General features: G+C 38.6%; 46 protein-coding genes and 1 riboswitch. Of the genes, 10 read left to right on the top strand and 36 right to left on the bottom strand.

The features are described 5' to 3' along the window. Nucleotides 1-256: 256 nt before the first annotated feature. The 3 genes from HMPREF2731_RS07785 to HMPREF2731_RS07795 form a co-directional block, all read right to left on the bottom strand. Nucleotides 257-712 (bottom strand): hypothetical protein, encoded by a 456-nt coding sequence (locus HMPREF2731_RS07785; RefSeq protein ID WP_002290187.1) that lies wholly within the window; start codon nt 710-712, stop codon nt 257-259. A 153-nt stretch (nt 713-865) separates the two neighbouring features. Next, nucleotides 866-2,074, bottom strand: coding sequence for a CCA tRNA nucleotidyltransferase (locus tag HMPREF2731_RS07790; protein ID WP_070872687.1), 1,209 nt, complete (start codon nt 2,072-2,074; stop codon nt 866-868). Nucleotides 2,075-2,181: 107 nt separating this feature from the next. Continuing rightward, nucleotides 2,182-2,514, bottom strand: a complete 333-nt coding sequence (locus HMPREF2731_RS07795) for a nucleotide pyrophosphohydrolase (RefSeq protein WP_002309584.1) — start codon at nt 2,512-2,514, stop codon at nt 2,182-2,184. Nucleotides 2,515-2,661: 147 nt separating this feature from the next. Between HMPREF2731_RS07795 and HMPREF2731_RS07800 the strand changes: the two genes are divergently transcribed. After that, nucleotides 2,662-3,537: a YitT family protein gene (locus tag HMPREF2731_RS07800; RefSeq protein WP_070872708.1), complete on the top strand. Its 876-nt coding sequence runs from the start codon at nt 2,662-2,664 to the stop codon at nt 3,535-3,537. An 81-nt stretch (nt 3,538-3,618) separates the two neighbouring features. Here the strand turns inward: HMPREF2731_RS07800 and HMPREF2731_RS07805 are convergent, their stop codons facing one another. The 10 genes from HMPREF2731_RS07805 to HMPREF2731_RS07850 form a co-directional block, all read right to left on the bottom strand. Then, a complete protein-coding gene (locus HMPREF2731_RS07805; RefSeq protein ID WP_002309587.1) occupies nt 3,619-4,200 on the bottom strand; it encodes a ReoY family proteolytic degradation factor in 582 nt (193 codons plus the stop codon). A gap of 5 nt (nt 4,201-4,205) precedes the next feature. Beyond that, nucleotides 4,206-5,465, bottom strand: coding sequence for a tetratricopeptide repeat protein (locus HMPREF2731_RS07810; protein WP_002290180.1), 1,260 nt, complete (start codon nt 5,463-5,465; stop codon nt 4,206-4,208). Between the two features lies 1 nt (nt 5,466). Beyond that, the gene (locus tag HMPREF2731_RS07815; RefSeq protein WP_070872689.1) at nt 5,467-6,513 is read right to left on the bottom strand and encodes a hypothetical protein; all 1,047 of its coding nucleotides are present in this window, start codon (nt 6,511-6,513) and stop codon (nt 5,467-5,469) included. A 232-nt stretch (nt 6,514-6,745) separates the two neighbouring features. After that, a complete protein-coding gene (locus HMPREF2731_RS07820) occupies nt 6,746-7,021 on the bottom strand; it encodes an HU family DNA-binding protein (RefSeq protein WP_002290178.1) in 276 nt (91 codons plus the stop codon). Between the two features lie 242 nt (nt 7,022-7,263). Next, nucleotides 7,264-8,574: a ribosome biogenesis GTPase Der gene (der, locus tag HMPREF2731_RS07825; protein WP_002290177.1), complete on the bottom strand. Its 1,311-nt coding sequence runs from the start codon at nt 8,572-8,574 to the stop codon at nt 7,264-7,266. Between the two features lie 181 nt (nt 8,575-8,755). After that, nucleotides 8,756-9,985 carry a 30S ribosomal protein S1 gene (rpsA, locus tag HMPREF2731_RS07830; RefSeq protein ID WP_002320679.1) on the bottom strand — a complete coding sequence of 410 codons (1,230 nt, stop codon included), beginning with the start codon at nt 9,983-9,985 and terminating at the stop codon, nt 8,756-8,758. Between the two features lie 134 nt (nt 9,986-10,119). After that, nucleotides 10,120-10,800, bottom strand: coding sequence for a (d)CMP kinase (cmk, locus tag HMPREF2731_RS07835; RefSeq protein WP_002309595.1), 681 nt, complete (start codon nt 10,798-10,800; stop codon nt 10,120-10,122). A 48-nt stretch (nt 10,801-10,848) separates the two neighbouring features. Then, a complete protein-coding gene (locus HMPREF2731_RS07840; protein WP_002309596.1) occupies nt 10,849-11,484 on the bottom strand; it encodes an SAG1386/EF1546 family surface-associated protein in 636 nt (211 codons plus the stop codon). A 65-nt stretch (nt 11,485-11,549) separates the two neighbouring features. After that, complete coding sequence (locus HMPREF2731_RS07845) at nt 11,550-12,953, bottom strand: RecQ family ATP-dependent DNA helicase (protein ID WP_002313881.1); 1,404 nt, start codon at nt 12,951-12,953, stop codon at nt 11,550-11,552. Further along, nucleotides 12,940-13,971, bottom strand: coding sequence for a helix-turn-helix domain-containing protein (locus HMPREF2731_RS07850; protein WP_070872691.1), 1,032 nt, complete (start codon nt 13,969-13,971; stop codon nt 12,940-12,942). The genes HMPREF2731_RS07845 and HMPREF2731_RS07850 overlap by 14 nt, the downstream gene beginning before the upstream one ends. A gap of 30 nt (nt 13,972-14,001) precedes the next feature. Between HMPREF2731_RS07850 and HMPREF2731_RS07855 the strand changes: the two genes are divergently transcribed. Then, nucleotides 14,002-14,223 carry a ferredoxin gene (locus tag HMPREF2731_RS07855; protein WP_002309599.1) on the top strand — a complete coding sequence of 74 codons (222 nt, stop codon included), beginning with the start codon at nt 14,002-14,004 and terminating at the stop codon, nt 14,221-14,223. Nucleotides 14,224-14,384: 161 nt separating this feature from the next. Here the strand turns inward: HMPREF2731_RS07855 and HMPREF2731_RS07860 are convergent, their stop codons facing one another. From HMPREF2731_RS07860 to HMPREF2731_RS07940, 17 genes are all read right to left on the bottom strand, one after another. Then, complete coding sequence (locus tag HMPREF2731_RS07860; RefSeq protein ID WP_002316165.1) at nt 14,385-15,122, bottom strand: alpha/beta hydrolase; 738 nt, start codon at nt 15,120-15,122, stop codon at nt 14,385-14,387. A gap of 153 nt (nt 15,123-15,275) precedes the next feature. Continuing rightward, nucleotides 15,276-16,616: a M20 family metallopeptidase gene (locus tag HMPREF2731_RS07865; RefSeq protein ID WP_002313884.1), complete on the bottom strand. Its 1,341-nt coding sequence runs from the start codon at nt 16,614-16,616 to the stop codon at nt 15,276-15,278. Nucleotides 16,617-16,852: 236 nt separating this feature from the next. Then, nucleotides 16,853-18,376 (bottom strand): YfcC family protein, encoded by a 1,524-nt coding sequence (locus HMPREF2731_RS07870; RefSeq protein WP_002290168.1) that lies wholly within the window; start codon nt 18,374-18,376, stop codon nt 16,853-16,855. A gap of 377 nt (nt 18,377-18,753) precedes the next feature. Continuing rightward, a complete protein-coding gene (locus HMPREF2731_RS07875; protein WP_002309605.1) occupies nt 18,754-19,365 on the bottom strand; it encodes an ECF transporter S component in 612 nt (203 codons plus the stop codon). A 123-nt stretch (nt 19,366-19,488) separates the two neighbouring features. Further along, nucleotides 19,489-19,613: riboswitch (FMN riboswitch) on the bottom strand. Nucleotides 19,614-19,694: 81 nt separating this feature from the next. Beyond that, nucleotides 19,695-20,411 (bottom strand): pseudouridine synthase, encoded by a 717-nt coding sequence (locus tag HMPREF2731_RS07880; RefSeq protein WP_002313886.1) that lies wholly within the window; start codon nt 20,409-20,411, stop codon nt 19,695-19,697. Continuing rightward, nucleotides 20,412-20,987, bottom strand: a complete 576-nt coding sequence (gene scpB / locus HMPREF2731_RS07885) for an SMC-Scp complex subunit ScpB (RefSeq protein WP_002309607.1) — start codon at nt 20,985-20,987, stop codon at nt 20,412-20,414. After that, nucleotides 20,971-21,741 carry a segregation/condensation protein A gene (locus HMPREF2731_RS07890; protein ID WP_002316162.1) on the bottom strand — a complete coding sequence of 257 codons (771 nt, stop codon included), beginning with the start codon at nt 21,739-21,741 and terminating at the stop codon, nt 20,971-20,973. Before HMPREF2731_RS07890 ends, scpB begins: the two co-directional genes overlap by 17 nt. Beyond that, nucleotides 21,738-22,109, bottom strand: a complete 372-nt coding sequence (locus tag HMPREF2731_RS07895) for a GNAT family N-acetyltransferase (RefSeq protein ID WP_002290158.1) — start codon at nt 22,107-22,109, stop codon at nt 21,738-21,740. The genes HMPREF2731_RS07890 and HMPREF2731_RS07895 overlap by 4 nt, the downstream gene beginning before the upstream one ends. 18 nt (nt 22,110-22,127) lie before the next feature. Beyond that, nucleotides 22,128-23,015: a site-specific tyrosine recombinase XerD gene (gene xerD, locus HMPREF2731_RS07900; RefSeq protein ID WP_070872693.1), complete on the bottom strand. Its 888-nt coding sequence runs from the start codon at nt 23,013-23,015 to the stop codon at nt 22,128-22,130. A gap of 95 nt (nt 23,016-23,110) precedes the next feature. Beyond that, nucleotides 23,111-23,584 carry a ferric iron uptake transcriptional regulator gene (locus tag HMPREF2731_RS07905; protein ID WP_002290152.1) on the bottom strand — a complete coding sequence of 158 codons (474 nt, stop codon included), beginning with the start codon at nt 23,582-23,584 and terminating at the stop codon, nt 23,111-23,113. Between the two features lie 104 nt (nt 23,585-23,688). Then, nucleotides 23,689-24,552 (bottom strand): virulence factor B family protein, encoded by an 864-nt coding sequence (locus HMPREF2731_RS07910; protein WP_002290150.1) that lies wholly within the window; start codon nt 24,550-24,552, stop codon nt 23,689-23,691. A 281-nt stretch (nt 24,553-24,833) separates the two neighbouring features. Beyond that, nucleotides 24,834-26,951 (bottom strand): cell division site-positioning protein MapZ family protein, encoded by a 2,118-nt coding sequence (locus tag HMPREF2731_RS07915; protein WP_033628395.1) that lies wholly within the window; start codon nt 26,949-26,951, stop codon nt 24,834-24,836. Between the two features lie 220 nt (nt 26,952-27,171). Beyond that, nucleotides 27,172-28,281: an RNA polymerase sigma factor RpoD gene (gene rpoD, locus HMPREF2731_RS07920; protein WP_002290142.1), complete on the bottom strand. Its 1,110-nt coding sequence runs from the start codon at nt 28,279-28,281 to the stop codon at nt 27,172-27,174. Between the two features lie 23 nt (nt 28,282-28,304). Further along, nucleotides 28,305-30,146 carry a DNA primase gene (dnaG, locus tag HMPREF2731_RS07925; RefSeq protein WP_002320677.1) on the bottom strand — a complete coding sequence of 614 codons (1,842 nt, stop codon included), beginning with the start codon at nt 30,144-30,146 and terminating at the stop codon, nt 28,305-28,307. Nucleotides 30,147-30,327: 181 nt separating this feature from the next. After that, entirely contained in the window at nt 30,328-32,643 is a 2,316-nt protein-coding gene (locus HMPREF2731_RS07930; protein WP_002309616.1) for a cation-translocating P-type ATPase, read from the bottom strand. 187 nt (nt 32,644-32,830) lie between these two features. Continuing rightward, nucleotides 32,831-33,691 carry a DUF368 domain-containing protein gene (locus HMPREF2731_RS07935; RefSeq protein WP_002309619.1) on the bottom strand — a complete coding sequence of 287 codons (861 nt, stop codon included), beginning with the start codon at nt 33,689-33,691 and terminating at the stop codon, nt 32,831-32,833. A gap of 57 nt (nt 33,692-33,748) precedes the next feature. Continuing rightward, nucleotides 33,749-34,381, bottom strand: a complete 633-nt coding sequence (locus tag HMPREF2731_RS07940; protein WP_010726631.1) for a lysozyme family protein — start codon at nt 34,379-34,381, stop codon at nt 33,749-33,751. Nucleotides 34,382-34,546: 165 nt separating this feature from the next. Here HMPREF2731_RS07940 and HMPREF2731_RS07945 point away from each other — a divergent pair, with 165 nt between their 5' ends. Beyond that, nucleotides 34,547-35,308 (top strand): alpha/beta fold hydrolase, encoded by a 762-nt coding sequence (locus HMPREF2731_RS07945; RefSeq protein ID WP_002313891.1) that lies wholly within the window; start codon nt 34,547-34,549, stop codon nt 35,306-35,308. 25 nt (nt 35,309-35,333) lie between these two features. Continuing rightward, the gene (gene mprF, locus HMPREF2731_RS07950) at nt 35,334-37,925 is read left to right on the top strand and encodes a bifunctional lysylphosphatidylglycerol flippase/synthetase MprF (protein WP_070872695.1); all 2,592 of its coding nucleotides are present in this window, start codon (nt 35,334-35,336) and stop codon (nt 37,923-37,925) included. Between the two features lie 188 nt (nt 37,926-38,113). Here the strand turns inward: mprF and tuf are convergent, their stop codons facing one another. After that, complete coding sequence (tuf, locus tag HMPREF2731_RS07955; RefSeq protein ID WP_002289463.1) at nt 38,114-39,301, bottom strand: elongation factor Tu; 1,188 nt, start codon at nt 39,299-39,301, stop codon at nt 38,114-38,116. Between the two features lie 367 nt (nt 39,302-39,668). Here tuf and HMPREF2731_RS07960 point away from each other — a divergent pair, with 367 nt between their 5' ends. Next, nucleotides 39,669-40,025, top strand: a complete 357-nt coding sequence (locus HMPREF2731_RS07960) for a YxeA family protein (protein WP_002309624.1) — start codon at nt 39,669-39,671, stop codon at nt 40,023-40,025. A 196-nt stretch (nt 40,026-40,221) separates the two neighbouring features. Here the strand turns inward: HMPREF2731_RS07960 and HMPREF2731_RS07965 are convergent, their stop codons facing one another. After that, nucleotides 40,222-41,226, bottom strand: coding sequence for a nucleoid-associated protein (locus HMPREF2731_RS07965; protein WP_010726632.1), 1,005 nt, complete (start codon nt 41,224-41,226; stop codon nt 40,222-40,224). Nucleotides 41,227-41,391: 165 nt separating this feature from the next. On the opposite strand from HMPREF2731_RS07965, the gene HMPREF2731_RS07970 reads away from it, so the two are divergent. The 3 genes from HMPREF2731_RS07970 (at nt 41,392) to HMPREF2731_RS07980 (ending at nt 43,395) form a co-directional block, all read left to right on the top strand. Further along, complete coding sequence (locus HMPREF2731_RS07970; protein WP_070872697.1) at nt 41,392-42,243, top strand: aldo/keto reductase; 852 nt, start codon at nt 41,392-41,394, stop codon at nt 42,241-42,243. Between the two features lie 16 nt (nt 42,244-42,259). After that, nucleotides 42,260-42,505 carry a hypothetical protein gene (locus tag HMPREF2731_RS07975; RefSeq protein WP_002309626.1) on the top strand — a complete coding sequence of 82 codons (246 nt, stop codon included), beginning with the start codon at nt 42,260-42,262 and terminating at the stop codon, nt 42,503-42,505. 185 nt (nt 42,506-42,690) lie between these two features. Beyond that, on the top strand, nt 42,691-43,395 hold the full coding sequence (locus HMPREF2731_RS07980; protein ID WP_002313895.1) for a hypothetical protein: 705 nt from the start codon (nt 42,691-42,693) through the stop codon (nt 43,393-43,395). Between the two features lie 181 nt (nt 43,396-43,576). Here the strand turns inward: HMPREF2731_RS07980 and HMPREF2731_RS07985 are convergent, their stop codons facing one another. Together HMPREF2731_RS07985 and HMPREF2731_RS14405 are read right to left on the bottom strand one after the other, a co-directional pair. Then, nucleotides 43,577-44,944 (bottom strand): phosphatidylinositol-specific phospholipase C, encoded by a 1,368-nt coding sequence (locus HMPREF2731_RS07985; protein ID WP_002313896.1) that lies wholly within the window; start codon nt 44,942-44,944, stop codon nt 43,577-43,579. A gap of 159 nt (nt 44,945-45,103) precedes the next feature. Then, a complete protein-coding gene (locus HMPREF2731_RS14405) occupies nt 45,104-47,545 on the bottom strand; it encodes a hydroxymethylglutaryl-CoA reductase, degradative (RefSeq protein ID WP_002320673.1) in 2,442 nt (813 codons plus the stop codon). Nucleotides 47,546-47,729: 184 nt separating this feature from the next. Here HMPREF2731_RS14405 and HMPREF2731_RS08000 point away from each other — a divergent pair, with 184 nt between their 5' ends. After that, nucleotides 47,730-48,884: a hydroxymethylglutaryl-CoA synthase gene (locus tag HMPREF2731_RS08000; protein ID WP_002309630.1), complete on the top strand. Its 1,155-nt coding sequence runs from the start codon at nt 47,730-47,732 to the stop codon at nt 48,882-48,884. A 22-nt stretch (nt 48,885-48,906) separates the two neighbouring features. Here the strand turns inward: HMPREF2731_RS08000 and HMPREF2731_RS08005 are convergent, their stop codons facing one another. Together HMPREF2731_RS08005 and HMPREF2731_RS08010 are read right to left on the bottom strand one after the other, a co-directional pair. After that, entirely contained in the window at nt 48,907-49,659 is a 753-nt protein-coding gene (locus HMPREF2731_RS08005) for a class I SAM-dependent methyltransferase (protein WP_002320671.1), read from the bottom strand. A gap of 424 nt (nt 49,660-50,083) precedes the next feature. Continuing rightward, nucleotides 50,084-52,750, bottom strand: a complete 2,667-nt coding sequence (locus tag HMPREF2731_RS08010) for a cation-translocating P-type ATPase (RefSeq protein ID WP_002316153.1) — start codon at nt 52,748-52,750, stop codon at nt 50,084-50,086. Nucleotides 52,751-53,061: 311 nt separating this feature from the next. Here HMPREF2731_RS08010 and cls point away from each other — a divergent pair, with 311 nt between their 5' ends. Beyond that, nucleotides 53,062-54,543, top strand: coding sequence for a cardiolipin synthase (gene cls / locus HMPREF2731_RS08015; protein ID WP_002316152.1), 1,482 nt, complete (start codon nt 53,062-53,064; stop codon nt 54,541-54,543). Nucleotides 54,544-54,684: the final 141 nt, after the last annotated feature.

The raw sequence follows: 54,684 nt of genomic DNA on the forward strand, positions 1-54,684 counted from the left end.
TGCACCTTTTACTTGACTAATCGTAGGAAAAGACTGTGACAAAAATATTGTCACAGTCCCTTATTCTGAATAAATGGTGTTCTAGAGACAGCCTATTAGCCATAAGGCACGATTTTGTAAAAATATGAGAAGCTATTTTTCAAAAATCACTTCTTATCGCTCCTGCGGTTACTCGTCGCAATTTCTTTGTTAGAGTTCTCATCATCGCTCAAGGCTGAATGTCTCTTTCACACCCTCATTTTTGCGTAAGATCAATTTATTCGAAAAATTCTCCGTATACATCTTCTACACGTTGGTCTGGGTTGATCACGATGTACAAGTTACCTGTTTTTTCGCTGATTTTTGTAGATTGGTATTGATTGTCTAATCCTTCTGTTCCTTTATCTAGATATGGGAAGTATACAAGATCAGGTGTTCCATTGCGGTAAAGGATTTCCATTCGTTCGATATCTTCGTATTTCAATGCACGATTAAACATGCCCATTTCCAGTCCACCTAAGTTGATATCATGTGTCGCAACTGCGTCCCCCTCATGGAAAATTTCGATTTTAAATCCGGCACATGGATGGATTTCAACAAATTCACTGCCGTTGATCCGTCCAAAACTTGTTGTGATTTGTTTGATCCAAAGATCGCCGATGTGACGGCGGTTAATCGTCCATGTTTCTCCATTTCTAAAATAAAATTTTAGCGCTGTCATTTCTTTACTCATTAAAAAGACTCCTTTATGATGTAATTTATTCTTGTACTTCCTCAGTTTAGCACAAATTTATGTAAGTGGTCACATTTTATGTTTTTTCTTCTAATGACGTATCTGCCCAGTTTAAGTAGCTAGCCAAGCTGAGCAGATACAGTCTAGCGTTTTTTAAATCAATTTTTCTTTCGATAAAAAATCCAAAACCTGTTTTTTATCATTTTCTATTCTTTGTTCTACGACAGCTTTTTCAGCTGATTGCAAAGCTTCACTAACCCACTTACCAGGTTTTTTTCCACTTTCTTCCAGCAAGATTTTACCATCTACAGCTAATTCGCTTAATGACTTGATAGGTAAACGATCATAGGATTCTTCTACGACATCCATCTGTGGTGTTTCATCAAAATAAGTCATTAATTCTTCTACTTGCAATGCATGCTTTTTGCCTAAGAAGTATAATTCGAACGGTTCTAAAACTCCAGTTTTTCGTTGACGCAGTCCTTGAACAAGTGCTTGGACATCCTTGATCATTTGATTGGAACACTTCCACGATTTCAAAAAGGAGCGAATTTCATTTTCTTTTAGATCCAGTTGACTGATTAATAATGTCCATGCTTGACCCTCTTCTTTCAATGGAACGGAAGGTAATTCAGCAAAACGTAAAAGTGCTTCACCTTCTTCTCTCAAACCAGGGCAGCAAATATAACATTCTGTTTTAATGAATGCATGGATTCCTGCAGACCGTTCATTTCCCAAAAGCATCTTGATGAATTCCAAATTTATACGTTCTACAGATATTTTGCCTAATAGCTCGTGGTTTTCTTTGATGGCGTAGAAGGTTTCTTCCTCTAATTTGAATCCTAATTGACTGACAAAACGCAACCCACGCATCATTCGCAAGGCATCTTCATGGAACCGCTCATGAGGATTGCCTACAGCTCGCAAGATTTGTTCTTCTAAATCTTGCAGACCATCGAACAAATCGATGATTTCGCCGTCTTCTTTCAAAGCAAAGGCATTGATTGTAAAATCTCTTCGTTTTAAGTCTTCTTCCAACGAACGAACGAATTCTACATGATCTGGTCTGCGGTAGTCTTGATAAGTTGATTCCGTCCGAAATGTAGTGATTTCATATTGTTCATCGTTTTCTAATACCAATACAGTCCCGTGTTCAATCCCGATATCTATCGTTTTTGGAAAAAGCTGTTTGATTTCTTCTGGAAATGCGCTTGTTGCGATATCCACATCATGGATCGGCTGGTTCAGCAAGATATCACGAACACTTCCACCTACAAAATAAGCTTCATATCCTGCATTTTCTAATTTTTTCAGAACTGGAATTGCCTTTTGGTATTCCAGAGGTAATTGTTTTAATTTCATTTTTCCAACCTTTCCTGCGTGTTTCTTGTACTGAGATAAGTACTCAGTTGCATGATGCCTGATTGATAAGTCCGTTTTAGTAGCTTCAAAGCACAAACCACTTTTTTTTACTTGTCCTTACGTTCAAAGCGGTTATGGTCTCTTTGATTGAATTTTTCCATATTTTTTTCAAAAACATCAGTTAAGTCGATATTCAATGAATTAGCCATGATCATCGTAACGAATAAAACATCTCCAAGTTCTTCTGCTACCGAGTTATCTGGTTCCGAAGCTTTTTTGCTTTTTTCTCCATAAGCGTGGTTGACTTCTCTGGCCAATTCACCTACTTCTTCCGTTAATCGAGCCAGTTGAGCTAATGGAGAGAAATACCCGACCTTGAATTGTTGGATATATTCATCTACTTCCTGCTGCATACTGTATAAAGAACGTTTTTCATCCATCTTTTTCCCTCCAAAACTATCTTACCAAAACTTTAACGCAAATCCTAGATAAGAGCAATTGAGAAAAACGAATTTCCGTGCTACATTTAGGAAGGAATTTCTAAATGGAGATTCTGTGAAAATACATAATTGAAAGCTGGGATTCATATGGCTACACGGAAAACAGTAAAAGAAGTACTTTTTATTATTATAGGAACGAGTATTTACGCATTTGGACTTGTTTATTTGAACATCGCTAATCACTTAGCAGAAGGGGGCGTCTCAGGGATCACCTTGATCTTGAGAGCTTTATTCGGAATTGATCCAGCTTATACGACTTTATTAATTAATATCCCGTTGATTTTACTAGGGGGAAAGATCCTCGGAAAACGTCCTTTAGCCTATACTGTTCTAGGTACACTCTCTTTGTCATTCTTTTTATGGATCTGGCAACGGGTTCCGCTAGAAATTAATTTACAGCATGATCTACTGATCGTTTCTCTACTTGCGGGTTTGGTTGCAGGGGTAGGAAGCGGGATCGTCTATCGGATGGGTGGAACAACAGGCGGAAGCGATATTATCGCTCGGATTTTAGAACAAAATTACGGCATCTCCATGGGACGTTCCCTATTGGCATTCGATATCATCGTCTTGCTTGCTTCCTTAACCTATATCGACTTGAAACGCATGATGTATACGTTGATCGTTTCCTATGTTTTCAGTCGCGTGATTGATTCGATCTTAGATGGCGGATATTCTGCAAAAGGTCTACTTGTCGTCTCCAACAAAAGTGACGAGATTGCACCGCTACTGATGACCGGTCTGCAAAGAGGTGTGACTTTCCTTTCTGGAGAAGGCGCATTCTCTGGTAATTCAAAAAAAATCATCTATATGGTCGTTAGCTCTAGTGAATTAACTGAAGCTAAGAGGATCGTCCACGAGATTGACGAAAAAGCTTTCCTTTCAATCATCAATGTGCATGAAGTGGAAGGGCAAGGCTTTACTTATTTGAAGCCACAGACAAGATTACTGAAAAAACTATAAGAAAAAAGACAAAGATTGGCTATGAGGAAAGATTCCACATCCAGCTGACCTTTGTCTTTTTTAGTACTATACTGTTTTTAACTAATTGTTATGTTCACTTACCCGGTTACTTTTCTTTTGTGTCTGCAAAAGGATCTTTCGGTTAACTTCATCAGATAATTTCAAAAAAGCATCCCTATCTCCATCTTCTAGCGCTTGATCGATTTGAGCATAAAGCATATTTAGTTTTGCTGCTTCTTCTTTTTCTTGAAAATATCGCTCGATCAATTCAGTATCTTCTTCACTAACAGAAGCATCCCAAGAAGAAAATGGATTATCTTCTAAGATCGATAGATATTCTCTTGTCTGCCAAGCATTCTCAAATAGACATTCCACATATAAGGGTTTCTTCCAATTCAATCGGATCTCATGAAAAATCTGATCTGTATCCGTAAATTCTTTTCCCTGCAAAAACAATTTCATTGGTTCCCCTTCAACAGATAGATCACTGATTTGCAGACCTCGATCCGCAAAATTTGCCCCTTCTACAAAGTGGACATTACTTAAAATCGCTTCATGATTGGCAAGATAATTCAAGATCCAAAAAACTTCTCTTCGGCTAAAAGATACATGATTGACCATCCACGTTAAAAAATTCTTCTTTTCCCGTACATCAATTAGCATTTTTCTCACCTCTCTGTTAGATCATCTAATAATGACAGTGCCTCCATATCTCCTGGTTCAAGTTTTAAATAATGAGTCAATAATTCTTGCGCTCTTTTTAGCTGTCCTTCTTCTCTTAAGAAAAAGGCATATTCTTTCAAGAAATCTGGTTCATGAGATAGTTCATGATAAGCTTGTTCATAGTGTACAGCTGCAACGGTGAAGTCTTCTAATTCATTATAAGCATGCGCTAGATTCCATTCCGCATACGGATTAGCAGTTTCTTCCATCTGATTGATCACTTGTATCACATCTTCATATCTTTCATCATCCAAGTAAAGATTGCTTAAAGTAAGTAATGTTTCATCTTGTTTATCTCCTACTTCTAAAGCTTTCAGCAAGAGTTCCTCTGCTCGCTGTTTGTCGTGCAGACGAAAAGCATTTTCAGAGGCTAGATGATAAAGTTCAACTTGGTAAGGATTTTCTTTGATTCCTTCTTCTAACACTGTTTGCGCTTCTTCAACCATTTCTTCTTCTTGAAGAGCTTGTCCTAGATATAGATATAATGATTGATAATGTGGATTAACTTCTCGAAGCTCTTCCAGATAGTTGATTGCTTGCTGATTTTCTTTTAATTGGAGATTCGTAAAAGCTAGCTGAAACAGTCGATCATCTGTCTTTTCTTCTTTCAATGCTTCTTCTAAAGGTGCGATAGCTGCTTCAAATTCACCTTGCATGCTTAAGGATTGCCCTAAACGTTCTTGCATCGAGATTCCTGACATCTCGTTTATTCCACTTGCCAACAATGTTTCATAAATTACTGCTGCCTCTTTGAAACGATCGACTGAAAAATACAATTCAGCTAGTGCAAACTGGATCAATGGTTCATCCGGTAGCAACCCTGCCGCTTCTTTCAATTTTGCTTCACTTACTTCAGGAATCCCGATGACTTGGTACAAATCAGCTATCGCCAATAAGCTTTGCGGATAGTAATCACTTTCCTTATCCACTTTTTCCAAGTATTCAAAAGCTAGGTCAATCTCATTGTCTTCGATTGCAATTTCTGCTAGCGGGATGTTTAGTCCGTCATTTTCTGGATATTGGTTGATCAATTGTTCAAAAATCTGTTTTGCCTCGATCAAAAAGCCAATAGCTAGCAATTCTTCCCCTAGTTCAGCTAATATATCTGCTGGATCTTCCTTTAATGCTTTTTCTAAAAAGAGTTGTGCTTGTGCCAGATCTTCATCTGATAAAGCTTGCAACATTTTTTCGCTATTTGTATTCATTTCAATTCCCTCTTATCTCGCTGACGATTTGTTGAAATACCGTCATTGTTCTCAACAATTCTTTTTCGTTTGGTCGTTGGTATCCGTCTATTATACCTATTTTTTCTAAAACAAGTATTTTTTTGCTTTTTTCTGCCAAGAAAAGGACTTTTTCCAAATACTCCATCTTTGAAATCTGTTCCAACCATTGGATAGGATAGCCAAGCAAGTCTAGCCATACAAAAAAATTTTTTAGTTGGAAATCAAACGGATAGGCTTGGAGATTCCACACGAAATGAAACATCATCCCTAAGAATTTTTTCATACTAGCAGAAAGCAAGTGTCCATTTTCAGTCAGATAAAAAGCTTGTTCAAATAGTTTACCATAATTCGACAGATTTTCTGCCTCTAATTGATAAAAATAAATCATTTCTTCGATCATCCCGGCAAATGGCCGGGTCGTTAATTGCTTTTTATTTGGATAGTTTTTATACAAATTTTGTAAAAAACGGTGATCACAAATCATTCCGCAACAGATAAAAGTCAAAAAGTCAATCTGTTTTCCGTCCACTTGCCGCTCGCTGATCGTTTGATCATAAACGATGCGTTCTGGCATGTTGATGGTTTGTAGCACGACACGATTCGGTAGCTGCAAAATCGTTCGCTGTGGAGTTAATGCTCGGCTCAGCGAACGGATCGAGACAGGAATCAGCCAAAGTGATGAATCAAGGATTGTATGTTTTTGAAAAAAACCTGCCAGATCCATGATCCCTTCATTTCCAAATCCGATAACAAACATGGATTGATTTTCGGGATAGCGTTTGGTGAAATCAAGCAAGTTCTTCAATTCTGTTAAATGATTGCATTGAGTATTGGCACAAATGTACCAGTCATTATTTGCCTGATTTGCAAATAATGGGTTGATCTTATCTGCAAACAAATCATAATAACGCTGATTTGTTAAAAACAAGATGGGTTGATCGATCGAAAGTGCTCTTAGTTGACTGACAAGCGTTTCTCCGTAGAACACTTTTGTCAATGCTTCTTTTACTTGATAATCAAGTTCCATACGCATCCCTCCTCTTCTTATTTTTATTTTACCATTAGTAAGCAAAATCTAGAAAAGATAAGGGCAAAGTCCACCTCTTAACTTGGAAATAAATAAAAATTAAATAAAATACATGTGTTTTTTATGTATGACATACGGATTCGAAATTTTTGTCTCTTAATTGACTTTTTCTGCTAGGAAATAAAAAGAAAAGCACTTGTAGCCTTAGAGCCACAAGCGCTTTTTTACTGTCTTATTTAACAGCGTCTTTTAATGCTTTACCTGGTTTGAATGCAGGTACTTTGCTAGCTGGAATTTCGATTTCTTCACCAGTTTGTGGGTTGCGACCTTTGCGAGCTGCGCGTTCGCGAACTTCAAAGTTACCAAAACCGATTAATTGAACTTTTTCGCCGTTAGCTAAAGCATCTTGAATAGTTGAAAATACAGCATCTACTGCTGCAGTTGCATCTTTTTTAGTTAAATCAGTAGCTGAAGCAACTTTTTCGATTAATTCTGCTTTGTTTGCCATGGATAGATTCACCTCCTCCACAAGAGATATGATAGAAATATCATTTAGTTAAAACTTTCTGAGTGGTCCAGAAGTTTAAAAAGAAATATTGATTAACTTCAATATTCTGTTATCACGATATCATATGAACCGCTTAATAGCAAGGTTTTTACCAATTTTCATATGCTTTTTTTAGTCATAGAAACGTAACAAACAAAACTATCTTTTTCTTTTGAAAAAAAAACGTTGATATGGTAAAATGCCTATTTTCTTCTACGAGGGATGATTCGAATGGATGTCCCTTCAAAAGTAAATGCTTTTCTGATTTGATTTTCTAAGAAACGCTCATAAGAAAAGTGCATCAATTCCTCTTCATTGACAAAAACAACAAATGTAGGCGGTTTGACAGCGACTTGTGTAGCATAAAAGATCTTCAGCCGTTTTCCTTTATCTGTCGGTGTTGGATTGATGGCTACAGCATCCATAATGATATCATTCAAAACAGCAGAAGAGATACGAAGATTCTGGTTCATACTTACTTGTTCGATCATTTCAGGAAGACGTTCCAACCGTTGTTTAGTCACTGCAGAAACAAAGACGATCGGTGCGTAATCTAAATATCGGAATTCATCACGGATCTCTTGTTCGAAATCACGCATCGTATTGGTTTCTTTCTTCACAAGATCCCATTTATTCACAACGATAATGACACCACGACCAGCTTCATGAGCATAACCCGCTACTCGCTTGTCTTGTTCTCGAATCCCTTCTTCCGCGTTCAGTACCATCAAAACGATGTCAGAACGGTCGATCGCACGCATCGCACGCATCACGCTGTATTTCTCAGTATTTTCATATACTTTTCCGCGTTTACGCATGCCGGCTGTATCGATCATCAAGAATTTCTGTCCACTTTCAGAAACAAAGTGAGTATCGATTGCATCCCTTGTCGTTCCTTCAATATCCGAAACAATCACCCGTTCTTCTCCTAAAATCGCGTTGATCAAAGAAGATTTACCAACATTTGGGCGACCAATCAAACTAAACTTGATCGTGTCGTCATCCTCTTCTTCAGTCTCTTCAGAGAAGTACTTCACTGCTTCATCTAAAATATCGCCAATTCCTAGTCCGTGGCTTCCTGAAACAGGATAAGGATCGCCTAGTCCTAAAGAATAAAATTCATAGATATCATTTCTCATTTCCGGATTATCTACTTTATTGACTGCTAAAATCACTGGTTTATTACTTCTGTATAAAATTTTCGCAACCATCTCATCTGCGTCTGTCACGCCTTCGCGTCCGCTGACGACACAGATGATCACATCTGCTTCTTCAATCGCGATTTCTGCTTGATGTTTGATCTGATCCATAAAAGGTTCATCGCCAAGATCAATTCCGCCTGTGTCGATCACGCTAAATTCTCGACCTAACCATTCGCCTTTTGCATAAATACGATCACGTGTTACTCCAGGAGTATCTTCGACAATCGAGATACGCTCACCAGCGATGCGGTTAAAAATCGTAGACTTACCGACGTTCGGGCGGCCAACGATTGCAATTGTTGGATTTGCCATATTATTTCCTCCTCACAAGTTTCCAATCTCACTTAGTTTAACGAATGCAATGCCAACTTTCAAGCATAGATTGTCAATTAAACGAAGTATTTTTATTCCTTAATGAAATACTAACCGCTTTTCAAAAGAAAAACTGAGACAAAAGCAGCTGCTTTCATCTCAGTCACAGATACAAAATCAATTATTTTTCAGAATCATCGGTTGCTTTTTCTTCTACTTCTTCTTTCAACGCATCCCCTAAAATGTCTCCCATAGTGAATCCAGTATTTTCTTCTGGTAATTCATAAGACTCCACATTTTTTGGTTCTTCTTCTGAAGCTGGTTTTTCTTCTAAAGCTTTGATACTCAATGCAATACGATGTTCTTCTGGATGGATCTCCAATACTTTCACTTTCACTTCGTCGCCTTCATGAAGTACTTCGTGAGGTGTGGCGATATGTTTATGTGAGATTTGTGAGATGTGGACTAGCCCTTCTACTCCAGGGAATACTTCAACAAAGGCACCGAAACTTGTCAGACGTTTAACAGTTCCGTCCAATACTGCTCCAACTGGGGCTTTTGTATCGATTTCTGACCAAGGTCCAGGCTGTGTATCTTTGATTGACAAGGAAACACGTTCTTGCTCAGGGTTGATAGACAACACTTTAACGTTTACTTCATCATTAACAGCTAACACATCACTTGGTTTTGCTACATGACTATGAGAAATCTCTGAGACATGGACTAGACCGTCAATTCCGCCTAGGTCGACAAATGCCCCGAAATCAGTAAGACGTGCGACACGTCCGCTAAGAACATCGCCCTCATGAATCGTTGAAAGGATTTCTTTTTTCTTTTCTTCTCTTTCATTTTCAACTACCGCTTTGTGCGATAAGATCAAACGATTTTCTGATGGTTCGATTTCAATGATTTTAAAACTCAATGTTTTGCCTTTATAATCTGAAAAGTCCGCAACAAAATGATCTTCCACCATTGATGCAGGGACAAAACCACGCACACCGACGTCAACGACTAAACCGCCTTTGACAACATTTGTAACAGGTGCTTCAATTACCTTACCGTCTTGGAAATCTCTTTCGATGTCTTCCCAAACTTTTTTAGCATCTAAACGGCGTTTTGAAAGAAGATAGCTGCCGTTTTCTTTATCTTTGCCGATCGTACTGATAACAACTAAGTCTAATACATCGCCGACTTTCACTACTTCGTTGATATCTTCTACTGGTAAAGTTGATAATTCTTTTGCCGGAACGACGCCTTCAACTCCGGCCCCTTCGATTCCGATAATTACTTGTTTGTCTTCGATAACCAAAACTTCGCCCTTAACAACATCGCCAACTTTTACTTCTTGGACGCTTTTCATTGCGTCTTCCATTGACTGGTTGTTCTCTTGATTTTGATCAAATTCTGTCATAACACTTGTCCTCCTAACCAACATTCTGCCGTAAGTACGGTACTGTTTTTAGTTTAATTGATTATTCAAAAAAAATAAAGCGATTTCGTTCGTTTTCCTTGAAAAAACAATTGTTTTTCAGTTTTTTTCTTCATTTAAAAAAGAAGATATCCCTTTTCCAAAACGACGGCTTTTATCGCTGCAACGACTTCTGGAATGGATTTGCCGGTAGTATCAATACGAACAGCGTCCTCTGCTTGCTGCAGCGGAGAAACTTCCCTTGTTGAATCATAATGGTCTCTTGCCTGTATCTCTTTTGTTAATGTTTCAAGATCAGTTGGGATACCCTTTTCTTGGTTCTCTTTGAATCGTCTTTCTGCACGCTCACTTACGCTTGCTACTAAAAAGATTTTTACTTCTGCATTCGGCAATACAGCTGTCCCAATGTCTCTTCCGTCCATCACAACGCCACCGCGTTCGCCTATTTTCCGTTGGATAGCAACTAGTTCTTCTCTTACTTTCCCATGAGCAGAGACTTCTGAAACAGCTTTTGTGACATCTGGCTGACGGATTTCTAGTGTGACGTCTTTTGATGCTGTGAATACATGCTGCCCATCTTCTTGTTGTGAAAAAGAGATAGGATACTTTTTGATCAGTGAAACTAGTCCTTCCTCATCTGAAAAAGATACATTATTCGTAATAGCTAGATAAGTTACTGCGCGATACATGGCACCGGTATCCGTATAAATATAATTTAATTCTTTTGCTAAGATTTTGGCAACGGTGCTTTTTCCAGATGAAGCAGGTCCGTCGATTGCAATACTGATTTGTGTCATGATATAACTCCTTTTTCTCAAAAAAAAAGCCGCAAAGCGCGGCTATTATTATTTAATTCTTAGTTCTTGACCAGGGTAAAGCATAAAGTTGTTTGGATCTAAGCCATTCAATTCAAACAATTGGTCAATGGTGATTCCTGCACGCTCAGCCACTTGTTTTGGACCTTCGCCTGCTTGAACAGTCGTTGTCGTACCGGCTACAGCTGAGGAAGAAGGTGTTGTTTCTGCTGCATTGCTGCTTGAATCCCCTGCTTGATAAGTTGTGTCACTTGAGGAAGAAGGTGTTGTCTCTGCTGCAATACTGCTTTCTGACGTTACCCCTGTATCTTGAGAAACAGTAGATTCTTCCGCCATTGTACTAGATTCTACTGTTGAAGTCTCAGTTGACTCCTCTTTTGTTGTACTTGTGGAACTTTCTACTACTGATGTCGAAGTTTCAGAAGAAGATGCTGCTGTTGCATTGTTGCTTGATCCGTTTCTGATCCAGAAATAAGCACCTGCTGGAATAGCGATACATAAGACTAGTAAAATCAAAAATAGCGAAAGAAATAATGTATTTCCTTTCTTTTGTTGTCTCTGAGAACTTCTTGATGAAACCTCATCATCTGTATCATAGATTGGTTGTTCCCATGGTTCTTGTGTTTCGTTATTTTCTGTAGATTGATGTCTATCTTTTCTGCTCACTGTTTTACCTCCTAAACTCTATCGTGTGTATTATACCATAGGAAAAAGTGTCTTGTCCTAAAAAATCAATGTTCCATGTTTTTTTTAAATAAATTTAGTAAAATCGATTCCCAATGAAGCGGTTCAGTCTTAGAAAAAGCCTTTTTCTTTGGTAGAAGTTCTACTTTTGCGCCATCAATATCACAACAATTCTGCGGCTTTTCGGAAAGTTCTTCACCAAAATAGGCCAAGATGAATTTTCTGCGGCAGTCTTCTTCATGGATATAACGAAGCATCTGCTGTAGGCGGAATTCTTTTTCTTTTTCCTGGCGTTTGAGCCGTTCCACCCAATTTTCTGGTTTTTCAGACTGTTGGATCAACTCCATCCATTTTTTTTGCAGCTCATCAAATGGCGCTTGCTCTGCTGCATATTCCAAATAAAGCTCAAAACTTTGTCGCTGTTCTCTAGAAAGTTGATTAAAGAAATAATGAATACGTTCATCTCCACTTTGATATAAAAGGATTGCTGCACTTTCTTCTTGATCTCTGCCTGCTCGACCAATTTCTTGTACATAGTTTTCCAGACTGTCTGGCAAATCGTAATGGATCACATAACGAATATCAGATTTATCGATCCCCATACCAAATGCGTTCGTAGCAATGAGAAACTGCAGCTGATTTTTTACAAACTGTTGCTGAAGCTGTCTTCTTTGAGCTGTGTCAAGGCCACCGTGATAATATCCAACTGAAAAGCGCTCCCTGAATAAATGATACAAGCGTTCGACTTCTTTTTTTGTTGCACAATAAATAATTGCCGCACCTTGTGCTCTTTCCATGAATTGTTCAAGTTCTTGTTCTTTTTGCTGCGTCTTCCGAACAAAAAGCGAGATGTTTTGTCGATTGACTGATTGTCTAACCTCTTTTGGCTGTCGATCAAATAGCACCTGACGTATATCTTTCGCTACCAAATCTGTCGCTGTCGCCGTTAGAGCCAATGTGACTGGGTTTCCCAAATGCTCGCGGATTTTTCCTAACTGTTGATATTCTGGCCGAAAATCAACCCCCCATTGTGATACACAATGGGCCTCATCCACTACATATAGCGCTATATCCTGTTTTTTCAGCTGCTCTAATAGAGAAGTGTTAGTCAACATTTCCGGACTCAAAAATAAAAATTTATATTGCGACAGATGACGGAGAACATATCCTCTTTCAGCTCGTGAAAGCAAGCTATTGAAAGCAGCTACTCGTTTTTCCCCTCGTTTTTGCAGTTGTGTTACTTGATCTTCCATGAGAGAAAGTAGCGGTGACACGATGAGGACCATCCCATCCATTAAATACCCTGTTAATTGATAGCATAGGCTTTTCCCCGTTCCTGTAGGCAAAATAGCGAGAGTATCTTCTCCATCAAGCAACGCCTGAATAATTTCTTCTTGGCCGGGTCGAAATGAATCGAATCCAAAATATTTTTTTAATTCATTTATTAACATTCTGTATCGCTTCCTTTCTCAATAGATAGATTTGATACAAACGAAATTCTCCATAATCTAATTGTCCATCTACATTCCATTCGCTGAAGCGCCACTCGCGCACGGAATCCTTATTTGGTTCCAACCGTTCGACCGTTTCTTGAGAGAGAATCCGCTCGTATGGAAAATCATCAAAAAACAAGGCCCACTCAATAAGATGATCTGTTACCGTCCCTTTTTTTAAATGACGGATTGCCATAATCTGGTCAATTGTCTGACCATTCATAAACATCTGCTTGGTGATCATCATGCTTTGATTGAAATTTTGCTGTAATAACGGATCAATCAACACATACCATAGCGAATCTGGCCGTTCTTCTATTTGTGCGAGCAAAAGATGGATACATCTGCTTTGTTGTAAATAAACAGCTGACTCATCATTGGTTTTTGCTAGCTGATATGGCAGAAGGCCTGTTCGATCATTTCCAGAGAATTGGTTAGCTAAAAAATCGGCTGCTCCTTCTGGTATCTCCGAAAACAGTTGCGCTAAACTTTCATACGCGCTATCAATCAAAATTCCACGTGACAATCTGCTTCCACTAAGCCATTTTTTCAGTTGAAAAGTATAAAAAGGACTTGTCTCTGCTGGAAGATAATTTTGGTTCCCAGATGCCAGATTAGAAATCATTTGAACAGCAAATTTGATGAGCCGCCAACTAGTTTCCCCAGTTCGTCCATATCGGTCAAAACGCAAACCAGTATATTCTGTGTGAAGTTCAGACAACCTATCTGCTCCTGCAGACGTTAGTTTTGCTTCATTTTCATTTATTTCGATCCAGCCTTGCTGTGCAAGTTTTTGCATAATCTGAGAAAACTTGTCCTGTTTCAATTCTGGAAAACTGTTATGAGCAAATAAAAGTTCGTGAGTAAATCCGAAAATAAGTACTGAAGTCGTTCGTTTTCCCACAAGGAGCTGGTAAAGAGAGCTGACTCGCAGCTTGTTTCTTGATGAAAATAGCGATAAAATAAAAACAATCATATTATTCTCCTTAAGTTAGGATGGTTAGAAATGTCACTACTATGTAAACTTGTACCTGAACGCTGTATTGCATGCGGTCTTTGCCAAATCGAAGCGCCGGATATTTTCGATTATGATGAAGAAGGAATCGTTTTATTTGCCCAAGAACCAGAGGCTCATCAACAGTTCGTCATGCCGGAAGAAGAAGCGTATGTAAGAAAAGCGTATCAAAAATGTCCAGTTCGGGCGATTTTATTAGAAAACAAAATTTAAGTCAAACTAAGCTTTAAAAATGAACACTAGATTTTCTAAACTTGAAAATAAGCCGGGATCTGTTTCTCCCATTCCGTGAAATCCCAACTTATTTTGAAAGTTATATTTATTATCTATTTATTTGACTTGTTTTTTCATAGACCCTATAGGACCCATTTCGGTTATTTCAACTTTTTCAGCCAGTTTTCCAATGTATTGACAATCACAGTTTGCTGATCTGCGTTAGAAATTTCTGCTTCTCCATCTCCTTTTTGCTCACCATAGCTACCAAAGCCTCCGTGGTTCCCGCCGTTGATTGATACATACTCTGTTCTTTCTGGTAAGTACTGCTTGGCTTCTTCATAAGCTTTCTGATTCAATACTTTATCTTTAGTTGCTGTAATGGATAAAACTGGGACAGCTGATTCTTTCAATGTTCCTTTTTTATCGGGATAGCTTGCCATGAAGAATACCCCTTTTAAATGACTGTCTGAATGATTCTTATTCGCATATCGACTTGCCATGACACCGCCTAAAGAGTGACCACCGATCACATAATCGGAATCCGGAAAATCTTCTTTGATCTTATCCGCTTTGTTTCCACCTATCACTGCTAGATCAAGAGGCATTTTGACAATAGCAACTGAGTAGCCGTTTTTTGCTAAATCTTGCGCCCAAATACTATAACTTTCTGGGTCTACGAGAGCGCCAGGATAAAAAATAAGTAATGGAGACTTTGCCTGGTTCTTTTTCTCTCCTTCAAAAAACAAATAATCTTCTTTGTTTCTTCCTTCTTTTACCACCTTTTGTGCTTCTGACGATGGTTCGTACGTATTTTGCTGTATATAGTAATAACCGCCTCCGCCAAGTAATCCTAAAATAATGACTAAGCCAATTAGTATTCGTCTAAATATTTTCAATTTCTCCCACCTTTTCTATCTGAGTTTATACCTTCTTCTCAATCAAGTATGATTATACCTTAAAAAAAATAAGAGAAAAATGCAAACTTTCCAGCACCAAATAAAAAAGACGGAATATCCATTTGAATATCCGCCTTTTTATATGATTATTTTTTATTTAGCGCACAAACGATACACTGCTTCTGCATAAATTTCCATTGCTTTATACATACTGCTTAATTCCCATCGTTCATTTGCCTGATGCATGAAGTCAGGAGTATCAGGGAACATCGCACCGAATGCCACACACTGGTTCATCGTACGGGCAAAGGTAGCGCCACCTGATACAAATGGTTCAGTCATGTCTCCAGTAATCTCGCGATATGTCCCCAATAGGTTTTTCACTAACTCACTATCCAATGGCACGTATAATGAATCTAGGAAGTCAAACTCTTCATAAGACAACTCATATTTTTCTGCTGTTTTCGTTAATTTAGCTACTAAATCCTCTTTTTTGAATGTCACAGGAATTCTCATATCTACACCGATTTTTGTTTGTTCTGGTGTGATTTCCAAACTTGCAAAGTTCATCGTTAGCTCACCAGATTGTTCATCTTCTGTCTTGCCCACGACTGCTTCACCAGTTGCATTTTCTTGAACTAATTTTCCTAAGAAATTGATTGGGCCAAAATCGAATACTTCTGAAAGAACGATTGCCAGACGAGAAATAGCATTCACTCCTTGTGCGGCATCTTTCGCGTGGATACTTTTACCAAGAACGACGATTCCTTCGCCTTGTTCTTCGAAATCGAATCCGTGTTTTTTCAATGCTTCTTTTACTTCAGAAATCTTTTCACCAGAATAAGGAGCTGCATCAGGAACAACATTCAGCGCCCCGCCAGCTTTTACAGAAAAATCGTTCGTTCCAGGGCCTGTCAAGTAAGCTTGTAATAAGCCTTTTTCCGCATAAATTAAAGGGAATTCAGCGTCTGGCGCAAATCCTTGCGTAATGCCTTCTTCTTTTTCGTTATATTTTTCTAAACAACGCCACAAATTTTCTTCATCAGTACCAAAGATAAAACGAATACGTGTTTTGAATTCCACGCCAGCGTCCATCAAAGCTTTTACAGCATACATTGCCGCAATGGAAGGACCTTTGTCATCTTGGGAGCCACGACCAACTAACCAGCCATCTTTTACGGTTGGATCGAATGGTTTCGTTTCCCAATTGTTTTCGTCGCCTGCCGGAACAACATCCATATGACACAAGATACCGAATAATTCATCTCCTGAGCCAATCTCTGAATAACCGTAATAGCCTTCTGGATCTTTAAATGTTCTAAATCCTAGCTTTTCACTGATTTCCAATACTTTGTCTAAAGCTTCAATCACTTTTTTACCGAAGGGGTGTCCTTTCCCTGAATCTGCTTCATCTAGTACGGAAGGGATACGGATCAATTCGCTCAATGATTCTAATGCTTGTTCATGATGTTGTTCTGTCACAAATTGTTTCATGATTTTAACCTCCTAATATGTTAAAAAGGGTTATGTCAAATGCCTCCGACACAACCTCTTCTTCTCTAATAATGACGTTTTAAGCCTGCTCCATCAGCAAGCAGAATGTTCTTAACAAATGATGAAAGAAAAAACACTCACTGAATGGAGCAATCGACTTATCCACGTGCTTATCGATAGCCGTATATCGGTTTCTTCACTCTTATGATAGACCTTGTACCTGTATTTGTCTAGGTTTAGAACATTGCTGCTACACCTAGGATCACACAGATGGCTACAAATAATATCGCAATTAATTTACCAGTAAATTTCCACCATACTGAAACATCGAAACGAGCAATCGCTACAGCACCCATTACGATAGCTGATGTTGGTGTAATCAAGTTTACTAAGCCAGACGCAGATTGATAAGCAGTGATAACTAAATCCTTCCCTACACCGGCAAATTCACCCATAGGTCCCATGATTCCCATTGTTGCAGCAGCTAAGCCAGAAGTTGAAGGAATCAAGAATGACATAGGAATATAGAAAATAAATGTAATGATGATGAATACACTTGAAGATAATGAACTTAATCCTTGTTCGCCCCAGTGTAAGATAGTGTCTGTAATCAACCCGTTGTTCATAACTACTTGGATACCACGAGCAACAGCTACTACGATAGCTACACCAATCAAGTCAGAAGCACCAGCTAAAAATTCAGAGACGAATTCAGATTCTTTCATACCATACGTGATTGCTACGACGATTGACATGACTAAGAACAACATAGTAATTTCTGGGAAGTACCAGTCACCTAGTGGAAGCATGCTTTTACCTAAAACAGTACCTAGTACTGGAAGATTTGTTAACCAGTTTGTCAACGATTCAAAAATTGTGAAATTCGCATTCAAGGTTGTCCAAGGAATCAAACTGATGATCATGATACCAAAAGTAATGAAGAACAATACATTTACATGTTTTTGTTTTTTCGTGATTACTTCTTGGCGACCGATTGCTTCGATATCGAAATGTTTCATATCTTCTTTACGTTGATTGTATACTAATGATTTTGTTGGATCTTTTTCGATTTTTGATGCATAGCGATACACATATACAATAGAAATAGCTAACAAAATAACGAACATCAAGAATCGAAGACCAATACCTTCACCCATCGAAATCCCAACAGCTTGTGAAGCTACGCCTGTTGCGAAAGGATTGACCGTTGAAGCTAAACAACCTACTTGAGACCCTACTAATACGATGGCTACTGCTACCACTGTATCAAAGCCTACTGCCATCATAACTGGGATCAGTAAAGCATAGAACGGAATCGTTTCTTCTGCCATTCCATAAGTAGATCCGCCTAATGCAAATAACAGCATCAATACTGGAATAAGCATTTTTTCTTTTCCTTTGAATTTCTTCACAACTGAAGCGATTCCGGCATCTAGTGCACCTGTTTTGTTGATAATACCTAAAAATCCACCAACAACTAAAATGAAGAAAGAGATTGGGATTGCAGCAGGTGTTTCTTTAGTTAGCTCCCCCGCTGGTACACCTAGCATCCCATTGATTGGCGCCATGAAAATATCCCACAGCCCTTGAGGATTTTGTTGTACTCGTTCATATGATCCAGCGACAATGTTGCCTGCATCGTCTACACTATAGTGCCCAGCTGGTATAAACCAAGTAAGTACAGCGATTACTGCAATAATAATGAATAAGACCGTATACGCTGAAGGCATTTGAAATTTTTTCTTCTTTGTTTGTTCCATCTTCTTCTTCCTTTCTTTTCCGTTAGAGACATCATTTTTGGCTCTAATGTTATTTTATCAAAAAGAGTACCAGAACAAAAATAATAACACGCATTTTATAAAACTTTTGTTCAAAAAGTTCGTTTTTTCCTATTTCCTCCCCCTTCTCTTAGGTTTTTAAAGCTTTCTTCATTTTTATTGTAGCGTTTCCTTTTTTATATAAACAAACATTTCCGTCTTTTAAAAGGAGAAGGATTTCACATTTCAAAAGAACCAATTGATTTTTATGCATAAATAAAAAAAATACTCAAAACAGACAAATAAAACGTTTACAATATTGCATGTATTGTATTTTTTTCCAAAAAAAAAGATCAAGAATTTCTTGATCTTTTTGACATTTATTTAACTGCTGTATGACGTTGTTCCAACTGATGTTGTTTTCGACTTAACCATGGAAGAAGTTGCGCATGTAGCACTAAAAAGACAGCACTCACGATGAATCCTTTGATTAAGTTGAAAGGAACAATCCCAATCAATACATAATTTGCTAAAGACATCCCCAACATCTGTGTCGCGTTCAGTCCTAAAAACATTAAGTAAAGAGGCGTAATAACGAAATAATTCGCGATACTCATGAAAATAGTCAGAGCAATCGTTCCTGTAATCACACCTAAAAATTTATTTCTTCCTTTATGCTGTTTCTTTACACTAAAGAAGTAATAAATCGGAAAGGTAAAGATCGTTGTTGATAAGAAACTAGCTGTGTCTCCCACTAGGTTATCTGGAGAAAAACCTGTAGTCAGCAGATGTAATACTGAACGCAAGAACGCTGTTGCTACTCCGGCCGCTGGACCGAATAAGAACATACTGATCAATACCGGGATATCACTAAAATCAATCTTCAAAAAACTAAAAGCCGGCATGATCGGAAAAGCAAAATACTGTAAAACTAATGCGATCGCAGCAAACATCGCTACTGCAACCATTTTCTGTACACGGGTGTTCTTCATTTGAAATCCTCCTGTTAGGACTCCTCTTCAGCGAACTTTTTGACGTTTCTCTCCAAATGAAAAAACTCTATTTTCCAGGGAAAATAGAGTTAGAGTTATTTGATCAAGTGTGCGTCAAATAAGCCCTATCTTCTTTATCCAGACTGTACTGTCGGTATCGGAATTTCACCGATTCAGCTATTTTTTGCAAAATAGGTCGTGGACTATAACCACCGGTCGGGAATTTCACCCTGCCCCTGAAGACGAACCTTATATAAATTTTGTTTACATATTCATTATACATATCTCTTCAAAAAACGCAACATTTAACACTTATAAAAAGTAAGTGTTTATTTTGAATGGTTCAATAAGCTGCTGACTTCTTTTTTGTTCAATTCACGATAATCCCCAGGGCGTAGACCTTGTAATGTCAAATCACCGTATTTTTCACGTTTTAACTTTTGCACAGGGAGCCCAACTGCTTGAAGCATATTTTTCACTTGATGATTCCGTCCTTCGTGGATCGTCAATTCCACGATACTGTGATTTGTCTTAGGATCCACTGATAAAATTTGGAACTTAGCTGGAGACGTTTTTCGTCCTTCGATCTTTATTCCTTTTGCCAAAGGTGCAAGCATTGATTTTGTCGCAATCCCTTTTACTTTTGCGACATAAACTTTATCCACTTCATGTTTTGGATGTGTCAGGCGCTGGGCAAAATCTCCATCATTTGTCAGCAGTAAGATACCCGAAGTATCGTAATCCAGTCGACCTACGGGGTAAATTCGTTCTTTTACCATCGGCAGAAGGTCCGTAACGACTTTTCTTCCTTTGTCATCTGCTACAGCAGAAATGACTCCTTTAGGTTTGTATAATAAATAATAACCGTATTCTTCTTGATAAATTGGCACTTCATCCACTTCCACAGTGTCATGTTTTCCAACTTTTATCCCTAATTCTCTTACAACTTGTCCGTTTACTTTTACACGTCCTGCAAGGATAAATTCTTCTGCTTTTCGACGAGAAGTAATGCCAGCGTGGGCAATTACTTTTTGTAATCTCTCCATTTACAATTGTTCTCCTTTATTCATTCCATCAAAGAATAGATCTGGTGACACATCTTCTTCAAGTGAAATTTCCATTTCTTGTGTATCAGGCAGTTCCTCTAATGATTTCAGCCCAAAATAATCCAAGAAGTAACCAGTTGTTCCATATAATATCGGTCGACCTGGTCCTTCTACTCTGCCTTTTTCTTCAATCAGTTTATGAGCAGCCAGACGCTGTACCGCTCCTGAAACCTGAACGCCTCGAATCTGCTCGATCTCAGCTCGTGTGATTGGTTGTTTATAGGCAATGATTGCTAAAGTCTCGACAGCGGCTTGAGATAACGTGTTCGATGTTCCTTGCGCATATCGCTTGAGCAATGGCGCTAGCTCTTTTTTAGTCGTTAATACATAATGGCTTTCCGTTTCAAAAATATGCAAAGCTGAGTGCGGGTTTTGAGCGTAAGAGTCTCTTAATTCTTTCACTAAATTTGCGACTTCTGCTTCACTGAGATTCAACAGTCCGCTTAATTCTTCATTACTGATTCCTTCCTCGCCAACAATAAAAAGAAGGGCTTCAAGTTCACTTAATTTCGTCATGTTCGGTATCTCCTACTGCTGGATAAAGCATAATTGATTCATAGTTTTCTTTTTGTTGCGCAATAATCTGTCCTTTTTTCATCAACTCTAGCAAAGCCATAAAAGTAGTGACAACTTCACTTTTGGAAGGCGACTCAAAAAATGAGTTGAAGGTACAGCCATGCGTATTTCTTTTTATACGCTCTTCGATAAAGATCATTCGTTCTTCGATCGTTGTATCATCCGGCGTGATCGTTTTTTCCACTTTTTGAGAAAATTTCTTACGTTCCAAAATTTTCTGCATGGCACGGATCAGATCGATTTTTTTGACTTGTCCTCGCTTCAACGGCTTTTCAACATCCGCCAATCCATCGATGTTCATAGGGTCTTTTGTGTAATAAAGACTTCGTTCCTCTGCTTTTTCTGTTAATTTTTCAGCCGCATACTTATACTTACGGTATTCTAAAAGCTGAGTGACCAATTCTTCTCGAGGATCTTCTTCCCATAGTTCTTCATCATCTGTAACAAACTCTTGGATAGGGAGCAACGTCTTACTTTTGATTGCCATCAATGTAGCAGCCATCACTAGGTATTCTCCTGCAACAGCTAGCTCTAGTGTTTTCATTGTATGGATATAATTCATATATTGCTCTGTGATCGTAGCAATTGGTATATCATATATATCGATTTCCATTTGCTGAATCAGATGAAGCAGCAGATCGAGAGGTCCCTCGAATACATCTAATTTAATATTGATCTCCGTCAACTCATTCACTCTTTCTTCTTTTTCTTTGCTAGCCACTTTCCAATATAAGGCTCTGTGATTTCAGTTGCACGGATGGAGACATCCGGATACTTTTCTTGTAATTCATCTAACATTTGGAAGCCCATATTCTCACCACGATAAGATGGATTCAAAGAAATGTCATGGATGATCAGCTGATCGTTCGTTGCCCAATAAACACCAATGATTCCTTGAATGTTGGTCGAACCTTCTGGCGTAAAGAAAAAAAGTTCATAATCATCTTCAGATTCGTACGTATCTATCTCCTTCAACAAAGAAGACTTACCTGTCAGCTTCTTATGGAAACTCAACAGTCCCATAGCAATTTTACGGTTTTCTTTTCGGTAATGTGTTAACATCTTCTCACCTTCCTATGACTAAGCCCTTGGAAAATGCTGCTTATAAACATCTGTCATCCTTTTTTTCGTGATATGTGTATAAATCTGTGTCGTAGAGATATCCGCGTGACCTAACAATTCTTGTACTGTCCGCAAATCTGCTCCGTTTTCTAGCAAGTGGGTGGCAAAGCTGTGCCGCAGCGTATGCGGCGTTACTTCTTTGTAAATCCCAGCCTCTCTTACTAGCTGTTTCAGATTTTTCCAGATTCCTTGCCGGGAAAGACCTTTTCCGTGATTATTGACAAATACATGCATTTCAGATGCGTCCTTTACAAGTAACGGACGTGCTTCGTCTAAGTAGCGTTCCAGCCCTTGGATCGCATAATCACCTAAAGGAATAATCCGCTCTTTATCTCCTTTACCGACTGTCTGTACCAGCCCAAGAGAAAGATGAAGATCTCCCAATTTCAATCCAATCAATTCACTGACGCGCATCCCAGTAGCATACATGACTTCTAAGATTGCACGATCTCTTATCCCTAACGTTTTTGTCGTATCAGGTGCTTCAATCAGCTTTTCTACTTCTGCCAGCGTCAATGTACTTGGTAATTTCTGCGCTTTCTTTGGCGTATCGATATGCTGCATTGGATCATGATCCGTAACACGCTCTTGTCGTAAAAACTGATGGAATCTTCTGAGGCTTGAGATCATCCGCGTAACGGTTGCTGTCGCTTTTTTTTCTTCATGCAGTTTTTCCAGAAAACGGATGACTAAAAAACGATCGACATCTTGCCATGAAGCAACTTTCTGCTCTTCTAGAAAATGCAAGTATTGTTCCAAATCACGTTCATAGCTTTGACGTGTATTGGCGGATAATCCCCGTTCAATATTCAAGTAGTGGAGATAATCGTTGATTTGCTCTTTCATAATAATCCCCCTCATGCCTCTCTATCATATCAGATACCGCTTCATTCTGATAGTCTTTTTCCATAATCTGAGCAAAGAAAAAGCCGTCTAGACACTCAGACGGACTGGTTTCTTTTTTCTTTTTCATAACATTCCTGACAGATTCCATGGAACGTCAGCCGATGATCTTTTACTAAAAAATGATAACGTTCTTCTACTACTTGCTCCACTTCAAGTAAAAGATCCTCTTCTACTTCCTCGATCGTGCCGCAGTTCAAGCATAGTAAATGATGATGGAAATGTTTGGCGCCTTCTTTTCTCAAATCATAACGGGCTAATCCATCATTAAAACTTACTTTATCGACAATTTTTAATTCTGTCAAGATTTCAAGGGTTCTATAAACAGTAGCAAGTCCAATTTCTGGACTCTTTTTTTTCACTAAAAAGAAGATCTCTTCTGCAGACAAATGCTCTTTCTCATTCTCCAAAAGCACAAGCAGGGTAGCTTCTCTTTGCGGTGTCAGCTTGAACCCCGATTCATGTAGCTGCTGTTTTGTTTTTTTCATCGCCGAAATAGCATTCATGACCATTTACTCAACCCCAACAATTTATAATAATTACAATTTAGAAAAACAATAGCACTGTGTTAATTAAAATTATTATAAGCTAGTTAAGAAAAACATGCAAGGGATTCTCAATTAGATTTTTTGACTAATTTTGTCACACCATTTTCTTGTTTAATCAGTCCTTGTTTCAAAAGATTGCCTAATGCTCGCTTAAAAGCACCTTTGCTGATGCCGAAAGCTTTCATGATGTCTTCTGGATCTGATTTATCTGTAAAGTTGATTTGCTGATCTGCAGAACGTTCTAAAATGGTTAAAATCATTTGTGCATCATCTGATATTGCTTCATACGCTCTTGGTTTCAATGAAAGATTCAGTACACCATCTGGTCGGACACCGATCACACGCCCTTTTACCTGCTCGCCTAGTCGAGGTTCGTTATATCGTTCAGAAGGATGGATAAACCCAAGATAGAAATCTTCAGTCAAAACATACGTACCTGTTAATTTCAAACGGTAGGCTGTTCCTATCACATCTTTGTTTTTCATTTCTTCTGTTCCATACTTGCTTAAAGATTTGAATATTTTTTCGTCTGCTAAGCTCCCCCAAACACGGTCCTTTGCGTCAACTCTAAGGGAAATCATCAAACGATCTCCCTTTTTAGGCCACAGCTCTGTCATGGTCGGTAATTCATCAAGAGATACGACAAAGTCTTTATCTGGAAGACCGATATCGACAAATGCCCCTAAATCCTTTCTTGTAGCAGTAACGATTCCAAATGCATAGTGACCGATGCGACTTTTTGGAATTTGTGTAGTGATCCGGTTTTCATGTTTTTGATTTTGGTAGCCGAATCCTTCCACTGCCTCACCGATTTTGTGCTCGCCCTCTGATTTGCTTAAGCCAAAGGTTTGCCCATTTTTTTGGACAAAGTAATTTTTTTCATTTTCATCAATAATAATACCTGTAAATATAGTTGCTAATAAATCGTTCATTTTTTTCTCCCTCTATAGTGAAAGGTTTTCTTAATACATTTCTTTGCTATCATAACATAATGTTATCTACTTGAATAGCTGAGCCTTGCTTTGGAAAGGTGAAAAAAGGAGTATGACGACAGTTGTGTCATACTCCCCTTTTTCGAATAAACGATGTTCACCTGCCAACTCTTCGGTTTCAAGTCACACTATTCATCAAACATGAGAAGCTGTTTTTTGAAATTGCTCCTTGTGACTCAGAGTGAAACGGCAGGCTCACAACCTCTTTCGTTTAGCTAAAACTAATTGCTCCCATTTCCTCCGAACCACCCAGTTTTACAGTTGATCGTTACGATATAAAATGGCAACGCACTTTCTCCAATGCCTTTCATCAATGCAGATTTTGTTGAAGTGGCATATAGATTGTAATAGCCTTCCCCATTTTCGATTCTGGCTTTTTCTAATCTGTATCCTCCTTCAACGATATATCCACGTTGGATACATGTAGCAATCACTTTGCTTTGGACACCTGGTGCCCACGTCCATGCTGGATTAGATGCATCGGCAATATCACTTGCTCTGGCAGATTTGATTGGCTGATTTGCTGAGTTTGAAGAGGACGGGGTCGAGGATGCCGCTTCTTGCTGTGCTGCTTGTGCGACCGCAGCTTGTTGAGCGGCTTGAGCTGCAGCTGCTGCTTGAGCGGCTTGTTTTGCTTGTTCTTCAGCTGCTTTTTTCGCTTCTTCTGCTTTTTTCTTTTCCTCTTCTTCTTTTTTCTCTTTATCAGTGAGCATCTTATCTACTTGTTTCAATTGTTCATTCAACTGAGCAGATAGATCTGTATTTTTCACCTTTTCTACTGCTTCTTTTGCCGTCTTGTATTGGTCGCGTGTCGCTGAACCCACTACTTTTCCGTCTTTAAAGACTATAGCTGTTTTTTCTTTAGCTGTTTGCAATTCAGCATATTGATTTTTAGCTTCTGTTTGTGCTTGTTGAATCAATTTTCCAAAATCTGTGTTATCCGTTTCGATCGTTTGTATCTCTTTATCTGCTTTCAACTTGATGTCATCTGCTAGATGATCATCGACGATCACAGGAGCTACGAACCATTCATTCACTTTCTGGATATCTTGGATCTTAGATTGGATATCTTGATAAGTTGTTTCTAACTCTGAATATCCTTTTTCATTCTTAAGACTTGATAAATCATTTTTTAGTTTCGATAGATCTTGATGAATCATATCTGCACGAATAAATTGATGGTGATCATCTGTATAAAAGGCAGCAAGTTTCCCGTGAAGGTCTTCCATTTGTCGCTGTCTTTTTGCTTCTGCTGCTACTTCGGCTTCTACTTTTTGATGATGGTCATAATAAGCCCAGCCTCCCCCACCTAGTAGAAGAACTGCTGCTAAAGCGAGATAAGGCACTTTTTTTGATTTTTTCTTTTGTGTCTTATCTAGATCTTTTTTTTCTAGGTTTGATTCTTGAGGCGTTTTTACAGTATTTGGCACGATTGTTGTTGGTTCTGTTTCTGCTTCAATCAGCTCAGGCTGGTTCTCTTCTTTTTCTATTTTAGCTTCAAGAACAGTGCTATCTTCACTTGCAGATTGACTTTCAGCATCGGCTTCATTATTTATACTATCTGACTCTGTTGATTTCTTGTCTGCTTTTTCGAGCATTTCTTTTTTCTCTGCTTCCGGCAACCCATTCGATTTCTCGTCTTCTGATTGTTTTTCAGACAATGTTTCAGTTTTTTCCGGGACATCCGTTTTTAGATCATTCGTTTTTACTGATTCTTTACCTGCAGCGTTTACTCTACTAATGTCTTTTTCAGCGTCTTTTTCAGCGTCTTTTTCAGCTTCATGTTCTGGTTCTACTTTGTTTTCCTGTGCAATTTTTTCACTGATCATTTTGAGCAGCTCTTCCGCGTGCTCTTCCTTTGTATCTTCACGATGTGCTTTGATATAGGCGGATAGTATCGAATTTTCTTCCTCATTCTCGACGATTTCTTTTAGTTCAGCTACTCTTCTTTTTTGTTTTGATTCAAGGGTTTCCTCTTGATTCTTTCCTGATTTTTCCAAAGTCTCATGAACAGTTACTTTCTTCTGTTCCATTTTTTCTTTATTGGCTACTTTATCGTGAGTAGATGATACATCGTCTTCTGGTTCTGTTTTTTCGAATAATTCCATCACAGATTCGAGAGGTAGATCTTTCAATTCCGACCATTCGATTGGATCGTTTAATTCTGTATCAGGAAAGACTGCGTCTTCAGTTGATTTATCCTGCATAGTTTCATCTGCATTTATTTCTTCGATTGTTTCTTTTGTTTGCTGATCTTCTGCAGTTAGTTGATGACCGCAGTCTGGACAGATATTGTTCTCATCCATTTTTTTCGATCCGCAATTTGGACATTTTTTCATCACTTAGCGATCGGCTCCTTTACTAGGTTTACGCTACCATTTAATCTATCATATTCTATACGTCACGCCAATAGCTTATTTTTAGGATTTACTTAAAAATAATGAATAAATTTTTTCCCTATAGAAAAAAAAAGCTTGAGACCGCGTAGTCCCAAGCTTTTTTTCTTTTAAAATAAACCAAACCATTTTACTGATTTCTCTTCTGATCAATAGTTCATGCTTATTCTAAGAAGTCTTTTAATTGTTTTGAACGAGAAGGATGGCGTAATTTTCTCAACGCTTTAGCCTCGATCTGACGAATACGTTCCCGAGTAACACCAAATACTTTTCCTACTTCTTCCAGTGTTCTCGTACGTCCATCGTCTAGGCCAAAACGTAAGCGAAGGACATTCTCTTCCCGATCAGTCAATGTATCTAGTACATCTTCCAATTGTTCTTTTAGTAGTTCATATGCTGCGTGTTCTGCTGGACTTGTTGCTTCTTGGTCTTCGATGAAATCACCTAAATGAGAATCATCTTCTTCACCGATTGGCGTTTCAAGAGAAACAGGTTCCTGCGCGATTTTCAAGATTTCGCGGACTTTTTCTGTCGGAAGGTCCATTTCTGCACCGATTTCTTCCGGCGTAGGTTCTCTTCCTAGGTCTTGTAACAATTGACGCTGGATACGAATCAATTTATTGATTGTTTCTACCATGTGAACTGGAATACGGATCGTACGTGCTTGGTCGGCGATTGCACGAGTAATTGCTTGACGAATCCACCATGTAGCATAAGTAGAAAACTTGAACCCTTTGCGATAGTCAAATTTTTCAACTGCCTTCATCAGCCCCATATTTCCTTCTTGGATCAAGTCAAGGAACTGCATGCCTCGCCCTACATAACGTTTAGCGATACTTACTACTAAACGAAGGTTTGCTTCTGCTAAACGCTGTTTTGCTTCTTGGTCGCCTTCTTCGATTTTCAATGCTAACGCTACTTCTTCTTCCGCAGTTAAAAGGGAGACACGGCCAATTTCTTTCAGATACATACGAACCGGGTCATTGATTTTTACACCGGTTGGCGCAGATAGATCTTCTGTTTTTGCCTGTTCAGCTTTTTTCTCAGCACTTTTCAAGCTGTGAATTGATGGATCACCATTTTCATCCACCACACTGATACCTGCGTCTTCAATCTTTTGGATCAATTTGTCCATTTCATCTGCATTCAAAGTGAATGGTGTAGCAAGCTGATTGGATAAATCATCATATACAACTTGTCGTTTGGGTTTGTTTTCTTTGATGAAAGCTGCTACTGCTGCTTCATACTTTTTTTTATCTGTTCCATTTGCCATAAAAGAAGGCCCCCCTTGAGTAGCTATTTGGCTTGTTTTAACTGTTTCGTTAAATTGATGATTTCGATCGTCAATTCAAGCTCAAGCTGTTTGTTCCCAGTACGTCTGGCTTCTTGCTGCATTTGTTTTTTTAATGTTATTTCATCAGCTAAGCCAGATTTGCTGATCACATCTAGCAAGTCTTGGATTTCCCGTGGCGAACTTTCTTCTGCCACCGGTAAATATTCGATCTCCACCACCAACCGCCTTAAATTTTCATCTTGCAAAAAGTCTAAAAACTCTGCAAGGTTGAATTCATAATGTTGTGAGACATATGCATCGAATAAAAAATAAACTTCTGCGTATGCGTCGTGGATAAACTGAAATTCTCGTTCTTTTAAAATATTGCGGACAGAAACTTCTTTAAATGCGCGGTACAACAGAATCTGCTCTGCCTTTTCTACCTGCGTCAACGGTCTCTTCTTCCGTGCAGTTTCTTGTCTCTTGGTCTGCGTATGCTGGTTTTCCTGAGGTTCTTGACGATTTTGCTGATTTGTTCTTCGGAGCTCACGCAATTGTTTTTGTATCGTCTCTCTGCTGACCCGAAACTCTGTGGACAGCTGCGATAAATACATATCTTGTTCAATTGGTGAAACGACTCGGCTAAGTTCAACTAATAATTCTTCAAGGTACTCGATTTTGTCTTTTTCATTTTCTAAATTTTTCCCTTGTTTCAAATAACGTGATTTAAAAGTAAAAACTGTTTCACGCCCATGAGCCACTAATTCTTGAAAAGATGCTTCCCCATACTTACGGAGATATTCATCAGGATCAAGCTTTTCTGGAACGACTACGACCGAAAGTCCTAAACGACTATTTTGCCGAAGCAATTCAATCCCTCGATTGGTTGCTTCAAAACCTGCGTTATCTCCGTCATAACAAAAAACCAGTTCTTTCGTCAGTTTTTCCATTTGCTGGATCTGTTGTGCTGTCAGACTTGTTCCCATGGAAGCTAATCCAGTTTTGATACCAGCCTGCCATGCAGCAATCACATCCATAAAACCTTCGAACAACAAGACTTCTCCATTTTTTCGGATATCGCTTCTTGCTTTATCAAGATTAAATAACACTTGTCTTTTATTGAATAATTCTGTTTCCGGACTGTTCAAATATTTGGGCTGATCTTTTTCCTGCCCTTTTTCAGGTGCAAGCCAGCGTCCTGAAAACCCGATTGTCTGGCCTTGAGGATTACGAAGGGGAAACATCACCCTTTGGTAAAAACGGTCCGACATACGGCCATCATCATGTGCGACAAACAATCCAGAACGTTCTAACAATTCATTTGAGAATGATTCATTCTTGAAGACTTGCTGAAGAAACGAGCGTTCATTAGGTGCAAAGCCGATATTGAATTCTTCAATCAATTCTAAAGACAACCCACGACTTTGCAAATATTCTAAGGCTGGCTGTCCCGCTTTTGTATGCAACAGCATGTGATGATAGATTTCCGCTGCTTTTTCATGAGCAGCAATCAATTTTCCTGTAGCAGATTCAGGATTTTGTACAGCTAACGTTCGCTGACGCCATTGATCTTCCAACGGAATCTGTTCGAAATCTGCTACTTTTATCACTGCTTCTGGAAAACTCAGTCCTTCTAGTTCTTGAAGAAAAGTAAACACGTTTCCGCCCTTACCGCAACCAAAGCAATGAAAGATCTGCTTGTCTTCTGCAACAGAGAAGGATGGTGTGCGTTCTTCATGAAAAGGACACAGCCCTAAGTAGTTTTTACCAGACTTTTTCAATTGGACATATTGTCCAATCACCTCAACGATATTCGTTTGACTGCGTACCGTTTCGATAACTTCTTGAGGAATCCGTTGAGCCATTTTTCCACCCCCTGCTTTATTGATATCTTTTCGTTTTAACAAAAGATATTTCAGGAGAATAACCGGTAAAAAATCGCACTAACTGAAATCAGTGCGATTTTAAAGGACACAATTATACATGTTTGATTGTATCATATTTCAATTCTTTTTCAAGTATAACACATTTCTATTTAATTAAGCATCAATTTGCTACTCTTTTCAGTAGCTGATTTTGAATATCAGCCTTCCAGTACAATAATCGAAGGACAATATTTACGATCATGAACATAACGAAGTATCCTATGGTTTCTCCTAAGCCTAAGTTTACTTCCAAAATTCCGTGGAACAGCATCGCAGCTACATATATCCCTACGATTGTCGTTACTGCTAAGAATATTCGCAACGGGTTGAAAGGATAACAAGCTTTTACAACTGCCATGCAGCTGATTCCAATTAGCAAGTAATACATCAACGTAGTGGTTTCACTACTTCCCCACGCGAACGTTTTTCCAAGTAGATACACTGCTATGATATTCACTACTACAAGCAAGGCATTCGGCAAAGCGTTGATAAGTGCAGTAGGCAAGTAACGGTAAGTGATTTTGCGTTTATCTTGTTCAAATGATAAAAAGAAGGAAGGATACCCTTCAATCGCCAAATCAATCAGCGTAATCTGGATAGGGATAAATGGAAATCCAATAGCTGTAACGGCACAGATAATCGATAAAATAAAAGAATAAATCGTTTTGATGAAAAAGATACCGGAGACTTTCGTCACATTGTTGACTACTCGACGTCCTTCAAACAGGACTTCTGGCAATGTCGTAAAATCAGAGTCCAACAATACTAGATTAGCAATTTGACGTGTCGCTCCGTCACCTTCTGCCATGGCGATACTGCAATCTGCTTCTCTTAATGCCAAAACATCATTCACGCCGTCACCTGTCATCGCAACCGTTCTGCCGCTATCTTTTAATTCATTTACCAGTAACTTCTTTTGCTGAGGACTCACTCGACCAAAAACGGTATATTGATGCGCGGCTTCTCGCACGTCCGATTCTTCAGTAATCTGAGAAAGGTCGATATACGCATCATAATTCGGTAATCCTGCACGTCTAGCAATATTGGAGACAGTAAATGGATTATCTCCAGAGATTACTTTCAGGTCAACGCCTTCCTCATGAAGATAAGCTAATGTTTCTGGCGCATTTTTTCGGATTGGATCATCGATTTCAAACAGAGCAACTGGCTCAACAAACGCGGGGGTTTCTTCGTTTAATTGCTGATTTGGAGCAATCCCCAACATAAGGACGCGATAGCCATTCGCTTGAGCTGTTTTTAGACTATCTGGCAGTCGATCTTCTTCCACCAAGCGTTCAGGTGCTCCTACGTATACGACTCCTAATTCTGGAAACTCCATCGCACCCCATTTGCGATCAGAAGAAAATGCGACTTTGTTTGTTACATCATAACGATTAGAAAGCTCAAAATACTCTCTCATCGCCCGCATGGTGATGTTGTTATCACTGCTTTCTGCAAGATACGTTCCCATAATTTCTGGAATAGCTTTTTCATACAGCGGATGTAATGCTTCTACACGCTGGATACTCATTTTCCCTTCAGTAATGGTTCCTGTTTTATCCAAACATAATGTATCGACGTGAGCAAGTGTTTCAATGGAATACATGTCTTGAACAAGAATCCGTTTTTTTGCCAGTTTTGTTACACCTGTCGTTAACGCAATACTTATCAACAATACTAATCCCTTTGGAAGCATCCCTAACAAAGCTGCTGCAGAGGCAATAACTGAAATCTTGATAGAAGCATCGCGAATGAACAGTGCCTCCAAAAATAGTATGATCCCTAAAGGAATAATCACGAAACTAGTGAACTTGGATACTTTACGAATCGAATCTACAAGTTCAGAATGAATAGCTTTGTGGGTTTTTGCCTCGCTAGTCAAGCGGACAGCATAATTATCTGCCCCTACTCGGATGACTTCAGCCATGACAGAACCACTTGTCAAAAAGCTCCCAGAAAGCAATTCAGCTCCAGCTTCTTTGACAATCAAGTCAGATTCACCTGTCAAAAGAGCTTCATTTGCTTCTGCCCGTCCTGATATGACCTGCAAATCGGCTGGTATCTGTTCTCCAGCTCCGATCTTTACCAAATCTCCTAATACCAGCTCTTTAGTAGAAATCGATTGTTCTTTACCGTCCCGAATCACTAGTACTTCTGATTGGGAAACAATCGATAATTTTCGTACAAGATTTCTTGCATGTATTTCTTGATAAATTCCAATAACGATATTTACGATAATAATTGCTAAATACGCCATGTTGGAATAAGCACCTACAAATAACAGACAAATTCCGATACCGAAGTTCAGAAAATTGAATAACGTCAATATATTATCGCTGAATATTTGCTTTGTACTTTTTGATGCATCTTCCTGGTAGTCATTTTGCTGGCCAGAAGCCATTTTCTGAACTACTTCTTGCTGTGTAAGTCCATTCATTTTCTTTTTCTCCATTTTCCGCCAACTTTCAAAAATAATCACGTGTTTAAGTCTAGCGTGTTCCAAGATTAAAAACAACTTGTTTTTATAAAATTTATAGAAAAACACACGAATGATTCTTACGAAAAAGATGCTGACCTTTTTTGTATGAATCACCCGTGTGTTGTTTTTTATTATCGAACTATCTTTACTTATATTGTTCTTCCAAACGGCTCATCCACCATCCTAGTGCTGTACCAGCTACAAAAAGAACAGGACAAGCTAGCACTCCAGCGACTCCCAATCCCGCGTAATCAGTAGGGATGATCATAATCGTTGAAGCAAAAACGACGCCTAAAATAAAATGGAATAGCTTACTGTATGCCTTTGAGAAAATATAATCCATGATTTTTGACAGGCCAAGGACACAAAGAACCCCACCAATTCCAATCGGCAAGATGACTTCAAACCGAACTTCTTTAAATCCGTCAGCCATCGCTTTGTACAATCCCATATATACCAAAAAATTAGAAGGACTCAATCCTGGGACAATCATACCTAAACCAATCAATCCGCCGGCGATCAGCCAAGTCCCAAAATTCTGATCGACTTGTCCATCAAATAATCGAGCACCGTATAATAAAAACAAATAAGCCAGAACAAAAGTAACAACCATGATGATTACATCAGAAGTATCTCGTCCTTTTTTTCCTGCTTCTTTCCATAACGCAGGAACAGTTCCGACGATACACCCAACAAAAAACCACAATATTGTTGTTTCATACGCCCCTAATAAAAAACTGACTAAAAAAGAAAGTAAAAAGATGCCTGTCACTCCGCCTAGACCAACAGGCAGGAAAAACAAAACATTTTCTTTGAAATTTTTTGTGATATGGGCTAGAAAAGAAATCAGTCGCTCATACATGCCAAAAACAGCTGCTAATGCACCACCGCTGACCCCCGGCAAAATAAATCCTGAACCGATAAACATTCCCTTCACAAACCGCAACATCCAATCTTTGGTTGTGTACCCCACTTTTTGATTTTCCATTTTTTGCCTTTTTTCCACTATTTGCGCACTCCTTCTTTCAGCTCATTTTATTATGTTCGGATATTTCCTATTCGTTTATTTAAAGACTTTTTCGTAAGTCTCTATTATTTTTTCATTCATTTTGACAATATCAGGATAAAACATATTACCTCCATTATGATAGAGATAGCCGCCGTTGTAAAGCAAGGACTGGATCCGCCAATAGCGGTACTGTTTTCCTTCTTCATTTCCTAAAAGTGGGCTCAACACATCTTTAGAATACGCTTCTGCTAGTTCTACTGTGTTTTCTCCGCCATGATTTTTTACGTAGGCAATATAATCTTTCCCAAAATTATACGCTTGGACAGCAGTCCACAGATCACATCCTTGTTTTTTTGCTTCCATTATCATCTCCGCCAAATATTTGACCCCTTGATCAATACTGTCAGCTGGATTATCAATGACATCGACTTCTCCATGCAAACTCTCTGAACTCTGCATGAGATCTGTGCCTTTTCCTTTTGATTCGGTCAAGATTATTGCCTTGATCAATTTTTCATATGCTTCCATATGATAATTTTTTGCAGCTGTCGTTATTTCTATTTGATAGCTTTCCACCCGTTTTACCGAGCGATAAGTTCTTCCTCCTAAAAACAACACCGCACCAATGACCGTTAGAATGATCATGTAAAAAAGAATACGGATAATAGATAATCGTTTTCGCTTCATTTCATCACCTAGTTATTTTGACATCTTTTTTATCTTACTATTTCTTTATCTTCTTGGCTATTTCTTCCTTAAATTCTGTGTACACCTTAAGAAAAAATGAATTTTCCTGTGTTTTTTATCATCTTACGAAAATGATCGTTGTTTTTCAGTAAAAACAATTGCCCAATGACTGTTATAATCGTTATACTTTACACAGTAGGTGATTATGTGAAAAAAGAAAAGAAATATGCAAAAATGTCAGACGGGAGCAAAATTTATTATGAAAAGAGTGGTCAAGGCTTCCCACTCTTTTTACTGCATGGCAATGATGGCAGCGGCCGCTTTTTTTCAGAACAGGTTCCCGTACTTGAACGCTACTATACCGTTTATCTAGTAGACAGCAGAGGACATGGCCGTTCAACAAATGAAGCATCTATATTGAATTTTCATTTGATGGCTGAGGATCTGAATACGATTATGTTGCTAGAAAAAATCAATCAGGCAGATTTTCTTGGATTTAGTGATGGCGCAAATTTGGCATTAGTATTTGCCAGCAGCTTTCCTCAAAAAGTTCATCGACTGATTTTAAATTCTGGAAACACGCTAGTTAAAGGTGTTCGTTTTTCTGCCAGAGTCATCAGCAATTTTCATTATGCATGGGTATGGTTGCTCTCTTTATTTCGCCCAAGCCTTCGCAAAAATCTGTTAGTTATTAAACTATTGCTACATGATATCGGCCTTACAGAAAATGATTTAAAAAAAATCAACTCCCCAACATTAATTATTGTAGGAAAAAAAGATGTAATCAAGCTGAAACATTCTCTGTATATAGCTAAAACTATACCAAAAGCTTCTTTTGTACTTGTAAAAGAACAAGGACATGAATTAGCTAGAAAAGATCCTGAACGCTTCAACCGAGAAGTTCTTCAATTTCTTTCTGAAACATAATTATTAGGAATAGAAGGTGATTTATTTGTTAAAAACTACCATACAATGGCTGAAAAACCATCTAGGACTGTTCAAAACAATCTTTTTGATTTCTGTCATTGTCATTATTGTCGGTGAATTGATGTCCATCGGTAAAACTCTATCTATCCAGCAATTAGGAGAAACGTTTGCCACTATACCTATTTGGAAAAGCGGACTTATGCTGTTGATTGGTCTTGTCTCTGTGTTACCTATGATTGGTTATGATATTATTTTGAATCGGATGCTTGAACAAAAGCAGAATCCTCGTTACTTGTTTGAGACAAGCTGGCTGATCAATACAATCAACAATATTGCCGGTTTCGGCGGGTTTGTTAGTGTGGGGCTTCGCTCTGAACTATATGGACAAAAGAAAGAGAGCAGAAACGTGATCCAAGCATTATCGAAAGTTTTCTTGTTTTTGATGGCTGGACTTTCTATTTACAGTCTGCTTTCTTTTTTACTTGTAGTCTTCACACCAGTCGCTCCTTTCTTGAAGCAATATTGGATATGGCTGATTGGCGGTGGTCTGTATTTTCCTGTTGTCTTTTTATTCACTACTTTCAAAAAGAAAGGATTCCTTGGTGGTACCTCACTTAAAACGCAAGGACAGCTCTTGCTTGTTTCATTATTGGAATGGTCTGGTGTCCTGTTCAGTTTCCTTTCTGTTGGTTACCTAATGGAAATCCGAATCGATCTGTGGCAAACGATTCCGTTATTCATTGCTGCTTCAGTGATAGGGATCGTGTCTATGATTCCTGGCGAGATCGGCAGTTTCGATGTGATGATGATTATCGGATTATCTGCTATTGGTGTGCCAAGAGAAACAGTCGTTGTGTGGATCTTGCTTTATCGTCTGTTCTACTACATCATTCCGTTTTTGATTGGAATCGTCTTTTTCTTCAAAAATATCGGTTCCACTTTTGATCAGCGTTATTCAGGTATCCCTAAGCAGTTAGCAACAGAAATCGCGCATAAAATCGTGGTTGTACTTTTATACTTTTCTGGAATCATGTTGGTACTTTCTGCCACTATTCCGCAAGCTTTTACAGAGTTTCGCTGGCTTCATATTTTGAACCCATTGAAATTCCACTTTATTATCCAGTTTCCTAGTATATTATTAGGATTTCTTTTGATTGTTATGGGGAGAGGGATCGCTGCACGCGTAAAACGAGCCTATCTGCCTACAATTTTCTTGATCGCACTCGCTTTATTTTATGTTTTATTAAGCGATTTTAGCTTCACACCGGTGATTTTCTTGTCTATTCTGTTTCTGATCATTCTTGCGTCCAAAAACGAACTGTTTCGGGAACAACTCATCTATTCGTGGGAATGGCGTACGATCGACGGAATCATTATCGGTGCATTGACATTGCTTTATATTGTTATTGGTGTATACAATCTGCCTGATTTTCCACATCGGCGTCACCATTTTATTTCCTTTTTCTTATTCCCTTCTGAAAAGATTTGGTTTTCAGGGTTGTTGGCCATTATCGCCGTTAGTTTCATGATCGTTCTATTTGTCCATTTTCTTCAAGGAGAAAAGAAACAGATTGGCGAAGCCTTTAATGAAGAAAAGGCACTGAAGATCCTCACAACTTATGGAGGAAACTCCGACAGTCAATTGATCTTCTTAAAAGACAAGCGGATGTTTGTCTACGAAAAAGACGGTGAACCAACTGTGCTTCTCCAATTCGCTTGCTTCAATAATAAATGCGTCGTAATGGGCGATCCTTCTGGTAAGAAAGAAGATTTTCCAGAAGCAATTGAAGCTTTCATCGAAGAGACAGACCGATTATGTTATTTACCTGTTTTCTACGAAACAAGCGAAGAGATCGTTATGATTTTGCATGAATTCGGCTATGACTTCATTAAAATGGGGGAAGAAGCTTATGTAGACCTGAATAGTTTTACAACATCAGGGAAAAAAATGAAGGGCACTCGGGCTGTCTTGAACCGAATTGAACGAGAAGGATTTACATTTGATGTCTTACAACCGCCATTTTCTGCTGAGCAAATGAGTATTTTCAAAAATATTTCTGATAATTGGTTGGGTTCACGAAAAGAAAAAGGTTTTTCTTTAGGCTTTTTCTCTGAAGATTATTTACAAAGAGCGCCTATTGCTGTAGTCAAAAATACTCAAGAAGAAATTGTCGCTTTTGCGACGATCATGCCTACTTATACGAACAACAAAGTAGGAACGATCGATTTGATGCGATATGATCCCAAAAAAGCACCTTCCGGCAGTATGGATTTCTTGTTCCTGCATTTGTTTGCTTATATGAAAGAAGAACATATCCAATGGTTCAATTTAGGGATGGCTCCTCTTTCAAATGTTGGTACTTCCAGAAAGAGTTTTTTACAGGAAAGAATTGCTTACTTGGTTTACGAGTTTGGCTCTCATTTTTATTCTTTCCATGGATTAAGAGAATACAAAAGCAAGTACGCTACGAACTGGGTCTCACGCTACACCCTATATTCGCGAGATAGCTGGATTGCATACGTTATGATTGCCTTGCTGATTATTGATAATGCGCCAGTTGAGCAGACACAAGGTCGAATAAGTGGTTTGAAAAAATGGATACGAAGAAAGTACTAAAAACTGCGTATTGTAAGGAAACACTCACAGTATAAATAAAAGAGACTGAACCAAAGCGTGAGGTACGGCTCCTACCCTCTCTTATTGTACAATTGTAGAACAAAAAAAGCGGTCAAAACAGGATTTCTGTTTTGACCGCTTTTTCATTTTAAACATTTTTCATTGCCAAAATATTCGAGTCGCGTTTCTTATGCTTCGATTTCTGTAACGATACCTGAACCTACTGTACGGCCACCTTCACGAATCGAGAAGGTCGTTCCGTTTTCAACAGCGATTGGGTGGATCAAGTCAACATCAATCGTCACATTGTCACCAGGCATGACCATTTCTGTATCCTCTGGTAACGTGATTGTTCCAGTAACGTCAGTTGTACGGAAGTAGAATTGTGGGCGGTAGTTGTTAAAGAATGGTGTATGACGTCCACCTTCTTCTTTGGTCAACACGTACACTTCAGCTTTGAATTTTGTATGTGGAGTAATGGAACCTGGTTTAGCAAGTACTTGTCCACGTTCGATATCGTCCCGTTGGATACCACGTAACAGTACGCCGACGTTATCTCCAGCTTCCCCGTAATCTAACGTTTTACGGAACATTTCTACACCTGTGACAACTGCTTTTTGTGTTTCAGGTTTGATCCCTACGATCTCTACTTCATCACCGACACGAACAGCACCGCGGTCAATACGACCTGAGGCAACAGTTCCTCGTCCTGTAATGGAGAAAACATCTTCCACTGGTAATAGTAATGGTTTATCTGTATCACGTTCTGGCGTTGGGATATATTCATCCACTGTATCCATCAGTTCCATAATAGCAGCTTCAGCATCGGGATCGCCTTGCAATGCTTTTAATGCGGAACCTTTGATCACAGGAGTGTCATCGCCTGGGAAACCATATTCGCTCAATAACTCGCGAACTTCCATTTCTACCAAATCAATCAATTCTTCATCATCGACTAAATCTACTTTGTTCAAGAAAACAATTAGGTATTTTACACCAACTTGACGTGACAACAAAATGTGTTCACGTGTTTGAGGCATCGGACCATCAGTTGCAGAAACGACTAAGATGGCACCATCCATTTGGGCTGCCCCTGTAATCATGTTTTTCACATAGTCCGCGTGTCCTGGTGCATCGATATGCGCATAGTGGCGTTTTTCTGTTTCATATTCTACGTGTGCGGTATTGATCGTAATTCCACGTTCACGTTCTTCTGGAGCTGCATCAATACTAGCATAGTCTTGAGGATTTGCTAGGCCTTTTTTGCCTAATACTGTAGTGATCGCAGCAGTTAAAGTAGTTTTCCCATGGTCAACGTGTCCAATTGTACCAATGTTAACGTGTGGTTTACTTCTGTCGTAATGTTCTTTTGCCATAATTTACAAACCTCCTAAATAATATAGATCACTGAAGGATTTCAGCTCTCACTTTTTTATTATAGTCTTTTTTTGAATAAATCAAAAAGAATACGTCCGGCTTACTTTTTGTAAGATTCGAACTAAGCTTATTATACGTCAATATTGGTCAAAGTTAACTAAGAGCACTCGCCTATCTTACACACGAAAAAAGTACCTTTTATAAATAAAAAATTGTGTTTTTTGAGAAAAGCTTCAAGCTAGTCCTTACCTTTCTTTTGAAGCAATAAGAACAAAATGAGGAAAAGTTTAAAATTCAGCTGTCGCCAACAACTTTCAATAGACGAAATCTTCTATTTCGTTAATAATAAGAGGAGAGGTGAAGTACATGAAAAAATTAATTGGCGTACTTGTCGTTTTAGGCATCTTTCTCGGCGGAAGTTTTGCAGCTTATCATTATTTTTACGGCGGTGAAGCCTATTATACAAAAATCACGACGAATGGCGAAATATCAGCTATCCAAGCAGATAACGGAGAGAAATTCACGACTTATACCTACAAGCAAGCGGCTTATAATAAAGATGGAGAAAAAAAACAAGTGACGCTTCGCGAAAAAAGAGAACATCCATTAAAGATGAATGCGTATCTTAAACTCAAAGTCAATCCTCGTAAAGGTGTATTAAGCTGGGAAGAAATAAAAGCTTCTGAAGTCCCTAAAAATGCGGCAGAAAAAATCGATCAATAATCGATGGTCTTAAAATTTTATTAGATAAAAAGAGGATGGGACAGAAGCGTTTATACGTTTTTAGAGCGTGAGACAAAAGTGTTCTTTACTTTTGTCTCACGCTCTTTTTTTGTTATATTCGTCTTTTCAGATCCTTCTCATGGACCATTCATTCAACTAAACATCGGTAGTTGAACATCTAATGTTCCAGTCACTTTTATAAACGATTTAATACTTCATCCACATTTTTGATCATCACAGATATCGTACCATCTGGATTATTCACAAATTCAATCAAATCTAGGTTGCGATATACATCGACTGGTACAATCAGTTCGATTCCGTTTGATAGTTTAAATTTTTGTTTTCCAAATTTTTTCTCAGAAATTTCTTGTACTTCTTTTACAGGAGGTGCTTCTGGGACAAACCCTTGTTCCTGTACTTCTTCTTTAAAAGCCAGTTTTGCCGTAATGTTTTCCCTGAAGACTTTTTCTGCGATCATCTCATGATCCAACCGTCCTTTTTCTTCTATCGTGTCATAGACAGCTTCTTTTAAATCAGCCATGATATCAAATTCTTCTGTCTCGAATTTTTTTCCAAGATGCTTGGCTACTTTTTGGATCACTTTTACATTTTCTTCTAAAGAAGGTGCAGGAACACTTTCGATCACTCTTCCAGAAAAATAAAGCTCTTTTTTACCGGAAAACTCATATTTTTTTTCAATCAATTCATAGGTCCAATCGGACAAGTTCACCGCGAAGGCTTCATCTGCTTTTTGTGTTTTCGCGCCTAGTATTGCTCGGTTCAAAATCAAACGGTTGTCAATTCCTACTTCGTCTGCTTCAACAAAATGCGTATAAGCCTCACGATAATTGACTTTCAATAAAGATAAGTACATCACTGTATCTAATTCATACAAAACGACAAATACATCTGCACTTGGCGCCTCTTCACTTTCTTGGTAAATATCGAACCATCGCTGAACGATTGCTTCACTTGCTTCCACAAAATTTTCTTGAGCGATTTTAAGTGATTCAACGATCATGCTTTCTTCTGCCAATTGTCCAGTTTTCGTTTGGGCAGAAGAGATTTTTTGGATTTTCTTTTGAAGAAAATCACGAATATATTCTTTTGTCAGATCCAGCTCTTTTTGCGAAAAGACCGGCGAACCCGTCTCTCTGTCAATAATATGCAGGATTGCTTTTTTTAAATAGATATCCATTTCCTCATTCCCTTCTGTCTTAGTTTACGGAAAAAAAATCAAAAATACCAGAATCAAAATCATTTTCTTTTAAACAAAAATTTCAATAGTAGAAACAAAATGGATTCTTTTTTTTGGAAAATGCGCTAAACTTATAGATGAACGAATAAAAAAGGAGCTGAAAGTATGAATTCATTAACAAGCACGTATCGTCTATCAAATGGTTACGAAATTCCAGTAGTAGGATTCGGCACATGGCAAACACCTGATGGGGATGTCGCTGTTTCCTCTGTTAAAGAAGCACTGGCTGCAGGTTATCGCCATATCGATACTGCCCAAGGATACAAGAATGAAGAAAGTGTCGGCCAAGCGATTAAGGAAAGTGGCATTCCTAGAGAAGAGATCTTCCTAACAACAAAATTATGGAATGCCAATCACAGTTATGAACTTGTGATGTCTTCTTTTGAAGAATCATTAAAGAAACTTCAAACAGATTATGTAGATCTGTTCTTGATTCACTGGCCAAATCCAGTTGCTTTTCGTGATAATTGGGAACAAGCAAACGCAGATACATGGCGTGCATTTGAAGAACTGTATGAAGCAGGTAAAATCAAAGCAATCGGTGTGAGCAATTTCTTGCCCCACCATCTAGATACACTTGCTAAAACAGCAAAAATCATGCCAATGGTCAATCAGGTTTTCCTTGCACCGGGTGAATTGCAGCCAGATTTAGTTGAGTATGCAAAAAAACATGAGATGATTCTTGAAGCATATAGCCCATTAGGCACTGGTAAAATCTTCGATGTCCCTGAAATGAAACAAATCGCTGAAGCGCATGACAAGACGATCGCACAAGTCGCTTTACGTTGGTCGTTGCAACACGGATTCCTTCCTCTTCCTAAATCTGTCACACCAAGCAGAATCAAAGAAAATACTGAACTGTTTGATTTTGAATTGACAGAAGAAGAAATGAAACAAATTGATCAGTTAGATGGTGTAGTTGGCAAGGCAAAAGACCCAGATACTACCCAATTCTAAGACGAAAGGTGATTTTATGGATCCAATCGAACGCTTGAATTCTCTCTCGGAAGACGTCATTCAGACTTTTCATTCCGATTTTGTCTTTTTGATCGATGCAGAGAAGATCCAACATTTCCCTGCAAGAAACTGGACACATGATCAAATCATCGAAGAGCTGAAAAAACGGTTCAATCATTCACTAATGGTCACAACTTGGCACGAACATGAAGTCATTTATTCACCTGAGTTACCTATTTTTGCCTTGATACCGAAAAAATAAAAAGATTGGAACAGGTTATCTATCCACATAACCTGTTCCATTTTTTTATTTTTCTTTCAAAAAATGGAAAAATAAGCAAATTTTTCTGTTGTAATTTGCGTATACGCAAGTTTTTTTGCATTACTCCTTTTCATTTGGCTTTTTTTTTCTTATAATCGAAAGGGTATGAGCGAAGGAGAGAACATATGAAGAAAAAACAGAAACAAAAATTATTAAATCAATTCCGTCCTTCATTGGATGGTGTAAGAGGACAGTTATTCCGTTCTCTAGAAGATGAAAGCTTGAGACGTTATGGTTTGCCATTACAAGTCATGCTTGATCCCAAAAACCGTCAAATCTTAACGATCGGATTAGCTGGAAAAACAAATGAAGATACACGAATCAATGTGCCTATCGATGATAATTTCAATACTGTATTAAAGCGGATCCGTTCAGGAGAAAACGGTATTTTCGAACGATTCCGTGACAATCTTCTTATTGAGATCGTATCTTACTGGAATGATCAACGTTTGAAAAACGATGAACCAACTGCACAAGCCGTTGCAACACCAGTGACAGAAGAAACAGTCAGTGTGCCAGAAGAAAAAGTGGAAGAACCAAAAGCGGACACAACTGAAAATACACGCTCAACTGATACGAATGCCGCTTTAAGTTTTGCTGATTTTTCAAAAGCTGTTGCTGAGTATCCTAAATTTTACACAGAACAAAATGAACAAGAAGTAGTTATTTATGAAAAAAATGCCGATGAACCTCGTAAGTTAGCAACTATTTCTATGACTGCTGAAAATGAATTTGCCATCGAAAAAGCACTTGAACGAAAATACAAAGTCAAATTGGCTTTGATTCCTTTAATTGAACAATTTGCAGCGACAGCGATTGCGGAAAGATAGAAACATTCAACTGTAGAAACTGTTGAAGTTAATCCGTTGGTTGAATAAGAAACCGCTTGGTAGGTTAAACAAATGCCAAGCGGTTTCTTTATAGTCATATAGTATTTTTTATTATTTCGTTCCGTTGAATAAATAACTAATGATCAACAATTAATGAATTCGCTATGATTGATTTTCTTTATCAATCTTCTCTATGGATCACAAATCGTTGTCTTTGTATATAAGCGACTGGCGCAGTAATCAATTCTTGATTATTGTTGTATACGCCATCTCTTACTTCTAGTATTCGGTTACTATGAACATTTTGCAAATAATACACATCTCCTAGCATATGCTCTAGCCCAGACGATAACAATCGCCATCTTGCACGATTTTGTATACTTGGCTGGTTCGTTACATCTATACCAAAAGAACTATTTTCTGCTAACACATGATCCCTGTTACGTTGACTTCGCAATATGTATGCTTTACTCGCAACATCATAATCTAAGTACCACTTTTGATTTCTACTCCCAGCGTTATGGTAAATGATTCCTCTGTTATTTCCTTGATTCCAATCCACAACTTTTGAGGTATCTGCTTCACATTGGATAGAAGTGATATATCCATCGTATTTCCCTTTGCTTTCACGGTCTTTCAATAAACGATGATTGATATCGATGATGGAATTAACGAGCCACTCACTTGGATAGTCGATAGGTACGATTCCCGTATGTTTGATATTTCTATTTATTATCCGGTAAAAAGAAAAATGATTGATTACATCTGCGTATCCCCATACACCATTCCAAAATCCATTTGCACTTAGATAATTGATATATTTGACACCATTTATTCCTCTGCTTTGGTGTGCCTTGTCGAATTGTTGCTCGACGGCCCACCGTTTATCATTTGGATTCACTGGATTCCAATAGTCTTGTATATCAAAACTTGACGGATAAGGGATTCCGACATTATTTCCCAAGAAATTACAAAAAATGACGATTTTTCCTCGTGTCTCTCTAAGAGTCGGATTAGCATTTCCATAATAAAAGTAATCTCTCCAACGACTATCTTGTAAATATCTTGTATTAAGAATATGGTTGAATGTATGGTCATTTACACTACTGTATTCTTGTTTCAATCTCATATAGACTACTTCTCCAGGATTGTCACGAAGAAAGGCCACTGTTTTATTAAGTACATCACCGAAATTCCGGTTTAGATAGTACCTGTCGTGATGCATCGTAAAAGCACCATCAATAGCACGCGCACGTATATCTAAAAAACGTATTCCATTGTCAAGCTGCTTGCGGATATCGATACTTTGTGTCTTTACGTATCCACTTGCTATACCTGAGAACGTTCCTGTTGCTGAATTATGGGTCCCTGGAATAGATAATTCTGAAAGACGTACATTATCATTTAATTCACTCATCCAATACCGATTATATGTACGTGCCGACCAATCTCCACCATTTATATGTGCATAAGACATTGGTGTTTTATATCCTAGTAAAAATAAACCGAAACAAATACACAATAGTACAGTAAATTTTTTCTTATTCATAAGTTCTCCATTCTTTTCTATTTTGTGCGCACACCTAATTATAGCTAGAAATATATTTTAACAATGAACACATTTTTCTCGTAAAAGAAAAAAAGACAAGATCTACAGTAACTAAAATAACTGCAAATCTTGCTTTATTCCTCTAAAGGTATTGTTCTTTTATTTTTCCCGGATTTTTTCCAATAGTTGTATAGCTGTCTGCTGATTCATCTTTTCTGCTTCACGTAATTTTTGCGCAACTTGCTCGATTTCCTCACCAACTGCCCCAATTGAGATCGCTAATGAACGAGCTTGAAGCCCCATGTGTCCTTTTTGGATTCCTTCTGTAACTAATGCTCGCAAAGCAGCAAGATTTTGAGCTAACCCTACAGCAGCCATTACTTGTGCTAGTTCCTTGGCTGAATCAACATCTAGCATAGCTAAGGATACTTTAGCTTTTGGCAAGATATTAGAAGCTCCGCCTACTGTGGCCACAGCCAAAGGTACCGTTAACTTCCCAACTAGTTTATTTTCTTTAATCTGCCAGTCTGTTAATCCTTGGTATAATCCGTTTCTTGCCGCATAGGCATGGATCGAAGCACTTACCGCACGTGTATCATTTCCTGTAGCTGCTACTACAGCTTCTATACCATTCATGATTCCTTTATTATGCGTCGCTGCACGATAAGGATCCAGCTTCGCATACTCCCCTGCTTGTTGGATTTTTTTAGCGATTTGTTCACCAATTTCTTTGCTTCTCCCTAAGCGTTCAAAGGGAATTTCACAACAGGCAGAAGCCAACGATTCTGTAGCAAAATTACTTAAAATACTGAATAGAATCTCTTCCTCAGGGAACCATCCCCGTAATTTGTCTGCTACACTCTCAAGAATCGAGTTGATCATGTTGGCACCCATTGCATCTTTTACATCCACTAAAAAATCAATAGATAGGTAGGCATGGAAACTTCCCATAAATTCCCGTGTAGAGATATCTTGAACACCGCCCCCGCGTTTCACGATGGAAGGATAGCTTTCATTTGCACAAAGAATCAGTTCTTCTTTTCGATGATTCACTGCATCGATCACTGCTTGATACTCCGATTTTCCTGATAGAACGATTTGTCCACGCATCAGCCGTTGAGGTGTTTCTGCACAGATATCTCCACAGATTTTTGCGCCATTGCTTGCAGCTGCAATAACAGATGGTTCTTCTGTAGCCATCGGGATCCATTTTTTCTTGCCATTGATTTGGAAATTTTGTGCAATGCCCATTGGGATCTCCACTTCGCTCACTTGGTTTTCAATCATGTGATCTGAGAGCTCTTCAGAAAGTGTTTGTTCCTCAAAAATCAGTGCATTTTCCTGTGTCAATACACCTTTTTCGACTAATTGACTGCGCCGTTCAGATGGCGTGAGCTGATAGAACTTTTTTTTTTGCCAATCCTCACGTGTTTGCTCCGTATTCGCTTCTAACAAGACTGCCAAGCCTAAACCTCCGCCAATACATAATGAAGCAACACCGTATCTCTTCTGCTCACGAAGCAATCCGTAAGCTAACGTGGTCAAAATCCGTGCACCGCTTGCCCCAATTGGATGTCCTAATGCGATTGCTCCTCCATAGATATTGACCTTTTCTTCATCTAACTGTAGTTCTCGATTGACCACAATAGATGAAGCCGCAAATGCTTCATTGATTTCAAAAAGATCGATCGTTGGTAAAGCTATTCCTGCTTTATCTGTCAATTTTTGAATGGCTGTGATTGGAGCGATTCCCATGATGCTTGGATCAATACCAACTTCCGCTACTTCTTTGATGGTTGCCAAATAAGGCAGATTATTATTCTCTGCGTATTCTTTGGATGCAAGGATCACCACTGAGGCGCCGTCATTCAATGGAGAAGCATTGCCTGCTGTTACTGTTCCTTCTTCCGAGAATACTGTACGTAATGTACCCAATTTTTCCAATGTACTATTTCCACGAACTGCTTCATCCTCAGATAACACGTCTTCAGCAGAAATCTTGACCGGAATGATCTCCTCAGAAAATACGCCAGCTTCAACAGCTTGAGCTGCTTTCAACTGGGATGCCAAGGCATAACGATCCTGCTCTTCTCTGCTCACAGAAAATTGAGTTGCCACATTCTCTGCGGTTAATCCCATATGTGTATTTGAAAATGCGTCAGTCAATCCGTCATTGACCATACTGGAAATTGGTTCGCCATATTCATTTGTTTCTGACTGATAGGGTTTCAGCATAGGTGCTTGTGACATACTCTCTGTTCCGCCGGCTACCACAAGCTCTGCTTCACCTAATTGGATCAGCTGGCGTGCTAAAATCACTGCTTTCATACCAGATCCACAAACTTCATTGATTGTCATTGCAGGGACATCCACTGGGATACCGCTGTTCAAAGCAATTTGTCTAGCAACATTTTGACCATTACCAGCCTGCAGGACATTTCCAAATATTACTTGATCTATTTTATCTTTTTTCAGTTTTGTTTTATCTAATAATTCTTTGGTCACAAGTGTGCCTAATTCAACTGCAGTAAATGAACTTAAACTTCCGCGATACTTTCCTATTGGCGTTCTTGCAGCATCTATCATTACGACTTCTTTCAAGTAAGCCACCTCCTACAAAAATATACCATTCTTTGCTATAAAAACAAATAGCTCTTGTTCCAGTTGTTTTTTTCTAAGATTAAATTTTAACAATCCTTAAATATTCGCTTTTTTATATTTCTTTTAATCTTTTTATGATACTTTAGTAAAGTAAGTTTTTTATCATGAGTAAAGAGGTGTTGAAATGAAAATAGGGATTGATCGTCTTTCCTTTTTTATTCCTAATTTATATTTAGATATGACAGATTTAGCAGAAAGCCGTGGAGATGACCCTGCAAAATATCATATCGGTATTGGTCAAGACCAGATGGCAGTCAATCGTGCGAATGAAGATATCATTACACTAGGGGCAAATGCTGCCAGCAAGATAGTGACAGAAAAAGACCGTGAGCGAATCGACATGGTCATCGTCGGAACAGAATCCGGAATTGACCATTCAAAAGCGAGTGCGGTAATTATCCACCATTTACTAAAAATCCAATCTTTTGCTCGTTCTTTTGAAGTAAAAGAAGCTTGCTACGGTGGCACCGCAGCTTTGCACATGGCAAAAGAATATGTCAAAAATCATCCAGAACGAAAAGTACTAGTCATAGCAAGTGATATTGCTCGTTACGGCTTGGCAAGCGGGGGGGAAGTGACGCAAGGTGTCGGTGCTGTTGCGATGATGATCACTCAAAATCCGCGTATTTTATCGATCGAAGACGACAGCGTATTTCTGACAGAAGATATCTATGATTTCTGGCGTCCAGATTACAGTGAATTTCCTGTTGTCGATGGACCTTTGTCTAATTCTACGTATATTGAATCGTTCCAAAAAGTTTGGAATCGACATAAAGAATTATCGGGTCGAGGACTCGAAGATTATCAAGCGATTGCTTTCCATATCCCATATACGAAGATGGGAAAAAAAGCATTGCAAAGCGTATTAGACCAAACAGATGAAGGAAATCAAGAACGGCTACTGGCTCGCTATGAAGAAAGCATTCGTTACAGCCGACGAATCGGTAATCTTTACACTGGTTCATTATACCTTGGACTAACTTCTCTACTGGAAAATTCGAAATCATTGCAGCCAGGAGACCGCATTGGTTTATTCAGCTACGGTTCTGGTGCAGTAAGTGAATTTTTTACAGGTTATCTGGAGGAGAACTATCAAGAATATCTCTTCGCACAATCTCATCAAGAGATGCTGGATTCTCGAAAACGAATCTCTGTTGACGAATATGAAATGATTTTCAGCGAATCGCTTCCTGAACATGGAGAAAGCGCAGAATATACATCAGACGTACCTTTCTCGATTACAAAAATTGAAAATGATATTCGTTATTACAAAATATAATAAACGCATAAAAAAGATCCCTTCACGAAATGTGGGGGAATCTTTTTTTGTCCTTGGACCAGAGAAGCAATCGATAGGTCAACCTAGTCGTACTGATGATTTCTTGTTTTTCACTGAATAGTTTGCGAATATATCTAGTCACAACAGGATCTTTTGCGTAATCTTCATAGTACATCTTCATCCACTCTTCAGTAATTGATTCCTGTGCAAAATAAGTAAAATCGTTTTTCTTTACTTTGATTCCTTTATCAATTAAATATGATTCAAATTGATCCATGATAAATGGGGTTGTATTAGGATCTTCTTCTATCATTCCTAGTTGCTTTTCGATAGGATAAAAAATATCATCGATTGATTCCACTACTCTCATTATCACGCACCATTTGCTTGCCTTTTTCATCAGTTTTTCTAATTGATTGGGATGTGTCAAAGCTGGGTTCGCTGCTGTAAAAACCACTTCATATGTCTCACTGGATTGGATAAATTCTTCTAATGATCGTTTGATAAAGGAAACATTTGACAAGTCAATTTTCTCTGCTTCTTTTTTTGCATTTGCTAGCATTCCTGAAGAAAAATCGATCAAATCGTAGTGATTAACTTCTTTTGCTAAAGAAATAAATCTGCCAGATCCTCCGGCAACATCTGCTACTATTTCAGCAGGCAGGACTTTCTCCGACTTCAGATATTCTCTTACATCTTCTGCAATAGTTGTTTGTGATTCTTGCTGGATTTCATAATATTCTTCCGCAAAATCATCCCATTCTTTTTCATTCATTTGAATCCCTCTTACTTTTTGATTTTTGTTAGATGTTTTCACTTTTCAGAATAAATTGTTCTCCTCTTTCATCTATTATATCTCTTTTGATGAATAAAAAAATGTTTTACTTTCCGTCTATTATAAATAAAAAAGGACTGTGACAAACGTCGTGTCACAGTCCCTTATTCCGAATAAACGGTGTTCAATCAGCTGACCCTCGGCATTAGCTCAACAAACGGCAAAATATGAGGAACTATTTTTCCGTTTGTTTCTCTAATACTCAGGTCAGGACGCTGATTTCACAACCTCTGATACACGGTGTTCCTGAAGTAACTTCTTCAGAAATAAGCCGAAATGCCACAAAAATTTGAGAAGCAATTTTCGTACATTCCTTCTTATTTCTTGAAGCTGACCACTTCTGTCACTACCTCCTTGATTCGTTTTATTTATTTCCTTGTACTCGTACAATGATCAATTTCGTGATTTCCATCAAGATGATTGTCACAAGAGCGATTCCCATACATGTAAAGACTTCTGTCAATCCAAATGCTGATGGGATAGAGAAGACTTCTTTCAGTCCTGGGATCATTGTTAAGCAGTAAAGCGCGCTACATACAACTACAGCTAGTAAGACACTTCTGTTAGAGAAGAACCCTGCTTGGATAGCTGTTTGTGTATTTGAACGTGCTGGGAATGTTTGCAGTGTCCGACACCAAATCAATGTTGAAAATGACATAGCTACACCGAATTCAGGTGAATGCTGCATGCCAAGCCATTGAGCGAAGATAACAGCAATCCCAATCAGTACACCACGATACGTTACAGAAATCAATGTTTTGTCCGTAAAGATTCCTGAATTTGGATCTCTTGGCGGACGGTTCATCGTAGCGGGTTCTGCTTTTTCTGTACCTAATGCAATCGCTGGCAGTGAGTCATTGACTAAATTGATGAACAGCAGTTGTAATGCTGTAAATGGATTGGACCAGTCAGCAACTAAGGCAAAGATGATCGCAATGATCGCACCTAAGTTTCCGGCAAATAGATAAGAAATAGCTTTCTTGATATTATCAAACACGTTACGTCCTACTTCTACTGCGCTGACAATAGAAGCAAAGTTATCATCCGTCAATACCATCGCTGCTGCATCTTTTGCCACATCTGTACCAGTTCCCATAGCAATCCCGATGTCTGCTTGTTTCAATGCTGGTGCATCATTTACGCCATCACCTGTCATAGCGGAGATATGACCTTTATTTTGCCAAGCACGAACGATACGGATTTTATTTTCAGGAGAAACACGTGCATAAACGGTCACTTTTTCTAAAACTTCGTTTAGTTGATCTTCTGTTAATTCATCTAATTCCGTTCCAGTCAGAGCTAAGTTTCCTTCTTCAAAAATCCCGATTTGTTTTGCGATAGCAACAGCTGTTGTTTTGTGATCACCAGTGATCATGATCGTTTTGATTCCTGCACTTCTTGCTTCTGTCACCGCTTGAGTGACTTCAGCACGTGGAGGATCGATCATAGCAAGCAAACCAACCAGGATCAAATCATCTTCATCTTCAAATGATAAATCAAAATTATCAAGTGGACGGTAAGCAAAAGCTAGTACACGTAATGCGCGTGTTGAAAAAGCTTCATTTTGCTCTTGGAATTTTTTCATCAATTCATCCGTCATCGGAACAACTTCGCCATTCAGTAATACTTTTTTACTGCGTTGGAAGACGATATCTGGTCCACCTTTGACAAATAAGTAATTTTCGTTATCGATCGTGTGTCCAGTAGACATCAATTTTCGATCTGAGTCAAAAGGAAGTTCTGCTTGTCTTGGGTAGTTGTTTCGAATTTCCTGATAAGGCTGGTTTAGTTTTTCACTAAAATCGATAAACGCTACTTCCGTGGGATCGCCCAATTTAGTACCGTCTTCACTGATCGATGCATCATTCGCTAAGACACTGATTTCAATCAAACGGCGTTCGTCAGCTGTCCACTTTGAAGGATCGTTTGTGAAATCTCCAGTATCGCCATTCCCTAAAAAGTAGTCAACAACTGTCATTTTGTTTTGTGTCAATGTACCAGTTTTATCTGTACAGATGATACTTGTCGAGCCAAGTGTCTCAACTGCTGGAAGTTTTCGGATAATGGCATGACGTTTCGCCATTTTATTCGTTCCCAAAGATAACACGATTGTTACGATAGACTGTAATGCTTCTGGAATAGCAGCTACGGCTACGGCTACGGCAAACATCACTGCACTCACGATATCTGCAGTCATATCTCCTGTACCTTCTCCAAGATAAATACGGAACAATTGGATACCTAAAATCAATAGAGATAATGCCAAAATAGCCAGACTTAGTTTTTTACTGAATTTATCCAGACCTCGTTGTAACGGAGTGACTTGCTCAGTTGTTGATTCCAAAAGACCAGCAACTTGTCCGATCTCCGTATTGTTCCCAGTTGAAGTCACTAAGAATTTACCGCGTCCGTAAGTTACGATTGTTCCACTGAATACCATATTCGTACGATCACCGATTGGAACAGTACTTGTGATATCCATTACTTCTTTTTCTGCGGAAGTCGACTCTCCTGTCAGCATGCCTTCATCTACTTTTAATGAACCTGCATCCAGTAATCGTCCATCAGCAGGTACATAATCGCCTGCGTCTAACAACACGATATCCCCTACGACAAGTTCGTTTGCCGGAATCGTTTTTTCTTTACCGTCACGAATCACTCGAGCATCAGGTGCTGAAAGATTTTTCAATGCCTCTAAAGAACTTTCTGCTTTTTTTGTTTGGACAACACTGATGATAGAATTCAACATCAACACTGCAAAAATAACTAAGAATTCGATGTAATCTCCCATGACCATCTGAATAAGTGCGACAATCAGCAATACGATAACCATTGCATCTTTGAAGGTTTCTAAGAACAATTTCCAAGTTGGCTTCTTCGGCTTTTCTTTTAGCTGGTTCAAGCCATCTCTTTCTAATTTTTCCTTCGCTTGCGTGGTGCTCAATCCATCGGTTGAGCTCTGCGTTTGCTGCATCAACGAATCGATCGTTTCTTTATAGACCGCTTGTTGTGCTTGTTCCTTGTTTTCCAAATTTCATCCCCCATTTTTTGATCTCGGTCCTAGTCCTGTCTGAAAAAAAAGAGACCTAAGACAAATGCGCATTTGTCTTAGGTCTCACCATTTCATACAATACCAGAAAACCATTTGGTTAACTTACTGTTGATATTATCGCAACAAAATGTTGCCGGTTACTCCCCTAAGGAGATATTCAACTGTACTAATATCCTACCTTATTAAACTACAAAAAGCAACTACTTTAGCCCGATTTACCTACATTTTCATGAAAAGAGTGAAAAGTATATTCACCTTGGTAGGCTTCTTTCTTCTATCATGCTATACTAATGTTATTGTATGTAAGGAGGAACATTTTTGTGGTATCTAGTATTATATCCGCCCTTTATCTATTGAATGCACTTATTGCTTTAGTGGCGATCTTGATTAAACCCCGAGATGTAGCAGCTATTTGGGCATGGCTCTTAGTATTGTTTGCCCTTCCTGGGGTGGGTTTTGTATTATATTTATTTTTCGGACGTGGATTAACGGATAAGAAAAAATTCTATCTCCGACAAAGTGACTTGAAAGAATTAGAAAACTTTCAGTCTTTTAGAGGAGATACCATTGAACATTACGATCCTGACATGGGCGACAAAGACAAACAACAATTTGTCGACTTCTTCTCTTCATTAAATCGTATGCCGCTGACAAGAATGAATTCTGTCACTCTTCTCACAGACGGACAAAAGAAATTAGATTCACTGCTTCAAGATCTAAAAAAAGCCAAACATTCGATCCATATCGAATATTACGCATTTGTGACAGATAATATCGGTCAGCAAGTCTTACGCGTTTTAGAAGAAAAAGCCGCAGAAGGCGTAGAAGTTCGTATATTATATGATGCATTTGGCTCCCATGGCACAAAAGCAAAAGATTTCAATCGTCTAATCAAAAATGGTGGACATGTCCATACATTTGTTACCTCGCAAAAAGCATTGCTTCGTTTCCGATTGAATTACCATGATCACCGAAAAATCGTTGTGATCGATGGAAAGATCAGTTACACCGGTGGTTTCAATATTGCCAATCAATATGTAAATACGACAAAAAAATTCGGTTATTGGCGTGATACGCATATACGAATTTTCGGTGCCGCTTCTTCTTTGCTTCAACTTCGTTTTTTAACAGACTGGAACGTTTCAGTGCCTGAAGAAAAAAAGGTCGGCTATCATTTGAATTATTTCTTTAAAAAAGCCGATCGAGATGAATCCAAACTTGCTGATACGTCCATCCAGCTTGTCTCAAGCGGACCAAATAACGAACGAGAACAAATCAAGCTTTCGTTTATCAAATTGATTACTTCTGCTAAAAAACGTGTTTGGATACAGACACCTTACCTCGTTCCTGATGAAAGTGTCATTGCTGCTTTGAAAATCGCAACTGCTTCTGGTGTCGATGTGAAAATCATGATCCCCAATAAACCGGATCATCCTTTTATTTATCGAGCAACACAATATTATGCTCGTCAGCTCATCAAGGAAAATGTACAGATCCTTGTCTATGAGAATGGCTTCCTCCATGCAAAAACATTAATAATGGATGATGAAATCTGCATGGTAGGTTCAGCAAATCAAGATATTCGTAGCTACCGATTGAATTTTGAAACAAGTGCTGTCATTTACGATCCTGAGTTTTTAGAAGAGCTTGCTACTCAGTTCAAAGAAGATGAGACACATTGTTCACCAATGACAACTGAAACAGTGAAGGAAATGTCTAACTGGCTGTTATTCAAACAACAAATTTCTCGATTGTTTTCTCCAATCTTATAATTTTTCCATTCAAGTAGAGAAAAATATACTAAGGTTAAAGGGACTGTGACAAAAATCTTGTCACAGTCCCTTCTTCCGAATAAACGGTGGTCTCCTGCCAACTCCTCGATCACAAGTCACAATATTCATCAAACATGAGAA

The sequence above is a fragment of the Enterococcus sp. HMSC072F02 genome (assembly GCF_001837725.1).
In the GTDB taxonomy this organism is placed as follows: Bacteria; Bacillota; Bacilli; order Lactobacillales; family Enterococcaceae; genus Enterococcus_B; species Enterococcus_B lactis.

Excerpts from the sequence above, each read along its gene's own strand:
- HMPREF2731_RS07785 (WP_002290187.1), bottom strand. The coding sequence starts at position 712 with ATGAGTAAAGAAATGACAGCGCTAAAATTTTATTTTAGAAATGGAGAA.
- HMPREF2731_RS07790 (WP_070872687.1), bottom strand. The coding sequence starts at position 2,074 with ATGAAATTAAAACAATTACCTCTGGAATACCAAAAGGCAATTCCAGTT.
- HMPREF2731_RS07795 (WP_002309584.1), bottom strand. The coding sequence starts at position 2,514 with ATGGATGAAAAACGTTCTTTATACAGTATGCAGCAGGAAGTAGATGAA.
- HMPREF2731_RS07800 (WP_070872708.1), top strand. The coding sequence starts at position 2,662 with ATGGCTACACGGAAAACAGTAAAAGAAGTACTTTTTATTATTATAGGA.
- HMPREF2731_RS07805 (WP_002309587.1), bottom strand. The coding sequence starts at position 4,200 with ATGCTAATTGATGTACGGGAAAAGAAGAATTTTTTAACGTGGATGGTC.
- HMPREF2731_RS07810 (WP_002290180.1), bottom strand. The coding sequence starts at position 5,465 with ATGAATACAAATAGCGAAAAAATGTTGCAAGCTTTATCAGATGAAGAT.
- HMPREF2731_RS07815 (WP_070872689.1), bottom strand. The coding sequence starts at position 6,513 with ATGGAACTTGATTATCAAGTAAAAGAAGCATTGACAAAAGTGTTCTAC.
- HMPREF2731_RS07820 (WP_002290178.1), bottom strand. The coding sequence starts at position 7,021 with ATGGCAAACAAAGCAGAATTAATCGAAAAAGTTGCTTCAGCTACTGAT.
- der (WP_002290177.1), bottom strand. The coding sequence starts at position 8,574 with ATGGCAAATCCAACAATTGCAATCGTTGGCCGCCCGAACGTCGGTAAG.
- rpsA (WP_002320679.1), bottom strand. The coding sequence starts at position 9,985 with ATGACAGAATTTGATCAAAATCAAGAGAACAACCAGTCAATGGAAGAC.
- cmk (WP_002309595.1), bottom strand. The coding sequence starts at position 10,800 with ATGACACAAATCAGTATTGCAATCGACGGACCTGCTTCATCTGGAAAA.
- HMPREF2731_RS07845 (WP_002313881.1), bottom strand. The coding sequence starts at position 12,953 with ATGTTAATAAATGAATTAAAAAAATATTTTGGATTCGATTCATTTCGA.
- HMPREF2731_RS07850 (WP_070872691.1), bottom strand. The coding sequence starts at position 13,971 with ATGATTGTTTTTATTTTATCGCTATTTTCATCAAGAAACAAGCTGCGA.
- HMPREF2731_RS07855 (WP_002309599.1), top strand. The coding sequence starts at position 14,002 with ATGTCACTACTATGTAAACTTGTACCTGAACGCTGTATTGCATGCGGT.
- HMPREF2731_RS07865 (WP_002313884.1), bottom strand. The coding sequence starts at position 16,616 with ATGAAACAATTTGTGACAGAACAACATCATGAACAAGCATTAGAATCA.
- HMPREF2731_RS07870 (WP_002290168.1), bottom strand. The coding sequence starts at position 18,376 with ATGGAACAAACAAAGAAGAAAAAATTTCAAATGCCTTCAGCGTATACG.
- HMPREF2731_RS07875 (WP_002309605.1), bottom strand. The coding sequence starts at position 19,365 with ATGAAGAACACCCGTGTACAGAAAATGGTTGCAGTAGCGATGTTTGCT.
- HMPREF2731_RS07880 (WP_002313886.1), bottom strand. The coding sequence starts at position 20,411 with ATGGAGAGATTACAAAAAGTAATTGCCCACGCTGGCATTACTTCTCGT.
- scpB (WP_002309607.1), bottom strand. The coding sequence starts at position 20,987 with ATGACGAAATTAAGTGAACTTGAAGCCCTTCTTTTTATTGTTGGCGAG.
- HMPREF2731_RS07895 (WP_002290158.1), bottom strand. The coding sequence starts at position 22,109 with ATGTTAACACATTACCGAAAAGAAAACCGTAAAATTGCTATGGGACTG.
- xerD (WP_070872693.1), bottom strand. The coding sequence starts at position 23,015 with ATGAAAGAGCAAATCAACGATTATCTCCACTACTTGAATATTGAACGG.
- HMPREF2731_RS07905 (WP_002290152.1), bottom strand. The coding sequence starts at position 23,584 with ATGGTCATGAATGCTATTTCGGCGATGAAAAAAACAAAACAGCAGCTA.
- HMPREF2731_RS07910 (WP_002290150.1), bottom strand. The coding sequence starts at position 24,552 with ATGAACGATTTATTAGCAACTATATTTACAGGTATTATTATTGATGAA.
- HMPREF2731_RS07915 (WP_033628395.1), bottom strand. The coding sequence starts at position 26,951 with ATGAAAAAATGTCCAAATTGCGGATCGAAAAAAATGGATGAGAACAAT.
- rpoD (WP_002290142.1), bottom strand. The coding sequence starts at position 28,281 with ATGGCAAATGGAACAGATAAAAAAAAGTATGAAGCAGCAGTAGCAGCT.
- dnaG (WP_002320677.1), bottom strand. The coding sequence starts at position 30,146 with ATGGCTCAACGGATTCCTCAAGAAGTTATCGAAACGGTACGCAGTCAA.
- HMPREF2731_RS07930 (WP_002309616.1), bottom strand. The coding sequence starts at position 32,643 with ATGAATGGACTTACACAGCAAGAAGTAGTTCAGAAAATGGCTTCTGGC.
- HMPREF2731_RS07940 (WP_010726631.1), bottom strand. The coding sequence starts at position 34,381 with ATGAAGCGAAAACGATTATCTATTATCCGTATTCTTTTTTACATGATC.
- HMPREF2731_RS07945 (WP_002313891.1), top strand. The coding sequence starts at position 34,547 with ATGACTGTTATAATCGTTATACTTTACACAGTAGGTGATTATGTGAAA.
- tuf (WP_002289463.1), bottom strand. The coding sequence starts at position 39,301 with ATGGCAAAAGAACATTACGACAGAAGTAAACCACACGTTAACATTGGT.
- HMPREF2731_RS07960 (WP_002309624.1), top strand. The coding sequence starts at position 39,669 with ATGAAAAAATTAATTGGCGTACTTGTCGTTTTAGGCATCTTTCTCGGC.
- HMPREF2731_RS07965 (WP_010726632.1), bottom strand. The coding sequence starts at position 41,226 with ATGGATATCTATTTAAAAAAAGCAATCCTGCATATTATTGACAGAGAG.
- HMPREF2731_RS07970 (WP_070872697.1), top strand. The coding sequence starts at position 41,392 with ATGAATTCATTAACAAGCACGTATCGTCTATCAAATGGTTACGAAATT.
- HMPREF2731_RS07975 (WP_002309626.1), top strand. The coding sequence starts at position 42,260 with ATGGATCCAATCGAACGCTTGAATTCTCTCTCGGAAGACGTCATTCAG.
- HMPREF2731_RS07980 (WP_002313895.1), top strand. The coding sequence starts at position 42,691 with ATGAAGAAAAAACAGAAACAAAAATTATTAAATCAATTCCGTCCTTCA.
- HMPREF2731_RS07985 (WP_002313896.1), bottom strand. The coding sequence starts at position 44,944 with ATGAATAAGAAAAAATTTACTGTACTATTGTGTATTTGTTTCGGTTTA.
- HMPREF2731_RS08000 (WP_002309630.1), top strand. The coding sequence starts at position 47,730 with ATGAAAATAGGGATTGATCGTCTTTCCTTTTTTATTCCTAATTTATAT.
- HMPREF2731_RS08005 (WP_002320671.1), bottom strand. The coding sequence starts at position 49,659 with ATGAATGAAAAAGAATGGGATGATTTTGCGGAAGAATATTATGAAATC.
- cls (WP_002316152.1), top strand. The coding sequence starts at position 53,062 with ATGTTATTGTATGTAAGGAGGAACATTTTTGTGGTATCTAGTATTATA.